This is a genomic window from Nocardia wallacei, from assembly GCF_029869545.1.
GTDB lineage: Bacteria > Actinomycetota > Actinomycetes > Mycobacteriales > Mycobacteriaceae > Nocardia > Nocardia wallacei_A.
The window spans coordinates 1-51,293 of record NZ_JARWQD010000113.1 but is presented as its reverse complement, the minus strand read 5'-3'; the positions used below and the strand labels follow the sequence as shown (position 1 = coordinate 51,293).

The 51,293-nt window shown below is 69.7% G+C and carries 48 protein-coding genes; 26 read left to right on the top strand and 22 right to left on the bottom strand.

Going from position 1 to position 51,293, the window contains the following annotated elements:
• Positions 1–105: 105 nt before the first annotated feature.
• The gene (locus QH290_RS08525) at positions 106–651 is read left to right on the top strand and encodes a hypothetical protein (RefSeq protein ID WP_280382482.1); all 546 of its coding nucleotides are present in this window, start codon (positions 106–108) and stop codon (positions 649–651) included.
• A 7-nt stretch (positions 652–658) separates the two neighbouring features.
• On the opposite strand, the gene QH290_RS08520 is transcribed toward QH290_RS08525, so the two are convergent.
• Positions 659–1,414 (bottom strand): RluA family pseudouridine synthase, encoded by a 756-nt coding sequence (locus QH290_RS08520; RefSeq protein WP_280268101.1) that lies wholly within the window; start codon positions 1,412–1,414, stop codon positions 659–661.
• Between the two features lie 192 nt (positions 1,415–1,606).
• Here QH290_RS08520 and QH290_RS08515 point away from each other — a divergent pair, with 192 nt between their 5' ends.
• Positions 1,607–2,308: a DUF8020 domain-containing protein gene (locus QH290_RS08515; protein WP_280268102.1), complete on the top strand. Its 702-nt coding sequence runs from the start codon at positions 1,607–1,609 to the stop codon at positions 2,306–2,308.
• Between the two features lie 5 nt (positions 2,309–2,313).
• On the opposite strand, the gene QH290_RS08510 is transcribed toward QH290_RS08515, so the two are convergent.
• Entirely contained in the window at positions 2,314–2,676 is a 363-nt protein-coding gene (locus tag QH290_RS08510; protein ID WP_280268103.1) for a VOC family protein, read from the bottom strand.
• Positions 2,677–3,386: 710 nt separating this feature from the next.
• Here QH290_RS08510 and QH290_RS08505 point away from each other — a divergent pair.
• From QH290_RS08505 to QH290_RS08485, 5 genes are all read left to right on the top strand, one after another.
• A complete protein-coding gene (locus tag QH290_RS08505; protein WP_280268104.1) occupies positions 3,387–4,403 on the top strand; it encodes a FecCD family ABC transporter permease in 1,017 nt (338 codons plus the stop codon).
• On the top strand, positions 4,400–5,467 hold the full coding sequence (locus tag QH290_RS08500) for a FecCD family ABC transporter permease (RefSeq protein WP_280268105.1): 1,068 nt from the start codon (positions 4,400–4,402) through the stop codon (positions 5,465–5,467). The genes QH290_RS08505 and QH290_RS08500 overlap by 4 nt, the downstream gene beginning before the upstream one ends.
• Positions 5,464–6,333, top strand: a complete 870-nt coding sequence (locus QH290_RS08495) for an ABC transporter ATP-binding protein (RefSeq protein WP_280268106.1) — start codon at positions 5,464–5,466, stop codon at positions 6,331–6,333. Before QH290_RS08500 ends, QH290_RS08495 begins: the two co-directional genes overlap by 4 nt.
• 64 nt (positions 6,334–6,397) lie before the next feature.
• Positions 6,398–7,414 carry an ABC transporter substrate-binding protein gene (locus tag QH290_RS08490; RefSeq protein ID WP_280268107.1) on the top strand — a complete coding sequence of 339 codons (1,017 nt, stop codon included), beginning with the start codon at positions 6,398–6,400 and terminating at the stop codon, positions 7,412–7,414.
• Positions 7,415–7,519: 105 nt separating this feature from the next.
• Positions 7,520–9,091, top strand: a complete 1,572-nt coding sequence (locus QH290_RS08485) for an amino acid permease (RefSeq protein ID WP_280268108.1) — start codon at positions 7,520–7,522, stop codon at positions 9,089–9,091.
• On the opposite strand, the gene QH290_RS08480 is transcribed toward QH290_RS08485, so the two are convergent.
• The 5 genes from QH290_RS08480 to QH290_RS08460 form a co-directional block, all read right to left on the bottom strand.
• The gene (locus tag QH290_RS08480; RefSeq protein WP_280268109.1) at positions 9,081–10,433 is read right to left on the bottom strand and encodes a WS/DGAT/MGAT family O-acyltransferase; all 1,353 of its coding nucleotides are present in this window, start codon (positions 10,431–10,433) and stop codon (positions 9,081–9,083) included. The two genes, QH290_RS08485 and QH290_RS08480, sit on opposite strands and share 11 nt — an antisense overlap.
• Before the next feature lie 273 nt (positions 10,434–10,706).
• On the bottom strand, positions 10,707–12,506 hold the full coding sequence (locus tag QH290_RS08475) for an acyl-CoA dehydrogenase (protein WP_280268110.1): 1,800 nt from the start codon (positions 12,504–12,506) through the stop codon (positions 10,707–10,709).
• Between the two features lie 70 nt (positions 12,507–12,576).
• Positions 12,577–13,167: a TetR/AcrR family transcriptional regulator gene (locus tag QH290_RS08470; protein WP_280382481.1), complete on the bottom strand. Its 591-nt coding sequence runs from the start codon at positions 13,165–13,167 to the stop codon at positions 12,577–12,579.
• Positions 13,164–14,384: a cytochrome P450 gene (locus QH290_RS08465; protein WP_280382480.1), complete on the bottom strand. Its 1,221-nt coding sequence runs from the start codon at positions 14,382–14,384 to the stop codon at positions 13,164–13,166. The genes QH290_RS08470 and QH290_RS08465 overlap by 4 nt, the downstream gene beginning before the upstream one ends.
• A gap of 44 nt (positions 14,385–14,428) precedes the next feature.
• A complete protein-coding gene (locus tag QH290_RS08460; RefSeq protein ID WP_280268113.1) occupies positions 14,429–15,106 on the bottom strand; it encodes a phosphoribosyltransferase in 678 nt (225 codons plus the stop codon).
• 295 nt (positions 15,107–15,401) lie between these two features.
• Here QH290_RS08460 and QH290_RS08455 point away from each other — a divergent pair, with 295 nt between their 5' ends.
• From QH290_RS08455 to QH290_RS08420, 8 genes are all read left to right on the top strand, one after another.
• Positions 15,402–16,673: a hypothetical protein gene (locus QH290_RS08455; protein ID WP_280382479.1), complete on the top strand. Its 1,272-nt coding sequence runs from the start codon at positions 15,402–15,404 to the stop codon at positions 16,671–16,673.
• A 5-nt stretch (positions 16,674–16,678) separates the two neighbouring features.
• Complete coding sequence (locus QH290_RS08450; RefSeq protein WP_425303574.1) at positions 16,679–17,644, top strand: glutamate ABC transporter substrate-binding protein; 966 nt, start codon at positions 16,679–16,681, stop codon at positions 17,642–17,644.
• 9 nt (positions 17,645–17,653) lie between these two features.
• Positions 17,654–18,838, top strand: a complete 1,185-nt coding sequence (locus QH290_RS08445; protein ID WP_280382478.1) for a hypothetical protein — start codon at positions 17,654–17,656, stop codon at positions 18,836–18,838.
• Between the two features lie 113 nt (positions 18,839–18,951).
• Positions 18,952–21,021 (top strand): serine/threonine-protein kinase, encoded by a 2,070-nt coding sequence (locus tag QH290_RS08440; RefSeq protein WP_425303571.1) that lies wholly within the window; start codon positions 18,952–18,954, stop codon positions 21,019–21,021.
• Positions 21,022–21,365: 344 nt separating this feature from the next.
• Positions 21,366–22,391: a PP2C family protein-serine/threonine phosphatase gene (locus QH290_RS08435; RefSeq protein WP_280382476.1), complete on the top strand. Its 1,026-nt coding sequence runs from the start codon at positions 21,366–21,368 to the stop codon at positions 22,389–22,391.
• The gene (locus QH290_RS08430) at positions 22,388–23,686 is read left to right on the top strand and encodes a vWA domain-containing protein (RefSeq protein ID WP_280382475.1); all 1,299 of its coding nucleotides are present in this window, start codon (positions 22,388–22,390) and stop codon (positions 23,684–23,686) included. Before QH290_RS08435 ends, QH290_RS08430 begins: the two co-directional genes overlap by 4 nt.
• Before the next feature lie 46 nt (positions 23,687–23,732).
• A complete protein-coding gene (locus QH290_RS08425) occupies positions 23,733–24,377 on the top strand; it encodes a double zinc ribbon and FHA domain-containing protein (protein ID WP_280382474.1) in 645 nt (214 codons plus the stop codon).
• Positions 24,378–24,941: 564 nt separating this feature from the next.
• The gene (locus tag QH290_RS08420; protein ID WP_280268120.1) at positions 24,942–26,375 is read left to right on the top strand and encodes an amino acid permease; all 1,434 of its coding nucleotides are present in this window, start codon (positions 24,942–24,944) and stop codon (positions 26,373–26,375) included.
• A gap of 184 nt (positions 26,376–26,559) precedes the next feature.
• Here the strand turns inward: QH290_RS08420 and QH290_RS08415 are convergent, their stop codons facing one another.
• Positions 26,560–27,456 carry a DMT family transporter gene (locus QH290_RS08415; RefSeq protein WP_280382473.1) on the bottom strand — a complete coding sequence of 299 codons (897 nt, stop codon included), beginning with the start codon at positions 27,454–27,456 and terminating at the stop codon, positions 26,560–26,562.
• 1,005 nt (positions 27,457–28,461) lie between these two features.
• Between QH290_RS08415 and QH290_RS08410 the strand changes: the two genes are divergently transcribed.
• From QH290_RS08410 to QH290_RS08400, 3 genes are all read left to right on the top strand, one after another.
• A complete protein-coding gene (locus QH290_RS08410; protein WP_280382472.1) occupies positions 28,462–29,187 on the top strand; it encodes a ParA family protein in 726 nt (241 codons plus the stop codon).
• Positions 29,187–30,038, top strand: coding sequence for a hypothetical protein (locus tag QH290_RS08405; protein WP_280382471.1), 852 nt, complete (start codon positions 29,187–29,189; stop codon positions 30,036–30,038). The genes QH290_RS08410 and QH290_RS08405 overlap by 1 nt, the downstream gene beginning before the upstream one ends.
• Positions 30,039–30,245: 207 nt before the next feature.
• The gene (locus QH290_RS08400) at positions 30,246–31,022 is read left to right on the top strand and encodes a C40 family peptidase (protein ID WP_280382470.1); all 777 of its coding nucleotides are present in this window, start codon (positions 30,246–30,248) and stop codon (positions 31,020–31,022) included.
• A gap of 6 nt (positions 31,023–31,028) precedes the next feature.
• Here QH290_RS08400 and QH290_RS08395 read toward each other — a convergent pair whose 3' ends face one another.
• Positions 31,029–32,285, bottom strand: a complete 1,257-nt coding sequence (locus QH290_RS08395) for an epoxide hydrolase family protein (RefSeq protein WP_280382469.1) — start codon at positions 32,283–32,285, stop codon at positions 31,029–31,031.
• An 81-nt stretch (positions 32,286–32,366) separates the two neighbouring features.
• Between QH290_RS08395 and QH290_RS08390 the strand changes: the two genes are divergently transcribed.
• On the top strand, positions 32,367–32,816 hold the full coding sequence (locus QH290_RS08390; RefSeq protein WP_280382468.1) for a MarR family winged helix-turn-helix transcriptional regulator: 450 nt from the start codon (positions 32,367–32,369) through the stop codon (positions 32,814–32,816).
• 268 nt (positions 32,817–33,084) lie between these two features.
• Here the strand turns inward: QH290_RS08390 and QH290_RS08385 are convergent, their stop codons facing one another.
• From QH290_RS08385 to QH290_RS08370, 4 genes are all read right to left on the bottom strand, one after another.
• Complete coding sequence (locus tag QH290_RS08385) at positions 33,085–33,315, bottom strand: hypothetical protein (protein WP_280382467.1); 231 nt, start codon at positions 33,313–33,315, stop codon at positions 33,085–33,087.
• Between the two features lie 120 nt (positions 33,316–33,435).
• A complete protein-coding gene (locus QH290_RS08380; RefSeq protein WP_342213275.1) occupies positions 33,436–34,341 on the bottom strand; it encodes an MHYT domain-containing protein in 906 nt (301 codons plus the stop codon).
• 110 nt (positions 34,342–34,451) lie between these two features.
• On the bottom strand, positions 34,452–36,146 hold the full coding sequence (locus tag QH290_RS08375; protein WP_280268128.1) for a hydrogenase maturation protein: 1,695 nt from the start codon (positions 36,144–36,146) through the stop codon (positions 34,452–34,454).
• 421 nt (positions 36,147–36,567) lie between these two features.
• Positions 36,568–37,092: a hypothetical protein gene (locus QH290_RS08370; RefSeq protein WP_280382466.1), complete on the bottom strand. Its 525-nt coding sequence runs from the start codon at positions 37,090–37,092 to the stop codon at positions 36,568–36,570.
• A 175-nt stretch (positions 37,093–37,267) separates the two neighbouring features.
• Here QH290_RS08370 and QH290_RS08365 point away from each other — a divergent pair, with 175 nt between their 5' ends.
• On the top strand, positions 37,268–37,759 hold the full coding sequence (locus QH290_RS08365) for a MarR family transcriptional regulator (protein WP_280268130.1): 492 nt from the start codon (positions 37,268–37,270) through the stop codon (positions 37,757–37,759).
• Between the two features lie 14 nt (positions 37,760–37,773).
• Here the strand turns inward: QH290_RS08365 and QH290_RS08360 are convergent, their stop codons facing one another.
• Complete coding sequence (locus tag QH290_RS08360; RefSeq protein ID WP_280382465.1) at positions 37,774–38,862, bottom strand: winged helix DNA-binding domain-containing protein; 1,089 nt, start codon at positions 38,860–38,862, stop codon at positions 37,774–37,776.
• Between the two features lie 92 nt (positions 38,863–38,954).
• On the opposite strand from QH290_RS08360, the gene add reads away from it, so the two are divergent.
• Complete coding sequence (gene add / locus QH290_RS08355; RefSeq protein WP_280268132.1) at positions 38,955–39,980, top strand: adenosine deaminase; 1,026 nt, start codon at positions 38,955–38,957, stop codon at positions 39,978–39,980.
• A 20-nt stretch (positions 39,981–40,000) separates the two neighbouring features.
• Here add and QH290_RS08350 read toward each other — a convergent pair whose 3' ends face one another.
• The 4 genes from QH290_RS08350 to QH290_RS08335 form a co-directional block, all read right to left on the bottom strand.
• The gene (locus tag QH290_RS08350) at positions 40,001–41,107 is read right to left on the bottom strand and encodes an alpha/beta hydrolase family protein (protein WP_425303572.1); all 1,107 of its coding nucleotides are present in this window, start codon (positions 41,105–41,107) and stop codon (positions 40,001–40,003) included.
• Between the two features lie 173 nt (positions 41,108–41,280).
• The gene (locus QH290_RS08345; RefSeq protein ID WP_280268134.1) at positions 41,281–41,904 is read right to left on the bottom strand and encodes a hypothetical protein; all 624 of its coding nucleotides are present in this window, start codon (positions 41,902–41,904) and stop codon (positions 41,281–41,283) included.
• Between the two features lie 131 nt (positions 41,905–42,035).
• A complete protein-coding gene (locus QH290_RS08340; protein WP_280382463.1) occupies positions 42,036–42,890 on the bottom strand; it encodes an SDR family NAD(P)-dependent oxidoreductase in 855 nt (284 codons plus the stop codon).
• A gap of 228 nt (positions 42,891–43,118) precedes the next feature.
• Positions 43,119–43,445 carry a hypothetical protein gene (locus tag QH290_RS08335; protein ID WP_280382462.1) on the bottom strand — a complete coding sequence of 109 codons (327 nt, stop codon included), beginning with the start codon at positions 43,443–43,445 and terminating at the stop codon, positions 43,119–43,121.
• 165 nt (positions 43,446–43,610) lie between these two features.
• On the opposite strand from QH290_RS08335, the gene QH290_RS08330 reads away from it, so the two are divergent.
• The gene (locus QH290_RS08330) at positions 43,611–44,546 is read left to right on the top strand and encodes an alpha/beta hydrolase (RefSeq protein ID WP_280382461.1); all 936 of its coding nucleotides are present in this window, start codon (positions 43,611–43,613) and stop codon (positions 44,544–44,546) included.
• Positions 44,524–44,874, top strand: coding sequence for an ectoine synthase (locus QH290_RS08325; RefSeq protein WP_280268138.1), 351 nt, complete (start codon positions 44,524–44,526; stop codon positions 44,872–44,874). The genes QH290_RS08330 and QH290_RS08325 overlap by 23 nt, the downstream gene beginning before the upstream one ends.
• A 25-nt stretch (positions 44,875–44,899) precedes the next feature.
• Here the strand turns inward: QH290_RS08325 and QH290_RS08320 are convergent, their stop codons facing one another.
• Positions 44,900–45,181, bottom strand: a complete 282-nt coding sequence (locus QH290_RS08320) for a hypothetical protein (protein ID WP_280382460.1) — start codon at positions 45,179–45,181, stop codon at positions 44,900–44,902.
• A gap of 291 nt (positions 45,182–45,472) precedes the next feature.
• Between QH290_RS08320 and QH290_RS08315 the strand changes: the two genes are divergently transcribed.
• The gene (locus QH290_RS08315; RefSeq protein WP_280382459.1) at positions 45,473–46,234 is read left to right on the top strand and encodes a helix-turn-helix transcriptional regulator; all 762 of its coding nucleotides are present in this window, start codon (positions 45,473–45,475) and stop codon (positions 46,232–46,234) included.
• Positions 46,218–46,691, top strand: coding sequence for an NUDIX hydrolase (locus QH290_RS08310; RefSeq protein WP_280382458.1), 474 nt, complete (start codon positions 46,218–46,220; stop codon positions 46,689–46,691). The genes QH290_RS08315 and QH290_RS08310 overlap by 17 nt, the downstream gene beginning before the upstream one ends.
• Positions 46,692–46,733: 42 nt before the next feature.
• On the opposite strand, the gene QH290_RS08305 is transcribed toward QH290_RS08310, so the two are convergent.
• From QH290_RS08305 to QH290_RS08295, 3 genes are read right to left on the bottom strand one after another with little or no spacing between them, the layout of a single operon-like run.
• Positions 46,734–47,378, bottom strand: coding sequence for a DUF4097 family beta strand repeat-containing protein (locus QH290_RS08305; RefSeq protein WP_280382457.1), 645 nt, complete (start codon positions 47,376–47,378; stop codon positions 46,734–46,736).
• Between the two features lie 55 nt (positions 47,379–47,433).
• Positions 47,434–48,642 (bottom strand): cytochrome P450, encoded by a 1,209-nt coding sequence (locus tag QH290_RS08300; RefSeq protein ID WP_425301822.1) that lies wholly within the window; start codon positions 48,640–48,642, stop codon positions 47,434–47,436.
• 47 nt (positions 48,643–48,689) lie between these two features.
• Positions 48,690–48,884, bottom strand: a complete 195-nt coding sequence (locus QH290_RS08295) for a ferredoxin (RefSeq protein WP_280268144.1) — start codon at positions 48,882–48,884, stop codon at positions 48,690–48,692.
• A 264-nt stretch (positions 48,885–49,148) separates the two neighbouring features.
• Between QH290_RS08295 and QH290_RS08290 the strand changes: the two genes are divergently transcribed.
• On the top strand, positions 49,149–51,293 hold a 2,145-nt coding region (locus QH290_RS08290), incomplete at its 3' end, for an AfsR/SARP family transcriptional regulator (protein ID WP_280382456.1).

The window sequence follows — 51,293 nt, the reverse complement described above, 5'->3', positions numbered from 1 at the left end:
TTACTGGGGCGGGGGGGCTCTTTTTTCTTACTCCCCCCCGGCGCCCGGGGGGGCCCCCGGCCGCGCGGGGCCCCCGGCGCCGACCCGGCCGCCGAACCGAATGTGATGGGCGGCAACGGCGGTGGGCTCTCGTCGGTGCGGCTCGACAGCGGCGTCACGACCCCGCCGAGCACCGTGCCGGGCACGACCGAACTGGCGACCGCGGCCGGTGGCGGCGGTGGCGCGGCCAGCTGGGACGGCCAGCAGTCGCCCGGCGGTGACGCCGGACTCCCCGGCGCCGGTGCGCGCGGGGGAGCGGCCGGTGGACCGGCGACGCCGCTCGCCCCGGGCGGCGGCAAGGACGTCTTCGCGGGCAGCATCTCCCATTCCGGCGGTGACGGCGGACCCGGCTACGGCGGCTCGGGAGGCGGCGGGCTCGCCGGGACCGGCGCGGTCGGCGGCGGTGGTGGCGGCGGCGCCGGGTGGCGCGGCGGTGGCGGCGGCGCGATCGGTGGCCAGGGCGACGACGGACGCGGCGATCCGGCCGTCCCCCCGGGCGGTGGTGGCGGCGGCGCCTCCCTGATCCCGCCCGGTGGCACCGTCGAGCTCGTGGAGCGTGACGTACAGCCGCAGGTCGTGATCAGCTTCGACCTGCCCGCACCCGGGAGCTGAGCCGCGTCTACCGGCCGCTCAGCAGGGCGGCCGGGTCGTCGGTGAGCGGTGTCGCGCCGATCGTCCAGAAGTCCTGTCCCGGTGGGGCTTCCAGCGCCAGATCGGCGGGAGTACGCCAGGGCGCCTCGAGGCGTAGCCGCCACGAGTGCAGGTGTGTGCGCGAGCAGGCGCCGGACTTGTCGTACAGCGGGTCACCGGCGATGGCGTGCCCGATCCAGGCCAGGTGCACGCGGATCTGGTGGCGCCGGCCGGTGATCGGCCGGACCGCCAGCACCGTGGCGGCCTCGGCGCGCAGCAGGGTGGTGAATTCGGTGCGCGACGGATAGTTCTTGCCCGCCAACAGATCTCGCTCGTCGACGCGCCAGGTGTCGCCGTCGCGGACGATGCTGTCGCGGGGCGCGGCGATGCGCACCCGGTTCTTGCGGCCGACGCCGAGTGGCAGGTCGATGACGCCGTGGTCGGGCAGCCCGGTCGACGCGGTGACCGCCAGATAGGTCTTGTCCACGGTCCGCTTGTTGAACTGCCGGGTGAGCTGCCCGTGCGCGCCGAGGTCCTTCGCCAGCAGCACCAGGCCCGAGGTCACCTTGTCGATGCGGTGCACCGGATACAGGCGCTCGTCGTGCGCGGCCGCGAGTTCCACGATGTCGGTGTCGTGGCGCTCGCCGGTCACCGAGATCCCGGCGGGTTTGTTCAGCGCGAGGATGGCCTCGTCCTCGGTGATCACGCACCGCTTGCGGAGGTCGGGCCAGTCGGCCTGCACCATCGATCCCTTTCGTCCGGCGAATACTTCCCAGACAGTACGACTCCGCGCCGTGACGGTTCGGCCCCGGTGCCGGTACGGTGCGTGCGCGCCGGTCTGGGTGAACAGCATCTGAACATTAGACAAAGGCCCGTTAATTTATGTACCGTTGAATAGCGTCACATAATTGGGTCACCGTTGAGTGAGGAAGAAGGAATGCTGAGCAAGTTCGCCGCCGTGTCGGCGTTGTTGACCGCTGCCCTGGGCATCACCGCCGGTGCCGTCCACGCCGCGCCGGCAGCGAACGACGGCGTGGTGAACTACGCCGCGTCGGTCGACGGCACCTCGACCGTCATCCGGACCGACTCCGGTTCGCTGGTCGACGAGGACGGGACCTTCAAGATCAAGGCGGCCGACGGCACCACCGTCGCGGGCACCGAACTCCGTTTCCGCGTAGACGATTTCGTCTTTCCGATCGCCGCCGAGATCACCGACCGCACCGCGCGGCTGACGCCGCAGTTCGATGTCGAGCACGCGGTCTATCAGCCGGTCGCCCTGCCCTTCGAGGACCAGGCGCCCTGGAAGACGCCCTACGACCGCGAGGTCGACGCGTTCACCCGATTGAAGGATACGGTCGCCACCGGCGCCACCATCGGCACCGTCGTCGGCGGGCTCGGCGGCGCCGCCGTCGGCTGTGTGCTCGGCGGTATCGCCGGTGCGACGGTCGCCGCGGCCACCATCGTCGGAATGTTCGGCCCGTTCATTCCCGCCGCCGCGGTCGGCTGCCTCGGCGGCATCATCGCGATCGGCGCGCTGGGCACCGTGGCCGGGCAGCTGTTCGTGACGGCCCCGGTCGCCATCGCCGCGCTGACGCAGTACTTCACGACGATCAACGAGCCTTTCAAACCCGCGAAGTAGTGGCGCTAGGTTCCGGTGATCATGACCTGGTGGCCGTCCGGGTCGGTGGCCTGGATGTAGGTGCCCCAGGGCTCGGTGGTCACGTCGGTGACCGCCACGCCCGCCGCGGCCAATTGCGCTCGGGTGGCGTGGATGTCGTCGCATGCGAAGTGCAGATAGGCGCCCTCGCCGGGCTTCTTGTCGAAGGTCGCGGCGGCCGACAGGACGATCGAGGTCCGCGCGCCCGGTGGAACGACCTCGATCCACCGGGCGCCGGGGAACATCTCCTCGTCGCGGAGCAGCTCGAAACCCAGCTGCTCGGTGTAGAACCGCAGCGATGCCGCTTGGTCGGCGACGTACATGACCGCGTGGCTGACGTGTGTGATCACAAGGTGCCTCCTCGGTGTCGCGGTGCGGTCGTCACCGTATCGTCCGCGCGGCGGATATCCGCGCCGACAGACTCGGGCGGCGGCGAATCTGTGAGATTCCTGAGAGAGAGTAATCACAGTTTGAGCCGCGCGGCCGCGCGCGGATCCGCCGTCGCCGCGCGAGATGTGGGCGCCGAAATGCGATCGTTCGAGCCGGGATCGCCGCGGCGGGAAGGCCGCGGGAGGTGCGGGCCGGGAGCCCGGGCGGGCGGCGGTCCCGGCGATCGCCGGTGCCGAATTTCGGACATATCGTGCGGCGCCCGGCGAACCTCCGTCACGGCGAGCCGGGCAGCGTCGCGAATGCGCGGGCGCCCGGCTCGGCTTCCGGGCCGGGTCGTCGAAAGCTCTTGGAGCGCAAACAGGCTCGGGGTCGCGCGCTGCTCGGTCCACTGTTTCGAGGGCCTGGGCCGCACGGGCCGTCGGACGCGGCTGGGTCGACCGTGGCAAATGGTCGGCATCGCGCACGGGCGGTCGACGTCGCCGGTGCGGCAGGGGCGGGTCCCGACAGTGCCGCGGCACTGCGTCGGCGGCGCCCGATCCGAGCCGCCGCCGCGGCGGCGAGGCAGCACATCTTCGCCTGCCGAAAACGTTGCTGCCGCTAATTATCTGGGCGGTCGTCCAGCATGAAGCCGTTGACAGGATTAGGTAGGGCTAACTTAAGCTCTCGCCCCGTGACCTCGACAGACTCGGCCGACACCGTGCGGTGGTGGCTCCGCATACCGGTGCTGGGCGTCGGGTTTGCCGCATTGCTGCTGTGCGTGGTGCTCAGCCTGGCCCTCGGCGCGCGCTCGGTGCCCGTGCCGACGGTGGTCGAGTCGCTGCTCGGGCTCGGCAGCGGGCGGGACGCGCTGGTGGTCACCGGTCTGCGCTGGCCCCGGACCCTGATCGGCCTGGTGATCGGCGCGGCCCTCGGACTCGCCGGTGCCGTGGTGCAGGGAATTACCCGCAATCCGCTCGCCGCGCCGACGACCCTCGGCATCAACGCCGGTGCCGGGCTCGCCGTGGTCGTCGCGATCTTCGCGCTGCGACTGACCCATCCGGTGCAGTACGTGGGCTTCGCCTTCGCCGGTGCGGCCGGAGCGGCGGCGTTCACCCTCGCGCTCGGGCGGCGGGCGGGCGATCTCGATCCGGTCCGGCTGGTTCTCGGCGGCACCGTGCTGCAGCTGTTGCTCGTCTCCTGGACGTCGGCGGTATTGCTGTTCAGCGAGCGCACATTGGACGAGGCCCGATTCTGGCTGGCCGGTTCGATCGCCGGGCGCGGGCTCGACGTGCTGACGCCGATGCTGCCGACGCTGATCCTCGGCGCGATCATCGCCCTCGCGGTCGGGCCCGCGTTGAACGCCCTGGCCCTGGGGGACGAGGCGGCGACCGCGCTCGGTATGCCCGTCGCGCGCATCCGCTTCGCCGCAATGGCGGCGGTGGTGCTGCTGGCCGGGTCGGCGGTGGCCATCGCGGGACCCATATCGTTCATCGGATTGGCGGCACCGCATCTGGTGCGACTGCTGGTCGGCAGCGATCACCGGCTGCTGATCCCCGGATGTCTGATCGCGGGTCCGGTGTTGCTGCTGGCGGCCGATATCGCGGGACGGATGGTGGCGCGCCCGTCGGAGGTCGAGGTCGGCATCATCACCGCCTTCCTCGGTGCGCCGCTGCTGGTGGTGCTGGCGCGGCGCGGGGCGGGGCGATGAGTACGACCGCACTCGGAACGCGAAAGGCATTGTCCGGCAAGGATATACCGGCGAATCTGGATGGCAGGCGCCGCCGGAACACGATGCTGCTCGGCGTGGGGTGCGTGGTCGCGGCGGCGGTGCTCGCGGCGCTCGCGCTGTCGGTCGGGGAGATGGCCGTGCCGGTCGGCGCCGCCCTGCGCGCCGCGTTCGGCCTCGGCGACTCCGGAACCGTGTACGTCGTCCAGCAGTTCCGCGCACCGCGCCTGGTGGCCGGGCTGATCGCGGGCGCGGGCCTGGCGGTCGCCGGTGCCGTCCTGCAGCGGCTGTTCCGAAACCCGCTGGCCTCACCGGATGTCATGGGCGTCACCGGCGGCGCGTCCCTGGGGGCGGTGCTGGTTCTCGCCCTCGGCGCGGGGCAGCGGCTGATCCCGTTCGCGGCGCTCGCCGGTGGGCTGTTCGCCGGGGTGCTGCTCGCGATGCTGGGCCGCCGGGCGGGTCTGCCGGTCACCCGCCTGGTACTCGTCGGCCTCGCCGTGCAGGCCGGGCTGGCCGCCACGGTGAACCTGTTCGTGGTGCGGTTTCCCCGGGAGCTGGCCTCCTCGGCGATGCAGTGGACCACCGGGTCGCTCTACGGCCGGACCTGGCCCGAGGTGCAGGTCGCCGCGGTGGGCGGCGTGCTCGTGCTGGCGCTGGTGTGCGTGCAGTACCGCACGCTGGCGGTGTTGGACCTGGGTGACGAATCGGCTGGGGCGCTGGGTATTTCGGCGTCGTCGGCGCGAATTCGCCTGCTGCTGACCGCGGTTGCGCTGGCGGCGTTCGCGGCCGCGCTCGCCGGGCCGATCGCCTTCGTCGCCCTGGCGGTCCCGCACCTGGTGCGGTTGCTGACCGGCCCGCCGACCGCGCTCGGCCTGATCGTCACCGGGCTGGCCGGGGCGGCGCTGCTGCTCGGCTGCGATCTCGTCGCCGCGCACGCCCTGCCGACGTCGGTACCGGTCGGCGTCATGACCGCCACGATCGGCTCGCCGTGGCTGCTGGTGCTGATGCTGCGGGAGAGCCGTCCGGCCCATCGGAGGAGCGCATGAGTATTCGGGAACGCGACGGGCTCGAGGCGGCGGGGCAGGGCGCCGATGTCCTTGCGGCACAGGGGCTCGCGCTGAACTACGGCGAGCGGTCCGTGATCGACGGGATGAATCTGGAGCTGCCCGGCGGCGCGGTGACCGCGATCGTGGGCCCCAATGCCTGCGGCAAATCCACCCTGCTGCGCGGCTTTTCGCGGTTGCTGCGGCCGACCGGGGGCACCGTCACGCTCGACGGGGCGGACATCCACCGGATGTCGGCACGTACTCTCGCCCGCAGGCTCGGCCTGCTCCCGCAGCAGCCGATCACGCCGGAGGCGATCACCGTCGAGGCGCTGGTGCGACTGGGCCGGTACCCGCATCAGCGGCTGCTGCGCCCCTGGTCGGCCGACGACCAACAGGCCGTGCTCGACGCGCTGCACCGCACCGGAACCTCGGATCTGCGCGGCCAGCAGGTCGACCGGCTCTCCGGCGGGCAGCGCCAGCGGGTCTGGATCGCGCTGGCGCTCGCGCAGGACACCGACCTGCTGCTGCTCGACGAGCCGACCACATTCCTGGACCTGCGCCATCAGCTCGAGGTGCTCGACCTGATCGCGGATCTGCACGCCACCGCGGGCCGGACCGTCGTCATGGTGTTGCACGATCTCGGTCAGGCCGCGCGGTACGCCGATCACCTGGTGGTGCTGGACTCCGGCGCGGTGGCGGCGGCCGGTGCCCCGGCGCAGGTGCTCGACGCCGAACTGGTCCGCACGGTCTTCGGCGTCGACTGCCGGGTGATCCCCGACCCCGAAACCGGTACGCCGCTGGTGATTCCGCGCAGCCGGGCAGCGCGACATACCGCCGCTCCGTCGGCCGTCGCCGAAGGAGCCTGAGACCCACCTGTCGCCGTCCGGCGCGGACGGCCGGACGGATATCTACCGGAAGTGAGGACCACCCATGTCCACCAGAAGCCCACGCCTGCGCGGATGGCATCGGCTGGCCGCCGCGTCGGCCGCCGCCGTACTCGGCATCGCCGGACTGGCCGCGTGCGGAAACGACACCGCCACAACGGGTTCGGTGGTATCGCCCGCCGATCCGGCGAGCTTCCCGCGCACCCTGGACACCCCGATGGGGCAGGTGACGATCCCGCGCCCGCCCACCCGGGTGGTGGTGCTCGACACCGCCGAACTCGACTCCGCCACCCTGCTGGGCATGACTCCGGTCGGTGCCGTGGTGCCGCACACCAAGACTCGCGGCGGCTTCCCCGACTACCTGGCCGGAAAGGTCGACGGCGTGGTGGATGTCGGCCCGATGCAGGAGCCGAATCTGGAGCGGATCGCCTCGCTGCGTCCCGATCTGATCCTGTCGTCGAAGATCCGGCACGAGCGGATCTACGACAAGCTGTCCGGCATCGCGCCGACCGTGTTCACCGAAAATACCGGTGGCCCTTGGAAAGCCAATCTGGCCGTGCACGGCAAGGCGCTCGGCCTCGAGGACCGGGCCGCCGACGCGCTGCGCAGGTACGAGGCCCGCGCGGCCGCCGTGGGTGCGGCGATCGGCGCGAAGAACGGCGGGGTCCTGCCGTCGGTCTCGGTGGTTCGCTTCCTGGCCGGGCCGACGCGGCTGTACATGAGCAACTCGTTCAGCGGGGTCGTGCTGCAGGACATCGGGCTGTCGCGACCGGCTACGCAGCAGTCCACCGACCCCAAGAAGATCATGCGGGAGGTCAGCCCGGAGCAGGTCGACCAGGCCGACACGGATGCCATCTTCGTGGCCACCATCGACGATCCGGGTAAGACCGAGAAGGCCGGGTTCGTCAGCGGCCCGCTCTGGCGTGATCTGCGAGCGGTCAAGGGCGGCAAGGTATTCGAGGTGCCGGACGAGACCTGGATGTCGGGTATCGGGGTGCAGGCGGCCGATCGGATGCTCGACGACGTGGCGGCCGCGTTCGCGGTGACGCCGCCCGGGAAGTAGCGGAACGACACTGCTGATCAGGCCGAACTCTCCCGCTGTTGAATGGACCGCTACATGACGGTACATTGCATTGCGACATGATTTGTCTCACAGTTAGGCCTGGTCATGAGTGCAACCCGGCGACCCGTGGAGCTGTCGGCGCTGGCGGATGCGCTACATGCCGAGGATGCCGGATATCGCAGAGCCCTGCGCACCCGGCAGTTGCAGATGATCGCGATCGGCGGCGTGATCGGGACCGGGCTGTTTCTCGGCGCGGGCGGGCGGCTGGCGGGCGCCGGGCCCGGGCTGTTCCTGGTGTACGGCGTGTGCGGGGTGTTCATCTTCTTCATCCTGCGGGCGCTCGGCGAGCTGGTGCTGCATCGCCCGTCCGCGGGGTCGTTCGTCTCCTACGCGCGTGAGTTCTACGGCGAGAAGCTGGCTTTCGCGGTCGGGTGGACCTACTTCTTCCACTGGTGCATGACCGGCATCGTCGATATCACCGCCATCGCCACCTATTTCCGGTACTGGCAGCCGGTGTCGGTCGTCCCGCACTGGGTGCTGGCGTTGATCGCCCTGATCGTGGTGGTGTGCACCAATCTGGTCTCGGTGCGGTGGTTCGGCGAGCTGGAGTTCTGGGTGGCCCTGATCAAGGTCGTTGCGCTGAGCGGCTTTCTGATCGTCGGCACGGTATTTCTCGTGGGCCGCTTCACCATTCGGGGCGACAGCACCGGTGTCGGGGTGATCGCCGAACACGGCGGCCTGTTCCCCACCGGCGCGCTACCGCTGATAACCGCGACCACGGGCGTCGTCTTCGCCTATGCGGCAGTGGAATTGATCGGTATCGCCGCCGGGGAGACCGAGGAGCCGGAGAAGGTCATGCCGCGGGCGATCAACTCGGTCATCGCCCGGATCGCGCTGTTCTACGTCGGCTCGCTGATCCTGCTCGGACTCCTGTTGCCCTACACGGCCTTTCGGCCCGGCGAGAGCCCGTTCGTGACCTTCTTCGCCCGGCTCGGCGTGCCCGCGGCGGGATCGATCATGAACGTGATCGTGCTGACGGCCGCCTTCTCCAGCCTGAACGCGGGCCTTTATTCGACTGGGCGGATCTTGCGGTCGATGTCTATGAACGGCAGCGCCCCCGGCATCGCCACGCGGATGACGGCGGGCGGCGTGCCCTACGTCGGCATCCTCGCCACCGGCGCGATCGCGCTGATCGGGGTCGGCCTCAACGCGGTGGTGCCGGACCAGGCCTTCGAGATCGTGCTGAACGTGGCGGCACTCGGCACCATCGTGTCGTGGACCGTGGTGCTGCTGTGCCAGCTGCGGCTGTGGTACCGCTGGCGCCAGGGGATCGCGTACCGCCCGAAGTTCCGGCTGCCCGGGACGCCGTACACGAGTGTGGCGGCCCTGATCTTCCTCGCCAGCGTGGTCGTCCTGATGGCATGCAGCGGCACCAGGGTGCAGCGGGCCGCCGTCGCGGCGTTCGTCGTGATCGTGGTCCCGGTGCTGGTCGTCGGCTGGTTCCTCACGCGCCGGAAGGTCTTGCGCATAGCGGAGATCCGGCACGGTCACGCGGGTCAGTTCCCGGTCCTGGCCGAACGCCCGTGGCCGGGCCGCCCCGCCGAGCCGACCGTGATCATCGAGCAGCCCCGCAACAAGTTCCCGGGGGACGAGCACCTGCGCGGGCCTATGCCGTAGCGACCTCCAGCTCCTTCAGCCCGGTCTCCAGGTGGTCGATCATGCGGGACAGGTGCGGGACCGAGCGTCGGCAGCCGACGAGGCCGAAGTCCAGGGTGTCGGCGGTATTGGTGACGGTGATGTTCACGGCCTGGCCGTCGAAGGGGATGGACAGCGGATAGTTGCTGTCGAGCCGGGCGCCCTGCAGATAGACGGGCTTGCGCGGGCCCGGCACATTCGAGATGACCAGATTGAACGGGACGCGCGGCAGTGCCTGGAATCCCGGCACGAGCGTCATGCCGAGCGGGGACATCAGCAGGGCCGACAGCGCGATCGCCTCCAGCTGCGGCAGTTGCTGGAACACCTGTTTGGAGCGCCGCATCGAGGTGCTGATCGTGTGCAGCCGCTGCGCCGGATCGTCGATGTCGGTGCCGAGGTTGCACAGCAGCGCCGCCACCATGTTCCCGTCGGACTCCGGCTCGGCCGTGCGGCGCACGTTCACCGGCACCATCGCGGTCAGCGACTTGTCCGGCAGCGCATCGTGATCCAGCAGATAGGCGCGCAGCGCCGCCGCCGACATCGCGAGCACCACGTCGTTGACCGTGGTCCCGGTCGCGCGGCGGACGGCGTGCACGCGCTCCAGCGGCCAGGACCCCACGGCCACACTGCGCGCGCCGCCGATCGGCACATTGAACATCGTCGGGGGCGCCGACAGCGGCAGTTCGAGCTGGCCCTCGGTCACGGCGCGCAATGCCGAGGCCGAGGCGCCGACGCCGGTCGCTATGCGCGGCAACGCCTTTCGCAACTGATCCCACAAACCATCGGACGTCTCGGGATCGCGTTCCGGGCGGCCGAGCGTCCACGGCGGGCGCAGCCGGGTGTCGTAGGGATCGTCGGTGAGGGTGCGCTGCATCAGCCGCAGCGCCGATACCCCGTCCATCAGCGCGTGATGCACCTTGATGTAGAGCGCGAACCTGCCACCGGCGACGCCCTCGATGAGCCGCCCCTCCCACAGCGGCCGGTGCCGGTCGAGCAGCGAGGAGTGCAGGCGGCCGGTCAGGTCGAGCAGCTCGGTGGCGCCACCGGGCGCGGGCAGGGCGCAGCGGCGCAGGTGATAGCCGAGGTCGATATCGTCGGCGTGCGACCAGACCACACTGGAGAATCCGCCGAGGATGCGGCGCTGGCGGCGCCGGAAGCGGGGCTGCACCTCGGTCGCCGCCCGCGCCTGCGCGTACAGGGAGCGGACGAAATCGTCCGGGGCGTCGGCGGGCGGCTCGAACAGCTGCAGACCGCCGACATGCATCGGATGTTCGCGCGATTCGGTCGCCAGGAATATTGCATCGATCGGGTTGAGAAGATCCATCGGTTCCGCCTATACCGGATGGGCCGGAGGCCCCGTACGGGTACGGTCAGGCGTCGTTGCCACCGCGGGATTGAATGCGTATCACCCTATCACCGAATGTATTTCGTGTTGTCGCAAGCGAGGAAGACGCTGCGCGCGAGGGTGATCGCGGAAGCGGCATCCCGGCCGTCCCACCGGGCCGGAAGGCGCGCTCGTTCTCCCTCGGGTAACCGATGGCCGCATCCTCTATCTGTCAGGCGGGCTGGAGATTCCCGATCGAGTGCGGGCGACGGCTCACAGGCAGGCGTCGTCGAGATCGAGGGTGGTGCGGTCGAGCGAATCGAGCAACTCGAACAGCGGTGCGGTGCGCGGTAGTTCCCATCGGAAGAAGTAGCGGGTCGCCGCGCGTTTGCCGTCGTAGAAGGTGCCGCCGCGGCCGTGGGCGGCGACCGCCTGCTCGAGCCAGATCCAGGCCAGCACCACATGCCCGAGCGCCTCCAGGTAGGCCGACGAATTCGCCAGCGCCACATCGGGATTCATATCCTTCCAGAGCATCCCGGTGGTGGCCGCGACGCGACCGGCCGCCTGCTGCAGCGCATCGGCGTAGTCGCCCAGGTCGCCGTCTGCGGTGGCCCGGGCCGCGGCCACCGTGGCGCCGATGGTCTCGAGCAGCAGCGTCAGCGCCGCGCCGCTGTCGGCGGTCACCGCGCGCCCGAGCAGGTCGAGGCTCTGAATGCCGTGTGTCCCTTCGTGAATCGGGTTGAGCCGGTTGTCGCGATAGTGCTGCTCGACGTCGTAATCGCGGGTGTAACCGGCGCCGCCGTGCACCTGGATGGCCAGATCGTTGGCGACCAGGCACCACTGGCTGGGCCAGCTCTTGGCGACCGGGGTGAGCACGCGCAGCAGGGTCGAGGCGCGCTGATGGTCGGCTTCGGTTGCGGCGCTGCGCTGTTCGTCGATCAGGGTGCCGCAGTACAGCTGCAGCGCGAGCGCACCCTCGGCATAGGCCTTCTGCGCCAGCAGCATGCGTCGCACGTCCGGGTGGCGCACGATCGGGACCTGCGGGGTGGCCTGGCCCTTGCTCGTGACCGGGCGCCCCTGCGGCCGACCGCGGGCGTAGTCCAGCGATTTCAGGTAGCCGGTGTAGCCGAGGGCGGTGGCGGCCAGGCCGACGCCCAGCCGGGCCTCGTTCATCATGTGGAACATGTAGGACAGGCCGCGATGGGGTTCGCCGACGAGATAGCCGACCGCGCCGGGCCGTCCGCCGGGGGTGAAGGCGCCGTCGCCGAAAACCGGTGCGGTGTTGACCGTTCCGCGCCAGCCCATCTTGTGGTTGATTCCGGCCAGCACGATGTCGTTGTGCTCGCCCGCCGAACCGTCCGCGGCGGGAAGGTACTTCGGGACGATGAACAGCGAGATCCCCCGGGTGCCCACCGGTGCGTCGGGGATCCGGGCCAGCACCAGGTGGACGATGTTCTCCGACAGGTCGTGCTCGGCACCGGAGATCCACATCTTGCGACCGAACAGCCGGTAGCTGCCGTCGTCCTGCGGGACGGCGCGGGTGGTGATGTCGGCCAGGCTGGAACCGGCCTGCGGCTCCGACAGCGCCATGGTGCCGAAGTAGCGGCCGTCGAGCATCGGCCGCACGAAGCGGTCGATCTGGTCGGCGGAGGCGTGCGCGGCCAGCAGATTCGCATTGCCCATGGTCAGCATGGCGTAGCTGGTGGTGGCGACGTTGGCGGCGTAGAACCACGCCATGCACGCGGTGAGCACGGTGTGCGGCAGCTGCATCCCGCCCACCCGCTCGTCCATCGCGGCGCCGACGAGCCCGGCCTCGTTGAACGCGTCGAGCGCCTGCTTCACCGCGGGCAGCAGGTGCACCTTCTCGCCGTCGAAGGTGGGTTCGTGCAGGTCGCCGTCGCGGTTGTGGGGCGCGAAGTACTTCGCCGCGAGCTCGCTGCTCAGCCGCAGCAGCTGGTCGAAGGTCTCCCGGGAGTGTTCCCGATACCGCTCGCGGGCGGTCAGCCCGGTCACGTCCAGCCACTCGTAGAGCAGGAACTCGATATCACGGGCGGACATGATCAGCGAATCCATACCACCCACCCTTGTGGGTCGGTGCACGTCCGCGCAAGCCCCGGAGGGCTCCCACCGCATCGGCGACGGGCTACCGGCGACCTGCGCCCGGGGCGGGCCGCACCCGCGACTGCGCGGCCAGCGGTGCGACGAACCGCTCCAGCATGGCCTGTTCCTCGTGATCGTCTCGGCCCGGGACCGCGAGCAGCGACACGATGATCCGGGTCAGCCAGCCCGCGAGGGCCGAATCCTGCTGTCCGGAACGATCTTCCGAGGCGAACAGCGAGCCCGCGATCGCCCCGATCACCTCGGAGGTCGCCGCGATCTCGCCGGTGAGGCCCGCATCGCCGGGCCGGAACCACGCGATCAGCAGCGGATCCTCGCGCACCAGGCGCAGGGCCTCCCGCACGCCCGCGACCAGACGCGCCGCGGGGTCGTCGATCTCGCCGATCGCCGACATCACCGCCGTCCCGATCCGCCGCGCCTCGCGATGGACGAATGCCAGCCGGACCGCCTGTCTGCTGTCGAAGTACCGGTACAGCGTGGCCCGGGAGCACCCGGCCGCCTTGGCGATGTCGGCCATTCCGGTCGCGGCCACCCCGCGCTCGGCGAACAGGCGGGCCGCGGCGTCGAGGATGCGCTCGGCCGCCTGGATGGACCGCGGTTCGCGCTGCCAATTCATGCGGCCGCCCGGAAGGGCACGCTGACCGGCCAGCGCACGTAGCTGCCGTCGGTGAAGCGCACCCCGTCGAGGTCGACGGTGAAATCGGGGCAGCGGGCGAGCAGTTCCCGCAGGGCGATGGTGGCCTGCATGCGCGCGGCCGCCGCGCCGAGGCAGTGATGGTTGCCGTTGCCGAAGGTGAGGATGTTCCTCGGGCGTCGGGTCACATCGAGTTCGGCCGCGTCGGAACCGTATTCGCGTTCGTCGCGGTTGGCGGAGGCGTACAGCAGCAGCACGCGGCGGCCCGCGGGGATGGTGACGCCCTCGATCTCGACATCGCGGGTGGTGGTGCGCGCCAGCCCCTGCACCGGCGAGGTGAGCCGCAGGAATTCGTCGACGGCCCCGGGGACGAGGTCCGGATCGTCGAGCAGGCGCTGCCGCTGAAGCGGGTACTGGGTCAGTAATTGCACGGCGCCGCCGAGGTTTCCGGTGGTGGTGTCGTTGCCGCCGGTGATCATGGTGAAGGCGAAGCCGAGCACCTGCAGCACCCCGCCGACGTCGCCGTCCGCGGCCAGGCCCGAGGCCAGCAGGTGCGAGACGGTGTCGTCGCCCGGTGCGGCGCGGCGGCGTTCGATCAGCCCGGCGAAGTACTGCGACAGCTCCTGCACCGCGGCCTGCGCCTGCAATACGCCGCCGGTGGCCGAGGCCGCCACGATGGCCTCGCTCCATTCGTCGAACTTCGCCCGGTCCGCCTCCGGCACACCGAGATAGTGGGCCACCACCATCGTCGGCAGCGGCTTGAACACCTCGGCGGAGATGTCGCCGCCGCCGTTCGCGCGCAGCCGCTCGATGCGCTCGACGACGAATTCCCGGACGGCCGGGCTGATCTCCTGCACCTGGCGGGGGGTGAAACCCTTGGCCACCCGCCGCCGGAACTGCGTGTGGTCCGGCGGATCGGTGAAGACGAACGGCCTGTTCTCGCCGAGGCCGATTTCGGTCAGGTTGTTGTAGTCGACGGTCAAACCCTGTGCCGAGGAGAAGGTTTCGGGATCGCGCACGGCCGCGTACACGTCGGCGTAGCGCGACAGCACGTAGTAGTCCTCGTGCTCGCGGCCCTCGGGGATCACGTGGTGGACGGGGTCGTGCTCGCGCAGTGCGGTGTACATCGGCCAGGGATCGCGCCAGGTTTCCCCGGAGCGGAGCTGGAATCGAGCCGCGTGAGACACATCGCCATGCATGTCTCGACAGTAAGACAAATTGGCGGATGTGTCTAGAACTTGTTTCAGGAAGTTCGAATGGGTTCGGTGGGTGGCTGGTCGCGCAGCTGGGCGGCGGCGCGGTCGAGGAGCTCGTGCACCGTCTCCTCGCCGACCTCGTCGAAGTGGCGGTACCACTGGCCGAGGGTGTGGAACAGCGCCGGTGTCTCCAGGCAGATCACGTTGTCCGCGCAGCTCGCCAGGGCCCGGACCGGGCGGCAGGAGCCGACCGGGACCGCGTAGACCACCCGTGCGGCGCCCCGCGCCCGGGCGCTCTCGCACGCGGCCCGCGCGGCGTTGCCGGTCGTGACGCCGTCGTCGACGAGGATCACCGTGCGACCCGTGACCGGCAGCGGCAGCTGGCCGCGCCGCAGCCGAGCGCTGTTGCGCAGCACCGTTTCTCGCGCCTGGCGCTCGACCCGCGCCCGTTCCGGTGCGGCGATGAACGCGCGCACCACCAGATCGTCGTCGACCACGCGCGCACCGGATTCGGCGACGGCGCCGAAGACCAGCCGCGGCCGACCCGGCACCTCGAGCTTGCACACCACCGCGACGTCGAGCGGCACCCGCAGCGCCGCGGCGACCTCGAACGCGACCGGCACCCCGCCGCACGACAACCCGAGCACGACGGTGTCCGGACCGCGAAAGGCGCGCAGGCGTTCGACGAGTCGTCGGCCGGCCTCGCGGCGATCCAGGAAGGGCATCGCTCTCACCCTGACAGTTCGTAAAAGAGGATCGAGCCGCATCGGTGGGCTCGGAAGACAGCTCGGTACTCTACGCCCGATCGTGCCCGCCGCGGGCCGAAATGGTCGCGATCGCCTTGCCTTTCGGTATCGGTTTCGGTGCGGACGCGATCGACCAGCGAATCGGATTGCGCTCCCGTACGATCGCGTTCGAGACTCCGGCGCGACCGCCGGGCACGCCGAGGGTATTCGCGCTGCCTCTCCGTGCCGGATGAACGCCGGTGCCTCGGGTGACAAGGACGATGGGGGAGGGAGTTTGGGACTTCGCCTACCGGCGACGGTCCGCAACGGCGCGGAATGGTTGCGGCGCTTTGCCGCGACGACCCCCGGTGCGATCGTCGCGATCGCTCTCGCGGCGGTGCTGCTGTGCCTGGTCACCGGCCTGGCGAGCGCAAACGAGTTGAGCGGCAAGACCGCTCGGCGCGATGCGGCCCTGCAGCGTTCGGAGCCGCTGGCCGACGCGGCGCAGCGGCTCTACGTGGCGCTGTCGGCGGCCGATGCCTCGGCGGCCACCGCGTTCCTGTCCGGCGGCATCGAATCTCCGCAGATCCGTGGGCAATACCAGCAGGCGCTGGCGGATGCCGCCGATGCGCTCGCCACGGCGACCGCGGGCGCGAGCGATGCGCGCAGCCGCGAGGTGGCCGCGCGCATCGCGGCCGACCTGCCCGCCTACACGGGTCTGGTGGAGTCCGCCCGGGCCAACAACCGGCAGGGCTTCCCGGTCGGCTCGGCCTATCTGCGCGAGGCGTCGGGCCTGATGCAGAGTTCGCTGCTGCCCAGCGCCGCGCAGCTCACCGAGCAGCGGCATGCCGCGTTGTGGGCCGACCAGCGCGCCATCACCGGCCTGCCGTGGTGGTCGCTGATCCTGCTGACGGCGACCATCGCCGGCGCCGCCGTGGTGTCACGGATTCTGTTGCGGCGCACCAACCGCCGCTACAACCTCGGCGTGGTCGCCGGTGCCGCGGCGGCCGCGGTGGGGCTGCTGTGGCTGGTGGCCGCCACCATCTTCTCGCACGGCGCGGTGGACACCGGCGGCAGCGGTCCCACCGCGCGCAGCGAAAACCTGGCGCAGGCGCGGATTCTCGCGCAGCAGGCCCGCACGGACGAGACCCTGGAGTTGATCATCCGCGGCGATACCCGGGAGACCGAGGAGGACTTCAAGACCAAGACGGCCCGGCTGCGCGACGAGCTGTCGAGCGTGTCCGCGTCGAATTCACCCATGCAGCAGCAGTTCTCCCAGTGGACCGCCGGTCACCAGCGCCAGCTCGACTACTACAACGCGGCCAACTATCCGGCCGCGGTCGATCAGGCCATCGGCTCCGGGCCCGGCTCGTCGGCGCTGCGCTTCGCTGAGCTGGACGGCTCGCTGCGCGCCGGTCTGGACGGGACCCGGGTGCAGCTGCGCGACCAGATCGATGACGCGGGCGACGCCTGGATCGGCGCCGCCGCGGGCACACTGGCGCTGATGGTGATCGCGGCCGCGGCCGTGGTCGCCGGGCTCTGGCCGCGGCTGAAGGAGTTCCTGTGAGTGATCTGGGTCTTCGGCGAACAGCGCGCGCGATGCTGGCGATCGCCGCGGCGGCGATGCTGGCCGGTTGTGGCGCGGACGCCGCCGTGCCGCGCTCCGGCCCCGTGCCCCCGGTGAATCCGCTGCCGCCGAAGGCCCGCGAGATCACGACGCCGACCGTCCCCGACACCGGGTGCGACGCGGAGGCGAGCCTGCGCCCGGCGCCCCGATCCGGTGCGCTGCCACCGGATTCGGCGCTGGGCCGGATCATAGCCAAGGGCCGGGTGACCGTCGGTGTCGACCAGAACACCTACCTGTTCGGCTTCCGCAACCCGGCGACCGGGCAGCTGGAGGGCTTCGATATCGACCTGGCCCGCGAGATCGCGCGCGATCTGTTCGGCGACCCCAACCGCATCGAGCTGCGCTCGGTGTCGACCGCGGAACGGCTGCCCGCCCTGCAGCAGCGGCAGGTGGATCTCGTCGTCCGGACCTTCTCCGTGACCTGCGAGCGCCGCCGCGATGTCGACTTCTCCAGCGTCTACTACCGGGCGGCGCAACGGATTCTGGTGCAGCGCAATTCCGGGATCCGCGGGCTGGCGGACCTGAGCGGCAGGCGGGTGTGCGTGACCTTCGGCGCGACCTCGTCGGGGCCGATGTTCGCGCTGCCCAATCGCCCGACGGTGCTCGGTGTCGACCAGTGGACCGATTGCCTGGTGGCGTTGCAGCAGGGCCAGGTGGATGCGATCAGCACCGACGAGCCGATCCTGGTCGGGCTGGCCGAGCAGGACCGCAACCTGCAGGTGGTCGGCGACGGACTGGGTTTCGAGAACTACGCGGTCGGCGTGCCCAAGGGCGAGACCGACCTGGTCCGCTTCGTCAACGGCGTGCTCGACCGGCTGCGCGCGGACGGCAGCTGGCAGCGCCTGTACGCCCTGCACCTCGACGCGCTCGGGCCCGCCCCGGGACCCCCGGCTCCGCGCTACACGGGGTAGGCGAGGCCGATGCGAGTGCTGACCGTCGCCGAGATCGACAGCGAATTAGCCCGGCGGGGCCGCGAAGTCGAGGCCATCACCGCGACCCTGCTGGAGCTGGACAAACATCCCGGCCTCACCCTGCTGCGCGGCTACCCGCCCACCGGGACGACCGCGACGCGCTGGGAGTCGGTGCGGCAGCAGCTGGATCTGCTGTGGGAGGACTACGGGCGGCTGCAGGCGATCCTGGATCGCGCGCAGGCCATCCGGGCCCGGCGCCACCGCCCGGCCGACACGGACCGCGCAGAACTCACCCGGCTGCTGCGGGATCGGCCGCACGAGGTCTCGCGGACCGCCATCCCCCTCGCGCAACGGTCGCTGACCGGGCCCAGCGAACATGTGCTGTTCGTCGGCATCGCCGACACCGTCGAGCGCATGCAGACCCTGTTCCCCGTGATCGCGGAATTCCTCGACGCCGTCGATGCCGTCAACACCCGGGTGCTGACGGGGCTGACACCGGTGCAGGCCCAGCTGGACCAATTGGGCGGCGCCACTGTCGAATTGCGCGCGGTCGCGGACGGCGTGGCCGATCTGCTGCGCCGGTCGGCCACCGATCCGCTGGCCCTCACCCACCGCGATATCGATTCCCGCGTCACGGAATTGGCCGATCGCGTCCAGCGGGAGGCCGAGGCACTGGCCGAAGTGCGGGCCCTGAGCGCGAGGTGGGAGGCCGCGGTCGACGAAACGCGGGCCCGCATCGATGCGTTGCGGGCCGGGTGGGAGCGGGCGGCCGATGCCCGCGCGGAGGCCGAGACGAAGATCGTTACCGCACCGCTGCCCGTGCACGCGGACGAATCGGCCACGCTGCGTACGGAATTGGCCGCGCTGTCGGGCGCCGATCCGGACAATCCCCTGAGCGCGGCGGTCATGCTGCTGGAGCTGCGGCGGCGCATCGACGCGGCGGCGGCCACCGCGGCCGCCGACGAAGCCCTGGCCCGCGGCCTGCTGGACCGGCGCATCGAACTGCGCGGACGCCTCGCCGCCTACCAGTCGAAGGCCGCGCGATTGGGCGTCAGCGAGGATCCGGAGGTGCTGTCGTCGCACCGGATCGCGAGCGGGCTGCTCTCGCGGCGCCCCTGTGATCTGGCGGCCGTCACCCGCGCCGTTACGGACTATCAGCAGGCGATCGCGGAGAAATCGGGGAGGCGGGGATGAAGTGCACCGAAACCGGTTGCGGGGGAACGATTGTCGAGGGGTACTGCGATACGTGCGGCACGGCGCCGCAGGGGACCCGGGCGACGACCGGGACCACTCGCACCACCCGATCGGTGCGCACCAGGTCCACCTCGGGCCGCTCGCGGCGCCTCGGTGCGGGCATGGTCGAGATGCCGCGGGTGCAGCGGATCGACCCGGCCACCGCGGTGCTCGCCGATCCGCGGGTTCCGGAGAACAAGCGGTTCTGCGGCAGGTGCGATCGCCCGGTCGGCCGGGCCCGCGACGGCACACCAGGTCGCACCGAGGGCTTCTGCCCGCACTGCGGCACCCGATTCTCCTTCTCCCCGAAGCTGAGTCCGGGGGATCTGGTCGCCGGTCAGTACGAGGTGGTGGGCGCCCTGGCGCACGGCGGGCTGGGCTGGATCTACCTGGCCGTCGATCACCCGGTCAACCGCCGCCCGGTCGTGCTCAAGGGCCTGCTGAACGCCGCCGACCCGGATGCGGAGGCGGCCGCGCAGGCCGAGCGCCGGTTCCTGGCCGAGGTCGATCATCCGAATATCGTGAAGATCCACAACTTCGCCGAGCAGGCCGGGGCCGACGGCGCGACGGTCGGCTACATCGTGATGGAGTACGTCGGCGGCACCTCGCTCAAACAGCTGCTGCGCCGCCGCCGCGAGAGCGACGGGTCGTATCTGCCTGCGGCACAGGCGATCGCCTACATCCCGGAGATGTTGCCCGCGCTGGGGTACCTGCATGCCCGCGGCCGCGCCTACTGTGACTTCAAGCCCGACAACGTGATGCAGACCGAGGAGCAGCTCAAGCTCATCGATCTGGGCGCGGTCATCGCGATGGACGACGACCACAGCGCCATCTACGGCACGATCGGCTACCAGGCCCCCGAGATCGCCGAGACCGGGCCGACCGTGGCGACGGAGGTCTACACCGTCGGCCGCACGCTCGCGGTGCTGATCATGAAGGTGCCGCAGCGCGACGGCTTCTTCGCGGAGCTGCCCGGCCCCGACACCGAACCGCTACTGGCGACCCATGATTCGCTGTACCGGTTCCTGCTGCGCGCCACCGACCCCGACCCGGAGGCCCGATTCGCCTCCACCGAGGAGATGGGCGACCAGCTGACCGGGGTGCTGCGCGAGGTGCTCGCCGCCGACGACGGGGTGCCGCGGCCGGGCCTGTCGGTGAACTTCGGGCCGCCGCGCGGCGTCTTCGGCCACAGCGTCGACGCGGCGCCCGGTCCGCGCGATATCGTTGCCGCACTGCCGGTTCCGCTGGTGGATCCCACCGATACCGGGGCCGCGCTGTTGGCTACCACCGCCGGGGGCACGGTGGCCGATCTGGAACGGGCGCTGGCGGCGGGGCTGCGCTCGGTCGTCACCGGCAGGGCGGACTCGGTGGAGATTCCGCTGCGGTTGATCCGTGCCACGATCGAGGACGGTGACGCGGCCGATGCCCGGCGTCGCATCGAGGAGCTGGCCGACATCCTGGGCGACGATTGGCGGCTGGCCTGGTACCGGGGGATGACCCAGCTGCTGGCGTCCGATTTCGCCTCCGCCGCGGCCGAATTCGACGCCGTGTATCAGGCGCTGCCGGGAGAGTCCGCACCCAAGCTGGCGTTGGCGGCGGCCGCCGAACTGGCGCGCGCCGGGAACGATGCCGAAACCGCCCGTGCCATGCGGTATTACGAGACCGTGTGGCGGACCGATCGCGGATTCGTCGCCGCCGCATTCGGCCTGGCCCGGCTGTGCCGCGCGACGGGCGACCGAGACCGTGCCGTCGCCGTGCTCGACCAGGTCGACCCCGCCTCGGCGCTGTACACAGAGGCGCGCATCGCCGCCGTGCACACGCTGCTCACCGGCCGCGATCCGGCCGACCTCACCGAGGCGCTGCTGCGCGACTGCGGTAGCCGGACCGAAGGGATCGCCATCGAATCGAAAAGCCGTGCGGCCCTGGTGCGCATGCGGGTCCTCGAGCCCGCCCTGCGGTGGCTGTCCGCGGGACACACCCCCGAATCGTCGGATCCGCTGCTTGGCCACCGGCTCGACCCGTCCGGCGTACGCACCGCGCTGGACCGCTGCCTGCGCGACCTCGCCCACGAGACCGACGACATGTGGGCCCGTTTCGACCTGGTGGACCGCGCCAACGCAATCCGCCCGAGGTCCGCATTATGACCAGGCGAACCTTGCCCCACGCACGGTGCGCTCGCCTTTCCGGCGTGCTCTTGGCCGGAATCCACGGTGCTGCAGCAGTTCCCGGCCAAAAGCGTGCCGGGAACGGAGGTGGGGCGAGCGTGCCGGGAATGGAGGTGGGGCGAGTTTGCCGGGAACAGGCATGGGGTGGGCGTGCCGGGAACGGGCGTGGGGCGGGCGTGCCGACAACGGGAGGGGGCGTGCCGGGAATGGAGGTGGGGCGAGCGTGTCGGGAACGGAGGGGGCGGGCGTGCCGGGATCGGGGATGAGGGCGGGCGTGTCGGGAATGGGAGTGGAGGCATGCGTGCCGGGAAGGGTGGGGAGTTGTGAGTGACTTGGTGACCGGGTTGCATTGTCCGGGGTGTGGGCAGCGGATCGGTGCGGCCGATCGGTTCTGTGAGGGGTGCGGGCGGGAGCTGGCCGTCCGGCGGGCGGCGCTGCCCGACCTCACCGTCGAGCCCGCGGCCGTCTGCGACCAGTGCGGGGCAACGGATTTCGACGACGACCGCTACTGCGCGAGCTGCGGCGCCCGGCACCGTCCGCCCGATCGCGCCGAGGCCGATCTGGGCGTGGTGCAGCTGATCACCGACCGCGGAATCGCGCACGCGCGCAACGAGGATGCGGTGGCCGCCGCCGTCCTCGACGACGCGTCGGGCCCCACGATCGTGATCGCGGTGAGCGACGGCGTCTCGACCTCGGAGGATCCGCAGGTGGCCTCGGGCACGGCCGTCCGCACCGGCGTCGACGCCTGCCTGGCCGCGCTGGCCGCGGACCGCACCGCCGCCGAGGCCGTGATCGACGGCCTGGAAGTCGCGTTCGAGGCCGTGCGCGGGGTGTCGATCGCCGCCGGGCATGCCCCCTCGTGCACCTACGTCTCGGCGGTGCTGCGCGGCTGCGGCAACGGCGAATTCGAGATCACCGTGACGAATGTCGGTGACAGCAGGGCCTATTGGCTGCGCGGCGACGGACCCGGCGACGCGGTGGCGTCGCAGCGACTGACCGCCGACGACTCCTACGCGCAACTGCTGATCGACGCGGGCGGTCTGGACGAGGAGACCGCGATGCGGGATCCGCGGGCGCACGCGCTGATGCGCTGGCTCGGTGTCGATTCCGATCATGTCCCCGCCGATACGGCCGTGCGCACGCTGCGGGTGCGCGGTCCGGGCGCGCTGCTGCTGTGCAGCGACGGGCTGTGGAACTACCTGCCCGATCCCGTCGGCCTGGCAGCCGTCGCGACCGCGAAGGCCCCGCTGCAGTCCGCGCGTGATCTGGTCGAGGTCGCACTGCACGGCGGGGGCAGCGACAACATCACCGTGGCCCTCGCCTCGATACCCGCGGGAGGTGCGCGGTGAGTTCGGCCGAACCGGCGGCGGGCCAGGGCATTTCGGTCGTCGTGGACCACAATCCCTATCTGGCCGCGGGGGCGGGCACTCTCGACGCCGTCGTCACGGTCGCGACCGGCGCCGGTTTCGCGGTGGCCGCCGCGCCCTCGGAACGCGTCGAGATCATCGTCATCGACTGCTCGGGGTCGATGGGGGCGGGTGACCGGTTCGACGGCGCGCGGCGCGCGACCCTCGCCGCGCTCGACGAGATGCCCGACGGCACGCTGTTCGCGATCGTGAAGGGCACGCACGAGGGCGAGGTGGTATTTCCCCGGCGCGGCCCGCTGCAGCGGGCGGATCGTGAATCCCGTTCGGCCGCACGGCATGCGCTCGACAGGCTGCGGCCCTACGGCGGCACCGCGATGGGGACCTGGCTGGGCGTCGCCCGGCAGGTGGCGATGCAGCATCCCGAGGCGGTCGTGCACGCCATCCTGCTGACCGACGGCAAGAACGAGCACGAGTCGCAGGAGCAGCTGCAGTCCGAGATCGCCCGGTCGCAGGGGCATTTCACCTGCGACATCCGCGGCGTCGGCAAGGATTACCTGGTGCAGGAGCTGCGCGCCATCGAATCCGGCATGCTCGGCACGCTCGATGTGGTGCGGTCCGGTGCCGAGCTGACCGACGACTTCCGGGCGATGATGCGCGGATCGATGGCGAAGACGGTCCCGGAACTGACGCTGCGGATCTGGACGCCGGTCGGGGCCCGGGTGGAGTTCGTCAAGCAGGTGGCGCCCGCCATCCAGGACCTGACCGGCCGCCGCACCGAGTCGAGGCCGCAGGTGGGGGAGTATCCCCTCGGTTCCTGGGCGGCGGAGGAGCGCGACTATCACGTCCAGGTCCGGGTCGAACCCGCCGCGCCCGGCCGGGAGAAGCTGGCCGCCCGCATCGGCGTGGTCGCGGGCGGCGAGGTGGTCGGCCAGGGGTTGGTGAAGGCCGTGTGGACCACCGACACCGAACTGTCCACGCGTATCAATCGCCGCGTCGCCCACTACACCGGCCAGGCCGAACTGGCCGAGGCGGTGCAGGAGGGATTGGCCGCACGCCGGGAGGGGGACGACGCGACCGCGACCGCGAAGCTACAGCGCGCGGTGGAACTCGCCGAGGAGTCCGGAAACGAAGGCACCGCAAAGCTTTTGCGCAATGTCGTCGAGGTCGACGACCGCACCGGCACCGTGCGCCTGCGCCGCGGCGTCGACGAGTTCGACGAGCGCGCCCTCGATGCGCGGTCGACGAAGACGGCCCGGGTGCGCAAGGAGGAGTCGTGAACGGCCCGACGGCTTTGCGCTGGTTGCCCCGTGAGGAGGGAGCGGTATGATGGCGACCTGTCCCGAGGGTCACTCCACCACGGCCACCGACTATTGCGAGGTGTGCGGCAGCACCCTGGATGCGGAAGTGTCCGCAGTGGAACCTGAGAGCCGGTGCCCGGCCTGTGCCGCAACGATTTCCGGACGGTTCTGCGAAGTGTGCGGCCATGATTCGGCGCTGCCCGCCCCGTCCGAGCGGGTGGCCGGTCCGGCTGTCGCGGGTCCCGAATCCGTGGTGCGGCAATCGGTCTGGGTCGCTACCGTAGTAGCGGACCGAGACCTGTACGAGCGGATGCTGAACCGCAAGGGCCCCGACGCGGACCGCGTCGAATTCCCGGACTACTACCGGGATCGGCGAATCGTGCTGCACGGCAACGACTTCCTGATCGGCAAGCGCAGCGTCTCGCAGGGCCTGCTCCCGGAGATCGACCTCGGCATCGCCCCGGTCGACATCGGCGTCTCCCGCTCCCACGCCCGCCTGCACCTCGACGACGACGGCCTCACCGTCACCGACCTCGGATCCACCAACGGCACCAGCCTCAACGGCAGCGACGACCCGATCCCCCCGAACACCCCGATCCCCCTACACAACGGCGACCGCATCCACGTCGGCGGCTGGACCACCATCACCATAACCAACGAACCCGCCTGAACCACGCCACTGTTCGCGGTCCCAGCCACCCGACGCGCGCCACCCTGCACAATCCCGGCGCGTGCTTCTCACGCGATCCACACGCCCAGCGCGATGCATACACCCACGCCCGAACATCAGAGCCGTCGTCTCGGCGATCTCCTGTACACGCCCCGCACGATCCATGTCCACCGCCCGCATGCATGTCCGGTCTCTTGCGTGGGCGCCGCGCCCGCATGCGTGTCCGGTCTCTCGCATGGGACACCGCGCCCGCATGAGTGTCCGGTCTCTTGCGTGGGCGCCGCGCCCGCATGCATGTCCGGTCTCTCGCATGGACACCCCGCCCACATGCATCCGCGCCGCCCGCACACATCCCGCCCTTTACATACATCCCCGCCTCTTACATACACCCGCCCCGCATGCATCCCCGCCTCCTACATACACCCGCCCGCATGCATACCCCGACCGCCGTCGGGGTTGTTCGGGCGAATGAAATCCGCGACAGTCATTCATGGAGCTGGACAACGGACGTGTTACCGCTCACATTTACACTGCCCCGAATCAGGTAGTGCAAGGAGCAACCACATGCCAGCTAGTCCAGCGATGCGGGAGATCTTCCGCCGCAAACCCATCGAGCTGATCGACGAAGAACCCTCCGGCGGCCTGCAGCGGGCCCTGGGCCTGTGGCAGCTGACCGCCATCGGCGTCGGCGGCATCATCGGCGCGGGCATCTTCTCCCTCGCCGGGGCCGTTGCCAACGAGAAGGCCGGTCCCGCCGTGCTGATCTCGTTCCTCATCGCCGGTATCGCCAGCGCCGCGGCAGCGCTGTCCTATGCCGAGTTCGCGGGCCTGATCCCGAAGGCCGGATCCGCCTACACCTACGGTTTCGCGGTGCTCGGCGAGCCGGTCGGCTGGTTCATCGGCTGGGATCTGCTGCTCGAGTACACCGCCATCGTGGCGGTCGTCGCCATCGGCATCTCCGGGTACATCTCGTTCCTGCTGGAGCAGCTGGACATCACGCTGCCGGTATGGATGCTCGGGGCGCCCGGCACCGGCGCCGGGCACAAGGTGGACCTGTTCGCGGCGCTGCTGTGCCTGCTGATCGCGTTCCTGCTCACCCGGGGCATCAAGGCGGCGGCGCGGTTCGAGACCGTCGTGGTCGGCATCAAGGTCGTGGTGGTGCTGATCGTGATCGTCGCCGGTGCCTTCTACATCAAGAACGGCAACTACAGCCCGTACTTCCCGTTCGGCTTCGGCGGCGCGGTGACCGGCGCGTCGACGGTGTTCTTCGCGGTGTTCGGCTACGACGCCATGTCGACGGCGGCCGAGGAGTCGGTGGACGCCAAACGCCATCTGCCCAAGGCGATTCTGATCTCGCTGGCGATCTCGATGGTGCTGTACGTGCTGGTCTGCCTGGTGCTGACCGGCATGCAGAAATACACCGAGATCAATCCGAAGAGCGGCCTGTCCTCGGCGTTCGAATCCGTCGGGCTGCCGGGCCTGGGCAGCCTGATCGCGGCCGGTGCGATCGTCGGCATCATGACCGTGCTGTTCACGTTCATGCTCGGCGTCACCCGCATCTGGTTCTCGATGAGCCGGGACGGCCTGCTGCCCCAGTGGTTCGCCAAGACCCACCCGACCCGCCATGTGCCCACCCGCATCACCTGGGTCGCGGGCGTCATCTCCGCGCTGATCGCCGGGTTCCTGCCGATCGGGGAGGCCGCCGAGCTCACCAACATCGGCATCCTGCTGGCGTTCGTGGTGGTGTGCGCCGCGGTGATCGTGCTGCGCTACCGGCAGCCCGATCTGCCGCGCACCTTCCGCGCCCCGCTCATGCCGCTCGTGCCGCTGATCGGCATCGGATTCTCGATCTGGCTGATCACCTACCTGCAGCCCGAGACCTGGGCCCGCTTCGCGGTGTGGTTCGCGCTCGGCCTGGTCATCTACCTCGCCTACAGCCGCAGCCACTCGCTGCTGGCCAGGGGAGGGGAGCCGACGGAGTCGTCCCCGGTGCCGTAAATCGCGCCGCGAGGTCGTTCGGGGCACAACTTCCCGCACCCCTTGCGTGGAGATGGGGTGCCCGCGCCGGGCGGTGGGTGTGTACGCCGGACGAGCGAGCGCTCCGAAATGAGGGGGAGCGCTCGCTCGCGGGCGGGTAGTGCGCGGGGGCTGTTTGCGCACGGGATGTCGCGACCTGGTGGGGTCAGCGGCGGGTGTTGATCGCCAGGGCGGTGATCAGCAGGGCCGCGCCGCACCAGCCTGCGATGCCGAGGCGGTCGCCGAGCAGCAGCGCCGCCAGCAGGGCCGCGGTGAGCGGTTCGAGGAGTGCGGCCAGGGCGGCGAAAACCGGTGCGGCCGTGCGCAATCCGCGGAAGTAGGCGGTGTAGGCGACGGCCGTCGGGGCGCTGCCGAGGTAGGCCGCGGTGAGCAGCACCGCGGGCCGCATGGGCAGCGCCATGCCGAACGCCAGCGCCGCCGGGGTGAGCAGCAGGCCGCCGGTGAGCATCCCGAACGCGGTGGTGCGCAAGGGATCCAGGCCGGGCACCGGTGTGGTGGTGATCAGTGTCAGGATTGCGAACCCGGCCGCGGCGAGCAGTGCGAACGTCAGACCGGCCGCCAGTCGCCAGCCGCTCGTCCCGCCGGTCGGCGACCAGGTGAGCAGGACCAGGCCGGTCACCGCGACGCCGATCGAGAGCAGCGTCGTCGCGCTCGGCCGGTGCCGGTCGCGTGCCGCCGCGCCGAGGGCGACGAAGACGGGCAGCATGCCGATCGTCACCATCGTCGCGATGCTGACCGAAATATAATGCACGGCAACGAAATAACTGCCCTGGAAGAATCCGAGCAGGCCGCCGGTCAGCAGGATCCGCCCGGCCGCGGCCCGGGTGCGCGGCAGCCCGCGCAGTCCGCCGCAGACGGCGAGCAGCGCCACCGCGAGGCCACCGCCGAGCAGCAGCCGGTAGGCCGCGACGGACAGCGGATGCAGCTGCGCCTGGTCGGCGAGCAGGCTTCCGGCGAGACCGCCGGTGCCCCAGAGGATTCCGGCGGCGATCAAGGCCGCCGCGGATCGGTCGCGCGCGGACGCGACGATGTCCACAGACATTGGATGTAATGCTCCTGCGTCGAAGGAAAAGGAAACGACGACGCGGGGCAGTTGCAGTCGATGCCGGTACCACGATCGGACCCGAACCGGACCCCAGCCAGCGCCTACGACCATCCGGCACGCCGGGCCGCGCTGAGCATCCGCGACGTTCGGCCGCACGCCCGGGACGCGTCCAGCGTCCGCGACGATCGGGCACATACCGGACCGCGTTCTGCGTGTGCGACGACCCGGCGTATGCCGGACGGCGGCCTGTGGCTGCGGCGATCGCGTGCGCGTCGAACCGCGCTGAGCGTCTGCGGCGATCCGGTGCATACCGGACCGAGCCCGGCGTCTACACCGATCCGGCACACACCGAACGCAGTCAGCGTCGACAACAATCCGGCGTACGCCGAGCGCAGTCAGTGTCGACACCGATCCGGTGCACGCCGAGCGCAGTCGGCGTCGACACCGATCCGGTGCACGTCGAGCGCAGTCGGCGTCGACACCGATTCGGTGCACGCCGGGACGTGGTCTGTGACTACAACGATCCGGCGCAGACCGGGACGTAGTCGGTGGCTACCGGCGTCCGGCATATGTCGGGACGTGGTCGAGGGCTACGACGACCCGGTATCACGGGACAGCCGTGCGGTGCGTAACCGCCCGGTTCGTGAACCACCCCGCTCAGGCGGCAGGGGGCGGAGTGGACTTGAAGACTCGATGCACGCCACCACTTTAAACCGGACTCCCCGCCGCCACCATAGTCAACCTCCTTGACCAACCGCGCGGGCACCCAACCTCCACGCACCCCTTGCGTGTTCTCGCACCCCCTACAGGACCCTGCAAGGGGTGCGAGAACATGCAAGGGGTGCGGCAGGTTGTGGTCGCCGGGTAGGGCGCTGCGGCCGGGCGAGACCGTGTCCAATTGGACACACCCCGCGTTGGGCGGAAAATCTGCGGAGTCGAACTACATTCGTGTAAGACTGGGCGGCGCACAGTGTTGCTCTCCTCATCCAAGGAGGACCGTCCGTGACGAATTCTGCTGCATCACTGGATCTGCCTAAACCCTTGGTGGTCACACTGGGGAATCTGAAAGGCGGCGTCGGGAAAACCACCTCCGCCTTTTTCATCGCCGGTTACTTCGCGACCGAACTCGGGTTGCGGGTGCTGGTCATCGATGCCGACCCGCTGAGCCAGACCGGATATTCCTGGTATCGGCGGCTGCAGAAGGGAGAAATAGATCTGCCCTTCACGCTGATCGCATTCCCGTCCCGGCACGTCGACGATTGCATCGCCGACAATGCCGCCGACTACGACGTGATCATCGTGGATGCCGGAGGCGAATCGGCGGATATCTTCAAGGCCGCGATTCCCTCGACCGACGAGCTCGTGCTGTTGACGAGCGTGAGTCCCTCGGAGGTGAAACGAGTGCCCAGCACATACAAGGCCGCCGAGGAGGCGGCCGCCGATGCGGCACGCGAAATCCGGGTCCGGGTGCTGATGACGAAGGTTCCGGTAACGATGAAGAAGGGCGTCAACGTCTCCACCGAATATCGGACCCAGCGCGGCCAATTGGAGGACGCGGGGTACGAGGTCTTCGAATCCTATGTGAGCGCGTGGAAGTGGTACCGCGAAGCCGCCGATGGGGAAGTCGGCGAGGGCGCGGAGAATCCACTGCACGATCTGGGCGAGTATCGGCGCGTGGGCGACGAACTGGTCAGCCCGTACCGCGTCGCGCTGGGGGTGCCGGCCTGATGCCTCCGCAGCGCAGGAAATCCATGATCGGCGGAAAATCCGTCGGTAATACGGCCGTCGCCGTCAATCCGCTGGCCGACACCGCCGAGCACACCCCGCCCGTCTCGCCGCTGCGCGACGCCGAATGGCGGCGGTCGGAACGGAATCTGTCCGTGGTGCCCTCCGCGGGCCCGGCGCCGGACCCGACCGCGAACGTGCTGAGCATGCCGCTTCCGGCCGCGGGCGACGGACCGCTCAGCGACGGCGAGCAGGCCCAGCTCTCGGCCTGCGAGAATTCGATCGGCACGCTGCGCCTGGCGTTCTGGGCGGCCGGTCGCGCCCTGCAGATCGTGCGCGACGGGCGGCTGTACCGCAGCGGATACGCGACCTTCGACGACTATGTCGAGCAGCGGTGGGATATGCAGCGCTCGTACGCCCACAAGCTGATTCGGGCCTGGCCGCTGGCCGACAAGCTGCATCCGCTGGCGCCGGGCATCAACGAGGGCCAGATCCGGGAGCTGCTGCCGGTGGCGGCCTCGCACGGCGAGCAGGCCGCGGTCACCGTCTACGCCACGCTCGCGGCCGAGGATGTCAAGATCACCGCGGGCAAGCTCCGGGAGGCCGTGGCGGTGCTGCCCGAACACTTCGACTCCGAGCAGGCGGTGCAGCGATTGCGGGCCTGGGCGCGCGGCGAGGTGTCCGAGGAGCGCGCCGAACCGCCGGTGGACCTGTTCAGCACGGTCGAATCCCGGCTGGCCGCGCTGACCCGCCGAGTGGTCAAGGGCTCCACTGGAGATCCCGACGCGGCTCGCGAATTCGCCGCGAAATTGCGCACGATGGCGGCGGAGATCGAGCAGCAGATCACCGCCTGAGCTCGAATCGAAATGCCCCGCATCGGAAAAACAATCCGATGCGGGGCATTTTTTCGAGATCCGTTGGTTTTCGATTGTTTATCGCCTTGTTATCGTTAATTCCCACTTATTTCCTTGCATTCGTATTGTGGCGGGCGAATCATGGCACCTCGGATCTGCTGGTTTGGTTAGTGCTCGGTCTCGATGAGAGGATCGGAGGACCGCATCATGACTGGAACCGACGAAGTCCGATATATCCGCTATCTGCGGCGGATGCTCTGGTGGGTGCTGGCGGCCGCGGCAGTTGCACTGGGTGCGCTGGGGGCCATGCTGTTGACCACGGGACAGGCATCGGCGGAGCCGGTGTCCATTCCGGGAATCGGATCGATCGAGGTGCAGACGCCAGCGGAAATTCCCGGACTCATGATTTCCATTCCGAATGCCGATGCCGCCGCGTCTCCCGAGACTGCCGTGGAGCCCGCCGCCCCGAACAGCGCGCCCGAGCCGAATTCGGCGGTGACCGGGATTATCGACGGTCTGCAGTCGGCCCTCCCGGGTGTAGATATCCGGTCGATGCTCTCCGTGCCCGGAATTCCGTCCGCGCCCGGAATTCCGTCCGCCCCGCAATCCGATAACGCCCCCGCTCCGTCGGCACCCGAGAAGAGCCGCGGCGAACTCGCGGTCGAGGCCGCCGAATCGAAGCTCGGCGCCGCGTACGGATACGGCTCGGCGGGCCCCGATGCCTTCGACTGCTCGGGCCTGGTGCAGTGGTCCTACGGGCAGGCCGGTGTCGACCTGCCCCGCACCAGCCAGGGCCAGCTCTCGACCGGCACCCCGGTCGGGATCGACGAACTCGAGCCCGGCGACATGGTCTCGTTCTACGGCGGCGGTCACTCCGCGCTGTACGCCGGCGACGGCAAGGTGATTCACGCCGGAACCGACAGCACGGGCGTGGTGATGTCGGACATGTCGGAGATGCCGGTCAGCGGCGCTCGTCGCTTCTGATCGTGGTTACCGCCGCCCGCGGAAGGTCCGGCGCAGATCGTCGACCCACTCGCCGGGTAGCTCCCACGGAATGAAATGGCCACCGCGATCGTGCGCCGTCGGATTGACCAGGTTGTACCAGGCCGCGCGATCACCGGCCAGGAAGTGCTCGACGCGACCGTCGGTCGTGACACCGGGCGGATTCTCGTGGCCGACGAAGGTGATTCCGGTGGGCGCCTCGATCACGGGCCACCGATCGTGCGACGGAGTCCACGGATAGCGATTGTTGTTGGCGTAGGTGCGGATCGAGGTCCCGATCGAGTTCGTGACCCAGAAAATCGTTGCGTGCGTGAGTAGTTCGTCGGCGCTGAAGACGCTTTCCAGGTCACCGCCGTTGCTGCTCCAGGATTTCCAGCGCCGCAGGATCCACGCGAGCATCCCCGCTGGCGAGTCCGACAGCCCGACGGCCAGCGTGCTGGAGTCGAGCATGTGCGCGGCCAGATGGACGGCGAAGCGGCGGTCGAATTCGAGGATCCGATCGTGGACCGCGGCGGGCAGGCCCTGCGGAATCGGTTGCCCGCCACTGTAATCCCACGCTCGATCGCCGTTGAACAGATCCAGCTTCAGGCCCGAGCCGATGTGGATGCCGTACAACTCGTCGGCGTACTTGTGGCCCAGCTGCCCGGTGGCCAGCGCGCCGACATCGCACCCCGCCGCGGCGTAGGTCGCGTGGCCCAGCGTCCGCGTCATGAGCACGTGCCACAGGTCGGCGACCTTCCAGAAGTTCATGTCCGGGTGGTTCGGCAGGGGAGTGGAGAAGCCGAATCCGGGAAACGACGGGACGATCACGTCGAACGCGTCGGCCGGATCGCCGCCGTAGGCCTGCGGATCGGCGAGCGGATCCACCACCTTCGACCAGTGCCAGAACGTCCACGGCCAGCCGTGCGTGAGGATCAGGGGTGTGGGATTCGGACCGGCGCCGGGGCGGCGCATGAAATGGATCGGCACGCCCTCGACCTCGACCCGGTAGTGCGGGTAGGCGTTGATCCGCGCCTCGGCGGCGCGCCAGTCGAATCCGGTGCGCCAGTAGTCGACGAGGCCCTGCAGATACGCCCGGTTCACGCCGTAGTACCAGTCCTCGTTGCCCGCGTCGTCGGGCCAGCGGGTCAGCGCCAGGCGCTGCCGCAGGTCGTCGAGCACCTCGTCGGTGACGTGAACCGGGTTGGGCTGCAATGGAAAAGGTCGAGGTTCGGAGGTATGGGTGGCGCTCGTGTGTCGGCTCATCGTCGGCTCCCGCTGTGAATCGAGGGTTCGACAGGGAGTGTACATAAGGAGCTTATATAAATATCGGATATATTTCGGGGCATGGACGAGACCACCGACGATCTGGATGCGGACGAGTTCGCGACCGCGCTCGAGGACTTCAACCGCTTCTACATACGGTTGCCCAGTCTGGAGCGGCTGTCGTTCACCACGCTGTCGGTGCTGGACACCCTCGCCACCGGCGGTCCCATGCGGCTGTCGGATCTGGTGCGGACCGAGCAGATCACCCAGCCGGGGCTGACCCAGCTCATCGGGCGGCTGGAACGCGACGGCCTGGTGGAACGCCGCCCGGATCCCACCGATCGGCGCGCCGCACTGGTGGATATCACCGAGGCGGGTCGGCGCATCGGCGCGGCGCGGCGCGCCGACCGCGTCGAGCACCTGCGCCCTCTGGTCGCCGACCTCTCACCCGAGGAGCGCCACGCCCTGTCGTCCGCCCTCCCCGTCCTACGACGGCTCGCGGAATTGGGCCGGAACTCGCACCGAGGATGAGTCCGCCTGTGCGCGAAGAGATTCCGGCCAAAAGCATGCCGGAAATGATTGTTGGGCGCGCCGGAGTAAACGGGCGCGTGCACCGGGGTAGCAGCGCGGCGAGCGATGTGCGGCGCAGTGACGTGGGGTGCGGCAATGTGCGGTGCGGCGTATGTGCCGGGATCGCGCGAGGACGTGTGCCGGGTAGCAGTGCGGCGTGGTGACGTGGGTGCGGCGGGGTAGCGCGTTGGCGTGCGCAGGGTAGGGGTGCGGTGTGCGCCGGGGGTGCTCAGGTGGTGTGGAGGAAGAGGACGTCGTAGGCGCGGCCGGCGTCCTCGGGGAAGACCAGGATGCGCATGCGGTGGCGGGGGCGGCCCGTCGGGGCCTGCGTGGATCGGATGCCGTGCTCGCGCAGCAGCTGCCGCACGTCGGCGGCGGTGACCTCGTCGAAGACCGTTGCCACGGTCACCAGCAGGCCGTAGTCGTCGTCCGGCTGCCTGCGGCGCCACACTTTGCCCATTACGAGTGACCTTCGTTGTCGCTGTCCATCACGCGTGCACTGTGATTCCAGCACAGCCCGCCGCGCCCGTTCACACCGGGCCGATCGTCACGAGATCCGGTGCCGGGCGCGGGATCCCGGCTACCGCGCCGGGCGGCCCGGCTGATCCGCGGCGCGGCTGGCGGCCCGCAGGCTGACCGCCGTCGGGACGGACTGCTGCGGGGGCGCGGGCTGGCGCGGCGCGTCGGAGTACGGGTCCAGGCGCGGCCAGCTGCGGCCGCTGTCGGCGAGCGCCTCCTCGTCGTCGTCATCGGAGTCGCGCCGCGACGGCGCGTCGACCTCGGCCAGGCCGACCAGCACGATCAGCATCATCGTGATCAGGGTGACGGTCATGATCAGCGGGGTGAGCAGCTGCACCGGCTCGACGCCCTCGGTCACCGCGCCGTGATTGCCGTGGTGGGCGCTCATGGCCGCCATGCCCGTGTAGTGCATGCCGCACACCGCCAGGCCCATGATCACCGCCGCGCCGAGCGTCGCCCCGAAACCGTGCACGTGCAGCATGAACCACAGGGCCGCCGTCGCCGCGACCACCGCGATCACCACCGACAGCCCGACCAGCGTCAGGTTGTATTCGACGTGCGCCCCCACGTGCATCGCCGACATGCCCAGGTAGTGCATGGCCGCCACGCCGACGCCGGTGATGGCGCCGCCGACCGGCAGCGCCAGGACCTCGCGCCGCACCCGCACCACGATGGACAGCCCGATCCACACCACCACGATCGCGATGGCCGCGCTGAGCAGCGTGAGCGGCACGTCGTAACGCAGCGTCATGCCCTGGATGGAGAAGCCGAGCATGGCGGTGAAGTGCATGACCCAGATACCGCAGCCGCCCAGCGCGACCGCCGCAGCGACCAGCCAGCCACCGGGCCATCGGGACGAGCGGGCATGGACGGCGCAGCGGAGGCCGAGCACGGAGCCGATGAAAGACATGAGATAGGCCAGGATCGGGGTCAACAAGCCATGGTTGAAATGGTCGAGCTCCAGCACTGCGTACTCCATGGGGCAAAAGCGGTAATCAATCCGTTACCGGACGATAGTTCAATGGCGTGGATCTTGGGGATTGCAATGTGAAAGCTTCGCAGCGCCGGGGCGTCGACTCAAGCGAGCAGGTGGGTCGGGGTGACCTGCGGACGCACCTTGTGCACGAAGTTTCGCCGGAGCCGATGGTACGGCTCATGCTCTCCGTAGAAGTTCTGGCGCATTTGCGCCAGTTCGTAATCCCGGTAGGCAGCCAGCGGCTTGGCCGCCTCGTCCGCGGCGCGGCGCTGCTTCTTCGCGACCAGCCGGTCCGCCAGCTCCGGCGCCGCGGCCAGGACTTCGGCGTCCTCGCGCACCCGATCCCAGAACTCGGCCGCGCCGCCGGGCACGACCCGGTCCACCAGGCCGATGCGGCCCGCCGCGCGGGCGCCGACCGGCATCGTCTCGCGGGTCAGGCGGTCGGCCTGCTCGGCGCCGACCCGGCGGGGCAGCGTGTAGGTCCAGTACTCCGACCCGTGCAGGCCCATCAGCCGGTAGTGCGGATTCAGCACCGCCGACTCCCGGCACCAGACCTCGTCGGCGGCCAGGGCCAGCATCACGCCGCCGGCGGCGGCATTACCGGCCACCGCGGCGATCACCAGCTTGTCGGTGGTGGTCAGAATGGCCTCGACCAGGTCGTTCATCGCGTTGATGTTGTGCCAGGACTCCTCGGCTGGGTCGTCGGCCGCCTCGATCACGTTCAGGTGGATGCCGTTGGAGAAGAAGTCGCGGTCCGGCCCGAGCACCAGCACGTCCACCGGCCGCTCGCACGCCTGCCGGTAGGCGGCCAGCAGGCGACGGCACTGGTCGGTGCTCATCGCGCCGCCCGCGAAGGCGAATTCCAGGTAGCCGACCTCGCCGTGCTCGCGGTAGCGCAGTTCCGACCAGGTGTCGCGGGAGGCCGCCTCGAACGGTGTGACCCCGACCTCCGGAACACCGGCGAGCAGGTCGGGCCCGAGCGCGTCGGTGGCGGGGCGCTTGAACGTCGCGGGGCCGCCGGGGGTGCGGCGCGGCCGCAGCTGCGGCAGCCACACCGCGCCGTCGACCGTGGCCCGGCAGATCGCGCCGTCGCGGGTGGCGACGATCGTGCCCGGGAAGCCGCGCAGCCGGTCCTCGTTGTGTCCGCCGTGTAGGAAGAACTCCCGCCCGAACAGCTCGTCCAGCACGCCGGGCTGGGAGTCGGCGGCGCGGAGCTTGCGCAGCACGGTGGCGGTGTCGTCGGCGGACCAGTCGATGCGGCGGTACTGCTGGGCGTGGTACGGGCGCAGCCGCCCGCGCACGTCGGGCCGGTCGTAATCGAGCGGCTCGGGGGTGAACCCGCCGTCGGCGAAGCGCTCGACCGCCAGCAACACCGCGCGCACGGCCGCATCGGAGACCTCGTTGCGGTACAGCTGGCTCTTGCCGTGCGGCGCGACCGCGAAGGGTTCGGAGGCCCAGATCGGGCCCGCGTCCATCTCGGCGACCGCCTGCAGCACCGTGACGCCCCACTCCTCGGCGCCCTCGCTGATGGCCCAGTCCAGGGAGGACGGCCCGCGGTCGCCCTTCGGCCCGGGATGCACGATCAGCACGGTGTGCGCGGACCAGATGTCCTCCGGAATCGCGGTGGTGAGCATCGGGGCGAGGATCAGGTCCGGTGCGAACTGGGCCACCCGCGCGCGCAGCAGATCGTCGCCCAGCGCCAACTCGACGCCGACCCGGTGTCCCCGGTCCCGCAGTTCGGTGTGAACCCGCTGCGTGAGGCTGTTGAATGCGCTGGCGACCAGCAGGATGCGCACGGTGTTTCCTCCATCAGGCAGTACTGCTAGGCGAACCGGATGGCCGGTTCCGGTCAAAACGTCCCCAACGAAACTAGCGGGGCGCCAATTGCGATGCATCTCGGGCACACCCGGAGCAATCGGAGCGGATTTCCCGATTCCGGGGCTCCCCCGTACCGCCCACCGCAGCGACCGCGCCGCGCGCGAATATCCCGCCGAACAGCAACAACGCTGTCCTACAACAACTCTCGCCGCAAGACGCCATCCCGCCCTTCGCACGTCCCGGTCTGCTCGCAACGCTCCAAAAGGTCCACCCCACGGTTGCCACCGCCCCCGCCCCGACACGACCGCCCCTTCCCGCACCATTTCCATGACCCCGCACCCCCTACAGGTCCCTGGAGAGGGTGCGGGAACGTGCAAGGGGTGCGAGAACGCGCGATGGTCAGAGGAGGAGGTTTTCGTAGCAGGAGGCGGGGGTGCGCCAGGTGGGTTCCGGGCGGGGAGAGGTGGAGTCGAAGCGCCATTGGGAGATCGGTTCGGCGGCCTTCCAGAACGGTCTGCCGTCGCGTGCGCGGACGACCTGGTAGACGTCGTCGGTGCCGGGGATCAGCTGGCTGCCGACGCAGTAGTCGTTGTAGCTGGTGCCGGGCTGCCGGGCGCCGGGGCTGAATCGGCCCGCGGGATCGGTGCGGGAGCCGGGTACCGCGACGGTGTCGGGGCCGTCGGTCGCGGGTCCACCGAACCAGTAGGGGCCGAGATCGTCTGTGCCGCAGACATAGCCGCGGCCGCCCGCGACGACGGTCGATCCCGTGGCGTGCGCGGCGCCGTCCCAGAGGCAACCTCCGGCGGGCCGGACGGCCGAGGTCCGGGCGTCCGCCTCGGCGAGCCCGGTGCCGAGGCCCAGACCTCCCACGGTCATCGTGGCGATCGCGGCGAGGGTGAGGGCTGTGCGGGGAAGTCGTGGCATGGGACTCGCCTCTTTCTGCTCACCGTTGAGCATCTACTATCTACGTACGTAAACAGTAGATAAGGTCGACCCTCGCCCGCCATGTCGCGCAGGTCACGGGCTCGCCCGGGTGCCCGGCAGGGTGGGCTCCCGCGATATAGTACGAGAACCAAATAAACGACGGGAGTAGTGCCGAATGGCTGCGGGAGCGGATCAGGCGACGGCGCGGCAGCGGCGGCAGCTGACGGTTGCCGTCAAGGAAGCGCTGCGCGACCTGAACATTCAGCTGGCGCTGCTCAATCGGCGGTTCGGCGGCCGCGTCGAACTCCGTGATATCGACTGGACCTGCCTGGATCTCGTCAACCGGCACGGGCCGATGACGCCGACCGCGCTCGCCCGCCGCGCAGGGCTGCACCCGGCCACCCTGACCGGAATTCTGGACCGGCTGCAGAAGGGCGGCTGGATCGTCCGCGAGCGCGATCCGGATTCGGCCGACCGCCGCGCGGTCACCGTGCGCCCGGTGCGGGAGCGGAATTCGGCTCTGTATCAAGTCTTCTCGGGCATGAATACCCGCATGGACGAGCTGTGCGACCGCTACACCGAGGCCGAACTCGAGGTGATCGCCGACTTCCTGCGCCGCACGGGTACCGCGGGGCACGAGTCCGCCGAGGAGCTGTCGCAGGGCTGAACCATGCGGTCGGCTCAAACCCGTTGCAGCGCAATCGTTCCCCCTTCCGGCACTACGAACGGCAGCAGCCGCTCGGCCTCGGCCAGCACCGCGGTCTCGTCGTCTGCCGACAATGGATGCCACGGTGTGATCCGCAGCGTCGACCCTGCCAAATCCCAACGGCCGTGGACGAATCCGTCGACCAGATACATCGGTACACCGGCCGACGCCTCCTTGGCGATCCGGTGGCGGTCCTCGTCGCTGATGACGCGGCGGCGGTCCCTGTGGCCGAGCAGCGCGTTGTCGAAGGCGGGCAGGAACCGCACCGGCATCGGCAGGTCCGGATCGGCGAGCGGTGCGTCCGGGAGGTCGAACAGCTCCCGGCCCGAGTCGCCGCGGAACGCGCGCAGCCGCGGGCGCAGGCCCTCGACCACCTCGGCCAGGCGGGTGACGCCCGCCCATGCCTGCATGTCGGCGACGCTGGCCGGGCCGAACGCCGCGAGATAGCGCAGCACCATCGTCTCCGGCCGCGGCCGGGATTCCATCGGCTCGCCGAGCCACTCCTCGGCCAGGGCGACCGAGACGTAGCGGGTGCGCCACCCGCCCCAATCGGCCGAATCTCCCACGTGCACAAGCGGAATCAGCAACCCGACCGACTGTGCGAGGCGCCCCGGATGCCGCCGCGGAAACCGCTCGGCCAGCAATCGGCCCAGTTCGCGCCGGGTCGGTGTGCTCCCGGTCAGCAGTTCCCGCCCGGCCGCGGCGAGTTCGCCGAGATCCATGCCCGCGATCTCGTCGTGGAAGTAGGGCGCCCGCAGCATCGGCTCGACGAACGGCTGCATCGTCGGATGCAGCCAGCGGAAGTCCGCGGCGGTGGACAGATGAACGGTCCGGCGAATCATGGTGGAGCGCACCACCTTCCGGTCCCGCAGCAGCGATTCCAGATCCCCGTGCCGGAACCCCGCGAGCCGCGTCCACAGCCCGACGTACGGCCAGTTCGGCTCCTGCCCCTGCACGGCCACCAGATGCCGGACGAGATCGACCGCGGGTATCGAGGCTCGTTCGGCCAGCATCTGCCGGGTCAGCAGGGTCCGGTTCAAGGTGCGCGGCGAGAGTTCGGTCATGAACCCATCCTGACCTGGATATAGGACAGGTCTCGTCCTACGTGGCGCGGGATGTGTGACGAATCGCCCGAGGGTGGGCGATCATGGACGGCATGCCGACTGATCTCGCGGAGTTCGTGCGCGGCCTGCCCAAGGCGGAACTGCACCTGCACCTGGAGGGCACGCTGGAACCGGAGCTGAAGTTCCGGCTGGCCCGTCGCAATGGCATCGAACTGCCGGAGCGCACGGTGGAGGAGGTGCGGCAGACCTACGACTTCCACGACCTCACCTCGTTCCTGCAGGTCTACTACCCGGCCATGCGGGTGCTGCAGCAGGCGGAGGACTTTCACGACCTGGCCTACGAGTACCTGCGGCGCGCCCGCGCCCAGGGCGTGCGGCACGTGGAGATGTTCTTCGATCCGCAGGCCCACACCGGCCGCGGCGTGCCCTTCGGCACCGTGATCGGCGGGTATCGCTCGGCGATCGTGCGGGCCCACCGCGAGTTCGGGATCTCCGCCGAGCTGATTCTGTGCTTCCTGCGCGACCACTCGGCCGAATACGCGATGGCGACGCTGCTCGAGGCGCTGCCGTATCGGGACTGGATCCTCGGCGTCGGGCTCGATTCCGACGAGCGCGGCAATCCGCCGAGCAAGTTCGCGGCCGTCTTCGATCGCGCGCGCCGCGAGGGATTCCTGCTGACCATGCACTGCGATATCGATCAGCAGAACTCCGTCGAGCACATCCGGCAGGCGCTGGAGGATATCGGCGTCGACCGCATCGACCACGGCACCAATATCGTCGAGGACGACCGGCTCGTCGCACTGGCCGAATCCCGGGGCATCGCATTCACCTGCTGCCCGGTCTCCAATTCCTTCGTCACCACGCAGATGAAGGCGGCCGAGATCACCGGCCTGCTGGAGCGTGGCCTGCTCGTCACCGTGAACAGCGACGACCCCGCCTACTTCGGCGCCTACGCCGCGGACAACTACCTGCGGCTGGCCGAGCAGGCCGCCCTCACCACCGACAGCCTGGCGGAGCTGGCGCGAAACTCCTTCCGCGCCTCGTGGATCGCGTCGTCACGGCGCGACGGGTACCTGGCCGAGGTCGATGCCTACGTGGAGCGGCACCGCCCGGACTGATGCCGCCGCCGTGTGGCGGCCTACGGACCGCCCGGCGGGAGAATCCCGCGGACGAACGCAATCGAATCCGGCAGGGACGCCCGCAGGGTGCCGCTGTGGTCGGCCGGGTAGGTGCGCAGGGTGACGGGCTGGTTGTGCTCCCGCATCAGGGCCGCGACGGCGAGGGTTCCGGGTGCGGGGGATTGGGTGTCGAACAAGCCCTGGCCGATGAATACGGGCCTGTCGTAGCCGGTGACCGGGATCCCCATATGCTCTCGCAACAGTTCGGGCGCATCGGGCAAGGCCGCCAAGGGTTTTGCGAACATATCGCCGAGAACCACGCGCGCGGCGGACACTTCGTCGGCCAGCTCGGCCTCGCAGACCTGTTCGGCGCGACCCAGCCAGTAGCGGCCCGCATCGGTCAGGTACGAGTCGATGTCCAACTGCGGGAAGGACGTTCGCAGGCCGGACAGGGAATACAGCGCCACGGCAGTGGTATCCGCCGCAATCGGCACCGGCGGGACGTGCGGCCCCAGCGCCAGCACCGCGTTCTCCAGCAGGCCCGGCACGCCGGTCGCGACGGCGCCGCGGTAGTCGGTCTCGGTGCCGCGGCGGGTGGCCTCGCGGGCCGCCCACAGGGCCGCGGCCCCGCCCTGCGACTGCCCGGCCACCACCCAGCGGTTCGACAGCACGCCGGGGAGGGCCCGCACACCTGCGGTCGCGGCGTCGACGACACTGTGGGCCGCCACCGTGCCGTTGTCCTTCGGATGCGGGCCGGGCGTGCCCAGGCCCACGTAATCGGTGGCGATGATCGCGTATCCCTGACGCAGCCAGGCGCCGAGATGGCCCCAATCCCTTTCGCGCAGAATCGGTCCCGCGATGCTGTAGGCGCAGTGATCGGCGAGACCGATGGTGCCGTGCGCCCACACGACGATCGGCCATCCGCCCGCGGGCGGCTCACCGGGTGGAAGGTGGACGGCGGCGCTGTTCAGCGCGGGCCGCTCACCCACCCCCGTGGACCAGTGCACCAGGCGCCTGCCGCCGACCGATCCGGGCAGCGTCGCCTCCGGCGCGAGTTCGGTCACCGACACCAATTCCCCTGGGCTGCCGGGTGTTTCGGCGGCGGCGATCGATGTTCCCGTCAGCATCGTGAGGGTGAGCGCGGCCGCACAGTATGCGACGAGTCCTCGCGCGCGGATAGACCTCGAAGCCACGCGGAACAGGGTAACCGCCGCGACTCGGTGAACTGGTCGCTGCGCCGGACCAAGGTCCGGCACGAATGACGCCCGACCGAAGGCCGGGCGCCATCACGTCTGAGGTATCAGTTGTAGACGGCGCCGAAGGACGGGACCGAGATGGTGCCCAATTGATACTGGTAGCCATCGGGATTCGCGTCACTCACCGGTACCGACCAGCGGTGCCACAGCGTGCCGTAGACCGCCGCGACGACCGGGCCGGGGCCGGGGTCCAGGACGGCGGTGCGAATGGTGGTGTCGACGGGAACGTCGTTGTGCTCGATGAGCACATTGGTTCCGCTGCGGCCGTTGGCGAGATTGATCCACACGACCTCGAGTTTCGCGCCGCTCTGATTGGGCGCGATGGTGCCCGGCCCACCGAAGAACCCGAACCGGAATCCGTCGAGGCCGAGCGCGACCCCCGAACCGTAGACGCCGGGCCCGGTGCCGCGGCCGATATCGGATTGCGCCGGAATCTGGAACGGCTGCGCGGGCAGGGCCACCTCGACGGCGGCCGGTGCCGCGGCGGCGAGCCGGTCCACGGCCTGTTCGGCGGCGGGGTTGCCCGCGGCGGCCGTCCGGAGCTGCTGCACGGCGCCGGTCCAGTCCAGCGCCGGATCGGCGGCGGCGGGACCGCTGGCCAGACCGGCCATGACCAGCCCGGCAGCGGCCGTCACAGCCAAACGGTGGGTGAAGCGGGGTCTACGCATAATCGGATCTCCTCGGATTGTGCTGTACCGCATGGATATCGGGTCCGTGCCTCGGCATACCCGATTCACGCATAAAAGCACTTCTCCGCCCGCCCCGATCCCTGACTCGCCGTGGACCCGGCCGGAATTCGTCACCAGGGCACGGCGCCCTCCTCGGCGAACATGCCGCCGGTCGGCCCGTCCTGATCGAGTGTGGCCAGCCGCACCAGGATGGCGGCGCCCTGGGCGGTCGTCAGGAACCCCTGGTGATTGTTGATCTCCGTGTCGACGTAGCCGGGGCAGGCGGCGTTGACGAGGAACCCGTCTTTGCGCAGCTCATTGGCGTACTGCACGGTGAGCGAGGTGAGCGCGGACTTGGACGGTGTGTACGCGGCCGATGCGGGCAGCGTGGCCAGCGGGCCCTCCGGGTCGGCGGCGACGGTCAGCGAGGCGGCGTGCGAGCTGACATTGACGATGCGCGGCGCCGGGGAGCGGCGCAGCAGCGGCAGTACGGCATTGGTCACCGTGATCACCCCGAACACGTTGGTCTCGAAGACCGCCCGGACCATATCGAGGTCGACGGTGCTGGGGAGCTGATCGTAGGTGTCCTCGGGGGAGACCTGCCCCGAGCCGGTGATACCGGCGTTGTTGATCAGCACGTCGAGGTGACCGAAGCGCTCCTCGATCCATTTCGCGGCGGGCGGGGGGCCGGGCGGGGGGGGGGGGGGGGACACGGCGACCCCGGGGGGGGGGCCCCCCCCCCCCCCCCCACCCATCGCGGGGGCCCCGGGGGGGGGGGGGGGGGGGGGCCCGCCCCGGGCCCCGGGGGGGGGGCCCCCCCCCCGGGCGCCCCGGCCCGCGGCGGCTTCCGCTCCGCGCCGCGCGTCGCGGGCACCGATCAGCACCGTCATGCCCAGGGCCGCAAGCTGTTCGGCCGCCGCGCGTCCGATGCCCTTGTTCGCCCCGGTCACCAGTGCGACCCGCCCGTGTGTGGTCTGCTCGCTCATGATCGCTCCTTGTTTCGTCGTGTGGAACGACCACAAGATGCCGCCGGGGCGGTCCCTGTGACAGCACGTCGCTGTGACGTGGGGCACTGATCGCAGGCGTGGGATGATCGCCTTATCGCGGCGTTTGGTGCACGGATGTGCACAATTTCGGAGGCGGCTGACCGCTGCGGTTGCGGCTCCGGCGAAGGTCTGCGGGCAGGCGGGGTCCGCGTGTCGTGCGAGCGGGCCTCAGAAACGTCCGAACACCGCATCCTCGACGCGGGAACGGGTCTGCGCCACTCGGCTTCTCGCGCGCCGACGCCCGCCGCCGCGCCGGTCCGTCCGCGCGCGCAGGGCGCCCAGTGCCAGCGCCGCGATCTCCCGATTCAGCTCGTACAGCTCTCCTTCGACGTCTTCGGCCGCCCGGCGCGCCGAGCGGTTCGCCCGCCGGAGCCGAACCGCGGTGGCGGCCTTGACCTCACGGGCGAATTCGGCGGCCCAGTCCTTCTCCTCGGCCATCGCCCGCGAGCAGCGACGCGCCAGATCCGACCAGACCTCGGTTCCCTGTCGACCCATTTCCTCGCTCCAGTCGATTAGTTTGGTGCACGACTGTTCACTGATATTGAAGGGTATCCGGCCCGGCGGTCGCAGGCAATGGCCCTGGATCGGCGCTGTTCATGATTGCGGAGCGGGCGAACGGGTAGGCGCACACCGTGGCCCCCATCGGACGGAGGGAGGGTTGTGACGTCGTTGCGCGCACGGGCGGTGATCGCGCGGATGCGGTGGCAGCGGAACAAGCGGTTCTACGCCGAACCGGCCGTCATGCGCGAGCGATTGCCGCAGCATCAAGCGCCGGGGCGTTCCCGCCCGCCGCGGCGCGTCGCCGAGACCTACCGCGTCACCGCCCGCGTGATCGACGACCACGACGTCTATACCCTCGCGCCCGCGCGCGGGCCCACCTCGCCGTGGCACATCTTCCACATGCACGGTGGCGGCTTCGTCGAGGCGCCGGAGCGGCATCACTGGCACTTCGCGGCGAGGATGGTCGACCGGCTCGGATGCACCTACTCCATGCCGATGTACCCGCTGGCGCCCGAATACGATCACCGGGCCACCATCCCCATGATCGAGCGGGCCTACGCCGAGGTCACCGGCGATGTCGCGCCGCACGACCGGATCGTCTTCGGGGATTCGGCCGGTGGCACGCTCGCGCTCACCCTGGCCCGCCACCTGCGCGAGCGCGGGGAGCCGCAACCGGCGGCCCTCGCGCTGTTCTCCCCGTGGATCGATCTCGCCACCGACGACCCGCTCTCGCTCGCCCTCGACGACCGCGACCCGGAACTCGGTGTGACGGGGCTGCAGCAGGCGGGCCGGTGGTACGCGGGCGAGCGTGCGCTCGACGACCCCGAGGTCAGCCCCGCCTTCGCCGACCTGACCGGACTCGCCCCGGCCATCGTCTTCATCGGCCATCGCGACATCCTGCTGCCCGACGCCCGGCGCATCAAGGAACTCGGCGATATCGCGGGCGTGCCCGTCGAACTGCACGAATATCCCGCGATGCCGCACAACTGGATCATGAAGAACATCCCCGAGGCCCGACGGGCCATCGACGAACTCCTGGAATTCCTGCACTCCGTGGACAAGGGGTCCCACCATGATCGTCAGAACAACCGCTGAAATCACCGGCACCGACCGCCAGGTCGACACCGAAACCTGGACCTCGAAACGAATCATCCTCTCCGACGACCACGTCGGATTCTCGCTCCACGAAACAACAGTCGCCCCCGGCACGAAAACCCCACTCCACTACCCCGACTACATCGAGGCAGTCTGGCTGATAGAAGGCACCGGCACCCTCCTGGACCGCGACAACAACCAGACCCACCCCCTGAAACCCGGCACCATGTACCTCCTCGACAACCACGAACGCCACACCATCATCGCCGACACCCAGTTGCGCATGTACTGCGTCTTCTACCCCGCCGTCCCACCCGGAAGCGACTGAGGTCGCATTCGATTTCCGCACCCGGCTACGCCACACCGTTGTCTTCTGGACCCGCGATCTCCTCCATCAGCATTCGGAGTGTCAGCGAGTGCTTCTCGGGCGGTAGGGCGTTGAGCGCGGCGCGGGCCAGCCGCACACCTTGTTCACGGTCTCCGGCACGAACCAGCATGGCGTCCTCCTGCTCGATCCGCTTCCGGATCGCTTGGACGGTTCGGTCCTTCGGCAACTTCTCAGGCCAGAACGCCGCGACCATGAACACCGCCAGTGGCAGCGCAATCGCGATAAACAGGCCAATCTGCCAGCTCATGAGGCCTCGGAAGTTGTTCGGTCATCCAGTTCCTGCCTGCCCCTGTCGTCCCCGTAGTCCTCAACCTCCAAGAAGCCCCCGGAGAACTCGAAAATTCTTGTGCGGCGTTCCATGTCGACCCCTCGTAGCCGTTGGTGAGCCGACTCGGGACTGGGATAGCTGCGCATCGGTCCCGAGTGCCTGACCTCGACGTTATGCAAGCGGCCTGGACACCTGAACCATGTGTGGGACGCCTCGGTGGACACTTCGAATTCCCGGAAACGTCCCGGAAGTGTCCTCTATGGTGGCGCTATGAGTCAGCGCCTGAGGTCGGCCATGTTGCGGGCGCAGCTGGGTTCGGACACGCTCGCCGCAGCCGTAGGCGTCGACGTGAAGACCGTGAATCGGTGGCTCGCAGGGCGCGTCCCACATCGCCGTACTCGTTCGGCGGTTGCGGAACTGCTGGGTGAATCAGAAGAGAATCTCTGGCCGCAGACACGTCCTGACTTGACTGCGGGTGCACCGGCGACAGCAGAAGTGCTCGGTGCATACGGGCATCGGGCGGATATACCGAACGGGCTGTGGACATCGCTTCTGCTCGGTGCGACCGATCGGATCGACCTGATCGGCTATGCCTACCCGTTCGTCCTGGAGCTGCTGCCTGATGCCACGCAGATAATCGGAGTTAAATGCCGTTCTGGTGCAGTGGTTCGTATGGCGTTTGCTGATCCTGATTGTGCTCACGTTGCCGAACGTGACGATCTCGAGCAAATGCAAGGAATGTTGTCGGGTCGCGTTCGTAATGCGCTGAGCATGCTCGGCCCACTGACGACTACGCCGGGATGCCGGATAGGCCTGCACTCGGTGCATCTCTACAACTCGGTCTTCCGATTCGATGATCAAATGATCGTGACCCCGTATCTTGTGCGGGCTAGGGGCTATCAACATCCTGCCTTGCATTTGCGGGAGTTGTCTCCGCATGGGATGTTTGCGTCGTTTGCGGATCAGGTCGAGCAGATCTGGGGAACGGTTACACCGTATCGGCAGGGAGTATTCGATGAGCAGTCGGCGTGACTACTACCGGGACCCGAACGCGCCGAAGGCGAACAGCTTGGTTCCGGGGGGATCGGCGCTGGTGTTAGATGAGAACGGTGCTGTTCTGATGCAGCGGCGAAGCGACTCCGGGAATTGGTCGCTGCCCGGCGGTGTGATGGACATCGGTGAAACTCTCGAGCAGTGTGTGGTGCGGGAGACCAAAGAGGAGACTGGGCTGGACATAGAGATCACCGGACTACTCGGCATCTATACTGATCCTGAACATATCATCGAATACGAAGATGGCGAGATACGTCAGGAATTCAATATCGCCTATTATGGGCGCGTCTGTGGTGGGCGGATTGCGGTCAGTAGCGAATCCACAGAAGTTCGCTTCGTCGGGTTGGATGAACTCGAAGATCTTCCGGTTCACGATACTGTCAGACTCCGGCTTCGGCATTACATCGAAAAACGCAGCCAGCCCTATTTGGGATAGGGTCCGGGTGGACCCTATCCCGATCCTGAGAACGGCAGGACATCAGACCGGGGTGGTGTGGTGGATGATGATGTTGCCGTAGGAGTTTCGGGCTTGGATGTGGACAGTGTCGCCGGTGTTTCGGGGGTGGGTGATGGGGGCCATTCGGTTTTGTACGGTGCCGGAGGTTGCGGTGGTTTCCAGGCGGACTGCGCTGGCCGGGTTGATGCCGATCTCCAGTTCGCCCACGGCCGTTTCCAGGTGTAGTTCGCCGCGGGTTGCCTCGCCGATGCGGATGTCGCCCTTGGCGACCTTGGCGGTGACCGCGCCGAGTGGGCGTTCGACGACGATATTTCCGGCGGAGACCTCGAGGTCGCACTGGCCGAGTGGGCCGGTGCCCAGCAGTGTGCCTACGGCGGTGGAGGCTGTCAGGCGGGAGCCGGTGGGGACCTCGATGGTGACCTCGATCGTCGGGTTGCCGCCGAACGGGGTGTGAGTTCGCCAGTCCTTCACCGTTTTTACGCGCAGGGTGCCGTCGCGGAAATCGACGCGGGTCTGTTCGGCGGCGCGCACGTCGCCCTTCTTGGACGCGTCGGCGGGGCGGACGTCGACGACGGTGTCGGTGCGGTCGGAGGCGATGACGGTGACGGTACCGGAGAGTAGGTCGACGCTGAGGGCGATCGGCTCCGGGGTGGGAAATGTGGACATGGCTTGTGCTCCTGGTGAATTGGGTGTCGTGAGGCGCGTGGGTGGATCGGGGCGGCTAGCTCCAGGTGACCGGAAGTTCGTGCACGCCATAGATATTCATGTCGGTCCGGAGCTTCACCTCGTCCGCGGGAACGGCGAGCCGGAGGGTGGGGAAGCGCCGCACCAGACCTGCGAAACCGGCGCGCATCTCGATGCGGGCCAGCTGCTGGCCGAGGCACTGGTGGATGCCGTGGCCGAAGGACACCAGACCCCGGGCCCGGCGGTGGATATCCAGGACGTCGGGGTCGTGAAAGCGCCGGGGGTCGTGGTTGGCGGCCAGCAGCGAGACGACGACGGTCGACCCCTTGCCGATCGTTTCCCCGCCGAGCTCGATGTCCTCGGTCGCGTAGCGGTAGAAGATGTCGGCGACCGACAGATAGCGCAGCAGCTCCTCGACGGCCTCGGGCACCAGCTCCGCGTCGGCGCGCAGTTCCGCCAGCTGCCCGGGGTGCTCCAGCAGCGCGAAGGTGCCCAGACCCAGCATGTTGGCGGTGGTCTCGTGGCCCGCGAGCAGCAGCAGGAACGCGATGCCCGTCAGCTCCTCGATGCTGAGGTCCTCGTCGCGGGCCAGATCGGACAGGATGTCCTCGCCGGGCTCGGCGCGCTTGCCGACGACCAGCCCGGCCAGATAGGTAGTCATCGCGCCGTAGGCGCCCATCTTCTCCTCCAGCGACTGCTCGCGCACCAGGAACTTGGCCGAGTTGACCTGGAAGGTCGCCCGGTCCGCGTACGGCACCCCGAGCAGTTCGCAGATCACCAGCGACGGCATCGGCAGCGCGAACTCGGCGACCAGATCGACCGGCGGGGTCAGCTTCGCCATCTCGTCGAGCTGGCGCTCGGTGATCTCGATGATGTGCTCCTCGAGCTGCTTCATGCGCTTGACGGTGAAGGCGCCGATCAGCTTGCGCCGCAGCCGGGTGTGGTCCGGCGGGTCCATGGCGACGAACAGGCCCGGGATCTGCGGCGACGGCTCGGTCTGCACGGGCATGTCCGGGTTGTCCTCCACCGAGTGGACGATGCCGATGTCCTGGCGGGAGCTGAACCGGGTGTCGGCCATGAGCTGGCGGACCTCGTCGTAGCCGGTGACCAGCCAGCCCTCGTGACCGTCGGGGAAGACGAGGGGGCTGACCGGGCGGGCGTCGCGCAGTGCGCTGATCTCGCGAGGCGGGTTGAAGGGGCCCGCGGTGCGATCGACGGGAAGGCCGTGCGGGACAGGGATAGTCATGGGAATTCCTGATCTGTAGTAAGGGATAGGGGGCCTACCGGCCGGGACTAATCGCCGGAGTCGAAGGTGATCGCGCCGGACGGGCACACCTGGACGGCCTCGCGGACTTCGGACTCCCGGTCCGGCGCGGTACCCAGCAGGATCACCCGCCCGTCCTCGTCGTCCTGGTCGAAAATGCCGGGCGCGGTCATGACGCACATACCGGCGCCGATGCAGCGCTCCCGGTCCACTACGAGTTCCATCGGCTACTCCTTGCTCTCCGATGCCGCGCTGACTGCGCTGTTCACAGGACCACTGTCGCCACCCGCCCTGATACGGCCCTGATACGCACCTGATACGCCGACCGCCCCGATATACGCCCTGTTCACGCGGGCAATAAACAACCACGAGCCACGGGCCGGGAGCCACCGTGGATTCCGGCCGAAAGCGCGCCGGAAATGGTGGAGCTGCCGGGCAGTGGTGCGGGGGCGGCGTGCGGGGGCAGGGGACTGCGGCAGAATGGGCCGGTGCAGATCGGAATGCTTGGACCGCTCGATATCCGAGCAGATGACGGGGGAACGATCGAGGTGCCGGGCGTCCGGTTGCGGGCGCTGTTGGTGGCGCTCGCGCTCGAACCGGGCCGGGCGGTCCCGAAATCGACTCTGGTCGACTGGATCTGGGGTGAGAAGCCGCCCGCCGACGCGGCGAATGCCCTGCAGGCCCTGGTGTCCCGGCTGCGGCGGCTGCTTCCCGACGGGTCGCTCGACGGGCAGGCGGGCGGATACCGGCTCGCGGTGGAACCCGGTGCCGTCGACGCCGTGCGGTTCGAACAGCTTCTCGAGCAGGCCCGCGGCGGCGCCGACGGGCACCGGGCCGAGCTGCTGCGCGAGGCCCTCGAGCTGTGGCGCGGCGCGCCCATGCAGGACGTCGGCGTGCAGGACAGCGAGGCCTTCGACGCGGTGATCACCCGTCTCGAGGGCCTGCGCGCGGCCGCGACGGAGGATCGCTACGAAGCGGAGATCCGTCTCGGCCGGGGCGCGGCGCTGGTCTCCGAGCTGACCGAGCTGGTGGCCCGGGATCCGTTGCGGGAGCGGCTCGTTGCCGCGCTGATGCGCGCGCTCGGCGCGGCGGGACGCGGCAATGAGGCGCTCGTCGTCTTCGATCGCACGCGGGAAGCGCTCGCCGACGAGCTGGGCGCGGACCCCTCGCCCGAGCTGTCCGAACTACATGTCGCACTGCTACGCGGCGAGGTGGGCGCGCGGAAGGAAGACCGCCGAACGAACCTGCGGGCCGAATTGACCAGCTTCGTCGGCAAGTACGCCGATGTCGCCGTGGTGCGCGAACTCATCGCCGACCATCGCCTCACGACCCTGACCGGTCCCGGCGGCTCCGGGAAAACCAGGCTGGCCACCGAGACCGCACGGACCATGCTCGACGATCTGCCGGACGGCGCCTGGCTGGTGGAACTGGCCGCCGTCGGCGCGAGCGGAGACGAGGGAGGCGCCGGGCAGGGGCGCGGGAACGACATCGCGCAATCGGCACTGGCGTCGCTCGGACTCCGCGACGCGCTGCTCGGCGGCGCGCCCGATGCCGAACCGATCGACCGGCTCATCGCCGCCGTCCGCGACCGCGAAACGCTGCTGATCCTGGACAACTGCGAGCATGTGATCGAGTCCGCGGCGGCGTTCGCGCATCGGCTGCTGGGTGAATGCCGCGGGCTGCGAATCCTCGCGACCAGCCGCGAACCGCTCGGCATCACCGGCGAGGCCCTGTGGCAGGTCGTCCCGCTGGCGCTGCCCGCCACCGACGCCGATATCGAGACCTCCCCGGCCGTCGCCCTGTTCCGCGACCGCGCCGGCGCGGTACGCAAGGACCTCGGCACCGACGCCCGCGCCCTGGCGGCCATGGCCCGCGTCTGCCGGGCCCTCGACGGGATCCCGCTGGCGATCGAACTGGCCGCGGCCCGCCTGCGCACCATGACCCTCGACCAGCTCGCCGACCGCCTCGACGACCGTTTCCGCCTGCTGACCGGCGGCAGCCGCACCGCGATCCCCCAGCACCGCACGCTGCGCGCGGTGGTCGACTGGAGCTGGGAACTGCTCACCGACGCCGAGCGCCTGGTCCTGCGCAGGCTGGCCATATTCTCCGGCGGCGCGAGTCTCGAAGCGGCAGAACAGGTTTGCGCGAGCGCGGCCGAATGGGGCGGAAACCCGCAGGACATCGTGGTCGAGCAGTGGGAGGTGCTCGAGCTGCTGACCGCGCTGACCGAGAAATCGCTGCTGCTCCCTGTCGAGGACGGTGCCGCCGCGCCGCGCTACCGGATGCTCGACACGATCAAGCAGTACGCGCGGGATCGGCTCACCGAGTCGGGGGAGGCGGATCCCGCACGGCGAGCGCATCTTTCGTACTTCACCGATCTCGTCACGAGCGCGGAGCCGCATCTGCGCCGGGCCGAGCAGGTGCAGTGGCTGGCCACGCTCGGTGCCGAGCACGACAACCTCGCCGCCGCGATGCGCGGTGCGCACGCGGCGGGCGAGGCGGCGCCCATCCTCGCAGGCGCGTCCGGTGGTCGGCCGCACGAATCGGGAACCCCGCCGACGGTGAGCGCCGACCTCCCCGCATTGCACCAGCCGGTCTGGCCCGATGCCGAAGCGGCACGGCGCAGCACGGAT

What these genes read in the sequence shown, in the direction of transcription:
- QH290_RS08445 (WP_280382478.1), top strand. Translation starts at nt 17,654, where the DNA reads ATGCGAGTGCTGACCGTCGCCGAGATCGACAGCGAATTAGCCCGGCGG.
- QH290_RS08360 (WP_280382465.1), bottom strand. Translation starts at nt 38,862, where the DNA reads ATGACCGAACTCTCGCCGCGCACCTTGAACCGGACCCTGCTGACCCGG.
- QH290_RS08340 (WP_280382463.1), bottom strand. Translation starts at nt 42,890, where the DNA reads ATGAGCGAGCAGACCACACACGGGCGGGTCGCACTGGTGACCGGGGCG.
- QH290_RS08335 (WP_280382462.1), bottom strand. Translation starts at nt 43,445, where the DNA reads ATGGGTCGACAGGGAACCGAGGTCTGGTCGGATCTGGCGCGTCGCTGC.
- QH290_RS08515 (WP_280268102.1), top strand. Translation starts at nt 1,607, where the DNA reads ATGCTGAGCAAGTTCGCCGCCGTGTCGGCGTTGTTGACCGCTGCCCTG.
- QH290_RS08460 (WP_280268113.1), bottom strand. Translation starts at nt 15,106, where the DNA reads ATGCCCTTCCTGGATCGCCGCGAGGCCGGCCGACGACTCGTCGAACGC.
- QH290_RS08485 (WP_280268108.1), top strand. Translation starts at nt 7,520, where the DNA reads ATGAGTGCAACCCGGCGACCCGTGGAGCTGTCGGCGCTGGCGGATGCG.
- QH290_RS08350 (WP_425303572.1), bottom strand. Translation starts at nt 41,107, where the DNA reads ATGCTGACGGGAACATCGATCGCCGCCGCCGAAACACCCGGCAGCCCA.
- QH290_RS08320 (WP_280382460.1), bottom strand. Translation starts at nt 45,181, where the DNA reads ATGAGCTGGCAGATTGGCCTGTTTATCGCGATTGCGCTGCCACTGGCG.
- QH290_RS08520 (WP_280268101.1), bottom strand. Translation starts at nt 1,414, where the DNA reads ATGGTGCAGGCCGACTGGCCCGACCTCCGCAAGCGGTGCGTGATCACC.
- QH290_RS08495 (WP_280268106.1), top strand. Translation starts at nt 5,464, where the DNA reads ATGAGTATTCGGGAACGCGACGGGCTCGAGGCGGCGGGGCAGGGCGCC.
- QH290_RS08400 (WP_280382470.1), top strand. Translation starts at nt 30,246, where the DNA reads ATGACTGGAACCGACGAAGTCCGATATATCCGCTATCTGCGGCGGATG.
- QH290_RS08390 (WP_280382468.1), top strand. Translation starts at nt 32,367, where the DNA reads ATGGACGAGACCACCGACGATCTGGATGCGGACGAGTTCGCGACCGCG.
- QH290_RS08385 (WP_280382467.1), bottom strand. Translation starts at nt 33,315, where the DNA reads ATGGGCAAAGTGTGGCGCCGCAGGCAGCCGGACGACGACTACGGCCTG.
- QH290_RS08365 (WP_280268130.1), top strand. Translation starts at nt 37,268, where the DNA reads ATGGCTGCGGGAGCGGATCAGGCGACGGCGCGGCAGCGGCGGCAGCTG.
- QH290_RS08310 (WP_280382458.1), top strand. Translation starts at nt 46,218, where the DNA reads ATGAGCAGTCGGCGTGACTACTACCGGGACCCGAACGCGCCGAAGGCG.
- QH290_RS08415 (WP_280382473.1), bottom strand. Translation starts at nt 27,456, where the DNA reads ATGTCTGTGGACATCGTCGCGTCCGCGCGCGACCGATCCGCGGCGGCC.
- QH290_RS08425 (WP_280382474.1), top strand. Translation starts at nt 23,733, where the DNA reads ATGATGGCGACCTGTCCCGAGGGTCACTCCACCACGGCCACCGACTAT.
- QH290_RS08370 (WP_280382466.1), bottom strand. Translation starts at nt 37,092, where the DNA reads ATGCCACGACTTCCCCGCACAGCCCTCACCCTCGCCGCGATCGCCACG.
- QH290_RS08480 (WP_280268109.1), bottom strand. Translation starts at nt 10,433, where the DNA reads ATGGATCTTCTCAACCCGATCGATGCAATATTCCTGGCGACCGAATCG.
- QH290_RS08500 (WP_280268105.1), top strand. Translation starts at nt 4,400, where the DNA reads ATGAGTACGACCGCACTCGGAACGCGAAAGGCATTGTCCGGCAAGGAT.
- QH290_RS08525 (WP_280382482.1), top strand. Translation starts at nt 106, where the DNA reads ATGGGCGGCAACGGCGGTGGGCTCTCGTCGGTGCGGCTCGACAGCGGC.
- QH290_RS08300 (WP_425301822.1), bottom strand. Translation starts at nt 48,642, where the DNA reads ATGACTATCCCTGTCCCGCACGGCCTTCCCGTCGATCGCACCGCGGGC.
- QH290_RS08405 (WP_280382471.1), top strand. Translation starts at nt 29,187, where the DNA reads ATGCCTCCGCAGCGCAGGAAATCCATGATCGGCGGAAAATCCGTCGGT.
- QH290_RS08470 (WP_280382481.1), bottom strand. Translation starts at nt 13,167, where the DNA reads ATGAATTGGCAGCGCGAACCGCGGTCCATCCAGGCGGCCGAGCGCATC.
- QH290_RS08420 (WP_280268120.1), top strand. Translation starts at nt 24,942, where the DNA reads ATGCCAGCTAGTCCAGCGATGCGGGAGATCTTCCGCCGCAAACCCATC.
- QH290_RS08325 (WP_280268138.1), top strand. Translation starts at nt 44,524, where the DNA reads ATGATCGTCAGAACAACCGCTGAAATCACCGGCACCGACCGCCAGGTC.
- add (WP_280268132.1), top strand. Translation starts at nt 38,955, where the DNA reads ATGCCGACTGATCTCGCGGAGTTCGTGCGCGGCCTGCCCAAGGCGGAA.
- QH290_RS08395 (WP_280382469.1), bottom strand. Translation starts at nt 32,285, where the DNA reads ATGAGCCGACACACGAGCGCCACCCATACCTCCGAACCTCGACCTTTT.
- QH290_RS08475 (WP_280268110.1), bottom strand. Translation starts at nt 12,506, where the DNA reads ATGGATTCGCTGATCATGTCCGCCCGTGATATCGAGTTCCTGCTCTAC.
- QH290_RS08490 (WP_280268107.1), top strand. Translation starts at nt 6,398, where the DNA reads ATGTCCACCAGAAGCCCACGCCTGCGCGGATGGCATCGGCTGGCCGCC.
- QH290_RS08315 (WP_280382459.1), top strand. Translation starts at nt 45,473, where the DNA reads ATGAGTCAGCGCCTGAGGTCGGCCATGTTGCGGGCGCAGCTGGGTTCG.
- QH290_RS08295 (WP_280268144.1), bottom strand. Translation starts at nt 48,884, where the DNA reads ATGGAACTCGTAGTGGACCGGGAGCGCTGCATCGGCGCCGGTATGTGC.
- QH290_RS08345 (WP_280268134.1), bottom strand. Translation starts at nt 41,904, where the DNA reads ATGCGTAGACCCCGCTTCACCCACCGTTTGGCTGTGACGGCCGCTGCC.
- QH290_RS08465 (WP_280382480.1), bottom strand. Translation starts at nt 14,384, where the DNA reads ATGCATGGCGATGTGTCTCACGCGGCTCGATTCCAGCTCCGCTCCGGG.
- QH290_RS08305 (WP_280382457.1), bottom strand. Translation starts at nt 47,378, where the DNA reads ATGTCCACATTTCCCACCCCGGAGCCGATCGCCCTCAGCGTCGACCTA.